Genomic DNA, 50,427 nt, shown 5'->3' on the forward strand with positions numbered 1-50,427 from the left:
AGCGCGTGGCAAAGCTTCCCCGCCGGTGCACGCTACGGCACGCTGCTGCACGATTTGTTGGAATGGCTGTCGCAAAACAATTGGCCTGTGGCCAATGCGCAAGCGCCAGAGTGGGCCAAGCATGCGTGGGCCAACTTGCTAGAACGCAAAGCCAGTTGGTTGCAACTCGATGATGCAGCACGCGCGCAACTAGAACCCTGGCTGCAAGCCGTGGTGCAAACACCGCTGCCTCTGCAAGAACTCAACGCTGCACCTTTGACACTGCGCGACCTGAGCACCGAGCACATGTGGCCCGAGATGGAGTTCAACTTAGAAGTGAACCACGTCAGCGCCACCGCGCTAGACCAACTCATTCAACGCCATGTGTTTGAAGGTACGCCCCGTCCTGCCCTGCAAGCGCGTGTGATGCAAGGCATGCTCACGGGCTCAATGGACTTGGTGCTGCAGCACGATGGCCGCTATTGGGTGGCTGACTACAAGTCCAACAAACTGCCCAGCTACGACCCCAACACCCTGCAAGACGCCTTGCTACACAAACGCTACGAAGTGCAATACGTGCTCTACACCTTGGCGCTGCACCGTTTGCTCAAAGTGCGCCTGCCCGGCTATGACTTCGCCCAACACATGGGAGGCGCGGTGTACCTATTCTTGCGGGGCATTCACGCGGAAGGTGCGGGTGTGCATGTGTGCAGACCGCCGCAGGCGCTCATTGAAGCGTTGGATGATTTGTTTGCTCGGCAGCTTTAATGCCAAGAGCGCGTGAGCAACTCGTCCAACGCATCTGCAATTTCTTGCCCGTGTTCAGCCAGAGAGCCCACGCATTCACCCAGCTGATCGCAAGCCACTGACACCATATCTAACGGGTGCAGCACCAACACAGCACCACGCACTTTGAAGCTTGGGTTCATCCGAGTGCCAGCAATGCCTGCAGGTAGAACACTGCGTTTAACCAAAGGCACCACCACACGGCGGCGATAGCCGTCAAACAAAGACGACTGAACCACCACCACATAAGGGATAGTGTCCTTCAGCGGTCCTTTGTTTTTGTATAGATCAAACTGAGCCATCAGAGTGTGGAATGTTCGTCAGCGAAGGAGCCAATATCGGCATGCAAAGCATTCCAGCCCGCCACGGTTTGATCAGCCTGCTGCTGGCGACTTGATCGCGCTTGCTTTTGCTCCACCACGTAGGCCGTGAGCAACTCTTCCGCAGTGGCCGACAAATTAGTGGTGTAGCCCTTCAAGTCGGCAACTAAGCTCTCGCTCAAGGTGAGGTTGACTGGGCGTTTTCGGGATGCAGCAGTTGAGCTTGTTGTACGTGGCATGCTGGCTCCTAGGTGGTTGATGCGCATATTATGCGCATAAAATTCAACCTGAGTAAAGACTTGAGGTGACTTACCAAATACCTTACGTTTAAGAACCTAGACAAGCATGTACTACGGACAAGTATTTTTATTAGTACTAGCTTGCGAAAATACTAATAGGTACGAGCGTTCGTCGCTCACAATTAAAAAACAATTTGCTTCATCCATCCCACGCATCCAGTACCAAATACTGGTACTATTCAAATGAAGCGAAAACACCAAAAAACCTTAGATGCTATTCACGCTCGCCCCGTCAGTGCCAACATCCAATGGCGCGACATCGAAGCACTCTTTGCTGAGCTTGGGGCGGGCATCAGCGAACGAGAAGGTAGCCGCATTGCGGTGGTGCTGTTTGATGAAGTCCGCGTGTTTCATCGACCGCACCCCTCACCCGATACAGACAAAGGTGCTGTCGCCAGCATTCGCAAGTGGTTTGAGCAACACGGAGTCGCACCATGAATTTGATGACCTACAACGGCTATAACGCCAAAATTGAATACGACGCAGAACTGGACATGTTCAGAGGCGAAATCTTGGGCCTCACAGGCGGTGCAGATTTTTATGGCAAAAACCCCAAAGAACTGCGTGCTGAATTTAAGAAATCACTCGAAGTGTTTTTAGAGGTATGCCGCGAAAAAGGCATTGAGCCGCGCCGCAATTTCTCAGGTAAATTTAATTTGCGTATTCCGACCGAGTTGCACGAAAAGCTGGCCATCGTGGCGCAAGCCGAAGGCAAGAGCATCAACACGCTGGCACAAGAAGCTTTGCTTCAGCGAGTGGCTGCATGAGCCAAACTACTGCCGCCACCCTGCTACCGCTGTTGCAAGCGTCATGGGCCCAATCCACACCCCTGACGGGCTTGGACAAATCGCTGGCTAACTTGCTCACTAGCAAACAACCCAGCGACGACCCACGCCACTTGTGGCTAGCAGCACTGACCAGCCACCAATGGGGACGCGGCCATGCGTGCCTTGACCTTGCCACTTTGCAAACCCAAGCTGCTGAGTTGTTGGGCTGGACCGACGAGCAAATCGCAACACTGCCAAGCATGCTGCACGAAGCCGCCACCACCCTACTGTGGACACAAGGCGATGCTTCGCCGCTGGTGCTGACCGAAGACGAAGACGGCGCACGTTTGTATTTGCGCCGCGCTTGGACGGCAGAGCAAAACATCCGACAAAACATCACGCAGCGTTTGGCACTGCCCTGCGAAGTGCCTGCAGATTTGCAGCAACGTTTGGACGCGTTGTTCCCCCCAGCGAAGAACGACGAACCAGACATGCAACGCCTAGCTTGCGAGGTAGCCGCACAAAACCGCATCACGCTCATCACGGGTGGGCCAGGCACAGGCAAGACCACCACGGTGGTGAAGTTGCTGTCGCTCTTGGTGGGTACGTCATCCAACGATTTGCAAATTCACCTCGCTGCGCCCACAGGCAAAGCGGCGGCGCGTTTGACCGAGTCCATCAGCAACGCGCTCACCCAAATGCCCGCCGATGTGCAAGCGCGCATTCCCACCCAAGCGCAAACACTGCACCGCTTGTTGCAAACCAATAGCAAAGTCTCACAGATGCACCAGCTGGCCACCGATGTGGTGGTGGTCGACGAAGCGTCGATGATTGACCTAGAAATGATGGCCCGCTTGCTGCAAGCTGTGCCGCCTACGGCACGTTTGATTTTGTTGGGCGATAAAGACCAGCTGGCGTCGGTGGAAGCCGGTGCCGTGATGTCGCAGCTGTGCACGGGCACGTTGCTAAAGCACCAAACCGTCACGCTGATTCACAGCCACCGATTTGATGCGAAAAGCGGCATTGGCCATTGGGCGCGTGCTGTGAATGCGGATGTGGCAGACAACACACCCGCCCTCAAAGCGCTTTGGAACGCCGCACCTGATTGGCTGGCGACATTGCCTCTGCAACAAAGCATTGAAGGTGACACGCCCGAACCCGACGTGACCCGCCTGCAACTGAACACCGCCAGCGACCCCAAGCTGGCCGTGGGCCTGCGCTACGGTTGGCGCAATTGGTTAGCTTTATTAGAAGCACACCGCCACACTAAAACAGCATCAGCTTCAACGTACAGCGATGCGCAAGCATTGGCGTTGCTCAAAGCCTTCACTGAGTTTTGCGTGTTGTGCGCGGTGCGCGAAGGTCCGCTGGGTGTATCGCAGCTCAACACTCAGGTCGAGCACGCACTAGGCTTGGGCCAAAGCCCTTGGTACGCCGGTCGCCCCGTGATGGTCACGCGCAACGACTACGCGCTAGAACTGATGAACGGCGACATTGGCCTCTGCCTGCCCGGGCTTGATGGCGTATTGCGCGTTGCCTTTCCGGCGGTGAATGGCGGCGTGCGTTGGGTCATGCCCTCGCGCCTTGACAGCGTGGAAACCGTGTTTGCCATGACGGTGCACAAATCGCAGGGCTCGGAGTTTGCGCATGTGTTGCTGGTGATCCCAGCACTTGAGTCGCCCGTGCTCACACGCGAGCTGGTGTACACCGGCCTCACACGCGCCAAAAAGCGCCTCACACTGTGGGCGCCACAGCTGGGTGTACTGTGGAATGGCTGTGCGCGGCGCGTGTTGCGCAGTGGTGGCTTGGGAAATTAAGTTATTCACAATAGAGTCATGCCTATGAATCAATACCTCCTCCAGCTCGAACAGTTGGCTGTGCCACTGGCCATCGCGGCCGTGATTTTTGTGTTCTCGCTCATCAGCTTTGGTGTGTGGGCTTCGCGCATTCGCCGCGTGCGTGCTGAGGTGGTGGCGCTAGACGCACGCCTAGGCGCGAGCAAGGGCAGCAGTCGAGAAGCACTGACTTTGGCCGAGAGCAAAACCACCGACGAAGAGCTGAAGTTTTTGCTGCGCGAAACCGAAGCAGGCCTGATTGACCTGCCGGCACAGCACGGCACTGATCACAACCTAAATCAAGGCCCTCGCACAAGCTACAGCTTTCGCAGCCATGCCGACACCTGGACGGTACGCAGCGTGTTGGGTGGCCGCATGAACTTGGCCTTGTTTGAGACCATGCCCAATTTGTTGATTGGTTTTGGTTTGATGTGCACCTTCATCTTCTTGGCCGTGGCTTTGCAACAAGCAGGCTTGGCGCTCAATGCGCTGGATGTGTCGGCACGCCAGCAAGACCAAGCTTTGCAGTCCCTCATTGCCACGGCGGGTGGCAAGTTCATCACTTCGATCGCGGGCTTGTTGTGTTCACTGGTGTGGAACTGGCGTGCCAAAGTGGCGTTAGAAAACTTGCAGTCCAGCATTGACACCCTCTGCCATACGCTGCGCGCACGAGTGCCAGACAACGCAGCCGAAGCCAGTGTGCGCATGCAGCTGGCTTTGTTCCAAGACATCTTGAACGAGAACCGTTCACAGGTGAGCCAACTGCTCCGCTTTGAAGGTGACTTTGCCAACGCAATTGGCGACGCCCTGTCGCGCAACATGCAACCCGCCTTCGACAAGCTGGGCACATTGGCCGACACCATTCAGGCATCAAGCCAAAGTTTTGGCAGCGCTGGCAGCCAAGCGGCTGGCGAGCTGAGCAAAGCGGGCGCGGCTATGACGCAAGGCATTGAAACCGGCCTCGCCTCCTTCAGCGATGCCGTGAGCACGCTGGCACAAACCATTCAAGCCACACGCGCAACAGTGACCGATCTAGACGCGGCCATTGGCCGCGCAGCCACTGCGGGCAACCAAGGCACGCAACACATGGAAACCTTGCTCAGCAGTTTTGGTCAAACCATTGCCAGCGTGCAAGGCGCCATGTCGGGCTTACAAGGCACGGTCGACAAGATTGACCAAGTCGCCGACAAATTCAAAGACAGCGCTAATTCGATTGAAAGCTCGGTCAGCCTGCAACGCGCAGCGGCCAACGACTTCAAAGAAGCGTTGGTGCCGATGAACCAAGCCTTGGGCCAAACCGTGGACACGCTCAAAACCAGCGCGGTGTCCGCCGAAGAAGCGCTGGGCCATGTGCGCACGCATTTGCAAGATGCACAAAAAGCACTCACCGGCACGGTAGACGCCCTCACCCAAGGCGTGTCGGGCTACAGCACACAAATTGCCGACCTGCACACCAAGATGGACCAACACTTGGCCAGCGCGGTGAACCAATTGAGCGGCAGCATCACCAACCTAGAAGAAGTGTTGGACGAGTTCATTGACGCTTTGCCACCCAAGGCATAAAGCAGCACGCGTAGACCATGTTCATCAAAACACGCCGCAACACCGCCGCCACCCACGAGCAGGTGGAAGAGTCGGGTTACATGGCTTCGGCCAGTGACTTGATGATTGGCCTGCTGTTCATCTTCATCGTCATGGTGATGGTCTTGCTCTCCCGCAAGCCCGAGCAACCGCCCGAGCCACCCGCCGACCCACTGGCTACCGTGGTGCACACCATTGGCACCAAGCTGCAAAACGCAGGTGTGCCCGTGACGATCAACCAAGTCTCGGGCGTCATCAGCTTGCCTGCCGACACCTTGTTTGCACGCGGCAGCGCCGAGCTGGAAGGCTTAGGCGTGCGCACGCTGCGCCAGTCGGCCGAGCAGCTGCAACAAGTGCTGCCTTGCTACATCTATTCGCAACGCCGCCAACTGCCTGCTGACTGCCCGCCCAACCCACAACAGGTGGAGATTGAAACCATCTTGATTGAAGGCCACACCGACTCGGTGCCGCTGCACCGCGGCGATTACAACAACTGGCATTTGGGCCTAGACCGCGCACGCGCGGTTTACAAAGTGCTGGGCTCGCAAGGCATGCAAAGCTACCGCAACGAGCGTGAGCAGCCGGTGTTTGGCATCAGCTCTTATGCGGACGAGCGCCCCAGCCGCAAAGACAACGACACACAAAACCGCCGCGTGGAGTTGCGCTTTGTGTTGGCATTTCAGCCCACCGACACCGGTGCGGCCAAAGGCCCGAGCAGCACCTTGAAAAAAATGCAAGACACGGTGCGCTGATCCAAAGCTATGCAAGAGTTTTTCGCCCCCCTGCCGCAAGACTTCGACCAGCTGGCCCATGCTGCGCGCACCAAGCGCGGCGGCGGCTTTGGCAAAGACCCAGACTTGCGCACCGTGGGCGAGCGCACTTACAGCGCGTTTGAGCGCGTGCAGTTTGCGCCCAACAGCACTGCACCGCGCCAGCGCGATTGGCGACATATTCCCTACGCACTGTGGCTCGATGCTGAGCACGGCCTGCACACCCACACGCCACTGACCGACCGCTACTTTGACGTGGCTGTGCCCGAGGCGCTGGCCTCACGTCGCCCGCTCAAGTGGGGCCGTGGTTTGCTGCACACCTACTTGCAGGGCTTCAACCCAGAGAACCCCGTTTTCGTGAAGCTGGCCCACACGGCACGTGAGTTCTTTTTAGACCCACGCGTGTTGGCCTCGCTGACTGAGACCGAAGCCAATGGCTTGAAGCGCCTCATCACCACCCTTGATGTGCTGGACCCACTGAATGGGCCCGTCCATGTGGCCAATGACATTTTGGGGCTCCCTGCCGACAAAACCTTGGCACAGTGGCAAGAGCGCCATGCCTTGACCCAAGGCTTTTGGCTGAACAACTTTTGCAAGCAAGCTTTCATCGAAGCCTTGCAAGCGCCAGAAGAAATTCGAAGCTCCATCGGCTATGTCAAGCGCATCTGCGAATGGGCCATGCACGACATGGGCAAGCCCACGCAGCGACTGCGCTACCCGCTGTGTCGCGACGAGTTTGCCTACAGCCTGCTCTCGCCTTGGTTTGACCGCAACCCGCCGCAAGACATCAAAAACGCACTGCTGTCAGAACTTTTGCGCACCTTAGGCGACCCGCGCCACAACCACGCGGGCTGGCTGGGCGTGCGCCGCGAAGCGATTGAGACGGCCAGCCGCTGGCTGACCAGCCGCACCATGGATGCGTTTTTTGAAATCTTGCGCCACACCGAAGACGACATTGGCCCCTACCGCCGCCGTTTTTGGGAAGCCTATTTCCACGCCGGTCACATCTTGGAGGCCTGGATTGCTTTGGGAGAGCAAGCTGTTGAACAGCTGCAAAAAATCGACCAAAGTGGAGAGCTCGGTTATGGCGAGCTGAGCTACGCCAAAATCTTGGGCCAGATCGCACCCAACCAATGTGTGCTGATGTTGCGTATGGGCAATATCTTGTTTTGCGACTGGAGCCACCAAGGCCGCTTGCGAGCCATTACACACAACGCCAAGCAAGCGCCCAAGCTTTACCAAACTGAGTACGAACTCTTCCAGCTGCGCTTTCCCACCACGCTGGACTTCAACGACGGCCAACTGGACGACCCGGGCCTGTTGCATTACGAATCCGAATTGGGCGGCTGGCAAGACACGGCAAGGCACTTTATCGGCCAACACCTGGGTATTCACCTAGATCTGGCCGACCTCATGCCCGGTCAATCGGGCACGAACTAGGGCTACATTGGCCAAGGGCAAATCCAAGGGTTTGTCAGCAATGAATAAGTCAGACCCTTGTAAGAGCCCCGCCTCACAGTCACAGGGTTTTGACAGATACCGCCAAATAAGAGGAGACCGGTTCATGAGCGACATCACCATTCACCAGCCATCAGCTGAGTTCGTTAAACAAGCCAACGTATCCGGCATGGCAGCCTACGATGCTTTGTGCAAAAAAGCTGACACTGATTACGAAGGCTTCTGGGCCGAGCAAGCACGCGACTTGCTGAGCTGGAAAACTCCCTTCACGAAAGTGCTCGACGAGAGCAACGCCCCTTTCTTCAAGTGGTTCGAAGACGGCACATTGAATGCCTCATACAACTGCTTGGACCGCAACATCGAAAAAGGCTTGGGCGACAAGACCGCCATCATCTTCGAAGCCGACGGCGGCGAAGTGACCAAAGCCACCTACAGCCAATTGCTGGCCAAGACTTGCCAATACGCCAACGCCCTCAAATCAGTCGGCGTGAAAAAAGGCGACCGCGTGATGATCTACATCTCCATGTCGATCGAAGGCGTGGCCGCGATGCAAGCGTGTGCCCGTATCGGCGCCACCCACTCGGTGGTGTTCGGCGGCTTCTCAGCCCAGTCTTTGCGTGACCGCGTGGAAGACACAGGCGCTGTGGCCATCATCACCGCTGACCAACAAGTGCGTGGTGGCAAACACCTGCCTTTGAAAGCCATCGTCGACGAAGCCCTGACTTTGGGCGGTTGTGACTCTGTGAAAAACGTGTTGGTGGTCAAGCGCACAGGTGGTGACATCAGCATGACCGCTGGCCGTGACCAATGGTTGGGCGACTTGGCAGACAAGCAAGCCACCACCTGCGAACCCGAATGGGTGGGCGCTGAGCACCCCCTGTTCTTGCTCTACACCTCGGGCTCCACAGGCAAACCCAAAGGCGTGCAACACAGCACCGGCGGCTATTTGCTGCACGCAGCCTTGACCACCAAGTGGACCTTCGACTTGAAAGCCAACGACGTGTTCTGGTGTACCGCCGACATCGGTTGGGTCACAGGCCACACGTACATCACCTACGGTCCCTTGGCTTTGGGCGGCACTGAAATCGTGTTCGAAGGCGTGCCCACTTACCCAGACGCTGGCCGCTTCTGGAAGATGATCCAAGACCACAAAGTCTCGATCTTCTACACAGCGCCAACCGCGATCCGTTCACTCATCAAAGCTGCTGAAGCCAACGATGCTGTGCATCCCAAGAGCTACGACTTGTCTAGCCTGCGTTTGTTGGGCTCGGTCGGCGAGCCGATCAACCCAGCCGCTTGGGAGTGGTACTACAAGCACGTGGGCGGCAGCCGTTGCCCCATCGTCGACACCTTCTGGCAAACCGAAACCGGCGGTCACATGATCACCCCACTGCCAGGTGTGACACCCATGGTTCCCGGCTCTTGCACACTGCCCTTCCCCGGCATCCAAGCCGCTGTGGTGGACGAAGCTGGCCACGACATGCCCAACGGCCAAGGCGGCATCTTGGTGGTCAAGCGCCCATGGCCTTCGATGATTCGCACCATTTGGGGTGACCCAGAACGTTTCGTGAAGAGCTACTACCCAGAAGAATTCAAGGGCAAGTACTACTTGGCTGGCGACGGCGCGATCCGCGACGAGAAGACTGGCTACTTCACCATCACTGGCCGTATCGACGACGTGTTGAACGTGTCGGGCCACCGCATGGGCACGATGGAAATCGAATCTGCCTTGGTGAGTTGCACCGAGTTGGTGGCTGAAGCTGCGGTGGTGGGTCGTCCTGACGACACCACGGGCGAAGCCATCTGCGCGTTCGTGGTGTTGAAGCGTTCACGTCCTGTGGGCGACGAAGCCAAAGCGATTGCCAAAATCTTGCGCGACCACGTGGGCAAAGAGATTGGCCCCATCGCCAAGCCCAAAGACATCCGCTTTGGCGACAACTTGCCTAAGACTCGCTCTGGCAAGATCATGCGTCGCTTGCTGCGCAGCTTGGCCAAGAACGAGGCGATCACACAAGACACCTCCACCTTGGAAAACCCAGCCATCTTGGACCAATTGACAGACAACCACTGATCAAGCACCAAGCAACAAAAAACCCGCCAGCTGGCGGGTTTTTTGTTGGGATCAATCTTGATCAAGCCAGTGGCAAATGGGCGCCCACTGCTCTAGATCTTTTTGCACTTTCGAGGGCGTGATGTCAAACATCGACAAACCGTGCGCTGCCATGTGCAAGTAATACTGGGTATCGCGAAGGTAGCTCAGCACGGGCACTTGCAAGGACTCGATGAACTTGCGCAAATTGCCCGCTGAGATCGTGCGCGTGTCCACACGGTTGCCCACCACACCCACTTGCGTGGGCAGTTTCTGCGTGATTTGCACCAGCTGATTCAAAAATTCACTGGTGGCCTGCATGTCAAACACGCTCGGCATCACTGGCACGATGACTTTGTCGGCTCGCTCAATCACCTCTTGCAAGCGCCAGCCACTGATACCGCCTGGCGTATCGATCACCACATGCGTGGTGCCCCGGGGCGGCTTGGCGGTCAGCACCAAGTCGGGCTGATATTCCCAAGTAGCAATGCTTGGCAGCGTGTCGGGGCGTTGGCTGAGCCAAAACTTGGACGACTGTTGGGTGTCGGCGTCGCCCAGCATGACCTGATGGCCTTGCGACGCAAAGTAACCTGCAATATTGGTAGACAGGGTGGACTTACCCGCCCCACCTTTTGGATTGGCAACGACAACGACTTTCATAGTTGTTTATTTTCATCTGATAAACATCAGCTATACGCCAATTGGCGTATTTAATTGAAGAAATTGACGATATCCATATAAACTCGAAAGTACCCATATTTCAGAAAGACAAGCGTATGAGCGAAGGCAGCAAAGACAAAAGCATTTTCATTGGCGCCGGTGTGGTGTTCAAGGGCTCAATCAATGCGCCCAACCAAGCCATCATTTCAGGCACGGTGGAAGGCGATTTGGTAGCCAAAGATGTGTTAATCGGCGCTGCCGGCGTGGTGACAGGGACAACAGAAGCTGACTTCATCGACGTCAAAGGCGAATTGAACCAGTCCATCACCAGCAAAAGTGTGCTCATCGTGCGCAACACCGGCAAGGTCACGGGCGATGTGACTTACGGCGAAATCGAAATCGAACGTGGCGGCAAAGTCAAAGGCTCCATGAAACAGGTCTAAGCATCTGGCGCAGCCTTTGCCCCATGTGCAAAGGCTGCGTGCTTTACATAGGCCTGCCATCGGCGTGACATGCAGGCCCTCTAAAATTGGCGAAACTTTCAGAGCATCCTCGTTTGTCTCACTCGCCCTCTTCATACGCAACGCGTCAACGCTCCCCTCGCAAGCATTTGACAGGCATTGGCCTGGTTGTGCTGTTGCACGCCTTGTTGTTGTGGGCGATCTCGTCTGGCTTGGCACGCCAAGTGGTGCGCATGACCGAAAACACCGTGGAAGCCGTCTTGATGACCGAAGCGCCGCCACCTGCGCCCACGCCTAAAACGCCGCAGCCCCCTAAAACACCCACACCTGCACCACCGCCGCCAGCGCCTGACAGCACAGCACCGGCCATCACCCAGCCCACTGCGCCGCCTGCGGCCCCTGCTGCGCCCCCAGCGCCAGGTATTCGCTCAGGTGCGGTCATCCAAGCGGGTGCCTATTGCGCCAAGCCCGACTACCCCAGCGCCTCGCGCCGCATGGAAGAAGAAGGCACGGTCACGCTGAAGTTTTTGATTGGCGCAGACGGCAAAGTGATTCAAGCCGACATTGAAAAAACATCGGGCTTCACCCGCCTAGACGAAGCCGCTCGCAACGCGCTGTCTAAATGCCAATTCCGACCCGGCACAGTAGACGGCAAGCCCGAGCAAAGCTGGGCCAGCATCAAATACACCTGGCGCTTGGAATAAGCGCAGCTTCAAAAAGGAAATACCCATGTTGCAACATACCTTCACACGCGCCGCAGCGGCCATCACCCTGCTGGCACTCAGCGCCAGCGCCTTGGCCGAAGAAGCTGTCGACAACCCCTACGGCTTGTCTGCGCTGTGGGCACAAGGCGATGTGGTGGCCAAAGCCACGCTGCTGATTTTGGTCATCATGAGCATGGGCAGCTGGTATGTGATCTTCACCAAGCTGACCGAGCAAACCCGCGTGTTGCGGTTCGCTAAAACAGCACAAGACAATTTTTGGAGCGCAGGCAATGTGCGTCAAGGTGCCGATGGCTTAGAGGCCGACAGCCCGTTTCGCTTCATCGCTGAAAAAGGCTTAGAGGGCGCCAGCAAACACACCGGCTTGTTGGGCAACATCAACTTCAACGACTGGGTGACCATGAGCATCCAGCGCGCCATGAACAATGTGCAAAGCCGCATGCAAGACGGCTTGGCCGTGTTGGCCACCGTGGGCTCGACGGCACCCTTCGTCGGCTTGTTCGGCACGGTCTGGGGCATTTACAACGCGCTGGTGAAGATTGGCATGTCGGGCCAAGCCAGCATCGACAAAGTGGCGGGGCCTGTGGGCGAGTCCCTCATCATGACCGCCATCGGCTTGGCGGTGGCTGTGCCTGCGGTGTTGGGCTATAACTGGCTGGTGCGCCGCAACAAGGTGGCAATGGAAGAAGTGCACGCCTTTGGCGCTGACTTGCATGCGGTACTCTTGGGCTCGGCCACATCTGGCAACGTGCAAAAGTAAATCATGGCCATGCACCTAGGCCCCAGCGAGGGCGATGACGAGTTATTAACCACCATCAACACCACGCCCTTGGTGGACGTGATGTTGGTACTCCTCATCATCTTTCTCATCACCATTCCAGTGGTGACGACCTCGGTCAAAGTGGATCTGCCCCACGAGGTTCAGCAGCCCCGCGAGACCAAACCCGACAACATCATTTTGTCGGTCAACGCGCAAGGCCAAGCGTATTTGTATGACGCGCCGGTGCGCAGCAATGCAGAACTGATCAAGCAGCTGCAAACCCTGGCCGAAAAAAAACCACAGCCCGAAGTGCAAATTCGCGGCGATGCCAAGACCGACTTTGAAGCCGTGGGCCGCGTGCTGTATGCCGCACAGGTGGCGGGGTTGACCAAGGTGAGGTTTGTCACAGACCCGCAGGGTCTTGGCACAAGCGCGCCGCAGGGGAAATAACCATGGCCATGAACCTGCAAACCAACGACGAACCCGAAGTGATGATGGACATCAACACCACGCCGTTGATCGACGTGATGTTGGTGCTGCTGATCATGCTCATCATCACCATTCCCGTGCAGCTGCATTCGGTCAACCTCGACACGCCCCAAAGCGCCGCACCGCAGACCAAAAAACCCAACGTGGTTCGTATCGAGGTGGATGCGCGCAGCATGGTCAACTGGAATGGCAAACCTTTGGCTGACCGAGCTGCACTCGACGCGCTGCTGCAAGAGGCGAAAGCCCAGGAGCCACAACCCGAGCTTCACATCAAAGCCCAAGGCAAGGCCAAGTACGAAGCGGTGGCCGGTGTGTTGGCCAGCGCCCAACGTCAGGGTCTGACCAAGATTGGCATTGTGGGCACAGAGCAGTTTGCTGCGCCTTAGATACGGGTAATTACCAAGCCACAGCTTTCCTGTAGCCATGGTGACTGGCATGCCGCCAAGCTATCGATAGGATGCCGCCATCTTATTGATAGGAGCGTTGCATGGTTCAGTTCAAACTCAACGGCCAAGCCGTTCGCAGTTCCGCCCCCAACACCACGCCACTGTTGAATGTGCTGGCCAATGACCTGCAAGTCAACGGTACAAAATTTGGATGCGGCAAAGCCCAATGCAACGCCTGTTTGGTGATGGTGGATGGCAACCCCATCAAGTCCTGCGTGGCTCCAGTTTCAACCGTCGCTGGTCGCAGCGTCATCACACTCGCGGGCATGAAAGAGGGCGACAAACCCAGCCGCCTCCAACAAGCCTTCATCGATGAGCAAGCCGCTCAGTGCGGCTATTGCACATCGGGCATGATCATTCAAGCCCAAGCCTTGCTCGACCGCAACCCTCGTCCTACAAACGCTGAAGTGCGCACTGCGCTCGATGGCAATTTGTGCCGATGCGGCGCACATAACCGCATTGTTCGTGCTGTGCTGCGCGCGGCGAAGGAGGCTTGATCATGCAAAAACATCTATCTACCAGCCGCCGTGGTTTTTTAAAAACCACCGGGTATCTGTCATTGGCATTTGCCATTCCGCTCGATAACGCTTTATCCCAAGCCGACGCTGCCAAACCCCGCCTTCCCGGCGACCTGAACAACAACCGCAAGCTGAGTGCTTGGTTGCGCGTCAATGCCAATCAAACGGTCACGCTGTTAGTTGGCAAAGTAGAACTAGGCCAAGGCATCTTGACCGCGGTCACGCAAATTTGCGCGGATGAGTTGGACATTGACATCACGCGTGTCCAAGTCATTTCTGGCGATACCGCTTTGGTGCCCAACGAAGGGGTCACCGCAGGTTCGTTCTCCATGCCCTATTGCGCGACGGCTGTGCAATTTGCATCTGCCGAGGTGCGTTCAATTTTGCTCGAACTGGCTGCAGAAAAAATCAACCAACCGCTTGCGGGTCTCACCGTACAAGATGGAAAAATATCAGCCACCAACGGCAGTCAGGTTGCTTATTGGGACTTGGTTGTGGGCGCAGCCCTAGACCGCGAAGCCACTGGTTTAGTCAAGCCCAAGCCAGCCACACAACACCGCTACATTGGTCAGCCTGTTGCGCGCATTGACCTAGGGCCCAAAATTTTGGGTGGCGCCATGTTCTTGCAAGAGCATCGCCCCACAGGCATGTTGTTTGGACATTTGGTGCGCCCACCCACATATACCGCCAAGTTATTGACGGTCAACATCGCCACCGCACAAAAAATGCCCGGCGTCGTCAAGGTTGTGCGCAATGGCAGTTTCTTAGGGGTCATTGCGCAGCGCGAAGAGCAAGCCCTTGCCGCCGCCAACGCACTGAACGCTTCTGCAAAATGGGAAGTTGAAAAGAAGTTGCCCACACACGAAGGCATATTTGATTGGCTGCGCACCACCAAGCCCAACCGCATCATCAACACCAAAGTTCAGCCACGTGCAGGTGGCGAAGCGGCAGCTAAAACCATCGAGGCCACCTATTACCGCCCGTACCACATGCACGCCTCCATCGGCACATCGGCAGCGATTGCCACGATGAGCGCAGACGGTGTGATGCTGATTCAGACGCACAGCCAATCCGTGTTTGAAACAAGCCTAGCCATTGCCAAAATGCTTGGGCTAGAGCCCAGCAAAGTGCGCTGTCAACACATGCAAGGGGCCGGCTGCTATGGCCACAACATGGCCGACGATGCTGCAGCTGATGCGGCACTGCTCGCCATGGCTGTGCCAGGTAAGCCTGTGCGCTTGCAATACACACGTGAGCAAGAACACAAATGGGAGCCCTATGGTTCAGCCATGGTGATTCAAACCAAAGCGGGCGTCGATGCCAACGGCAATGTGCTCGACTGGGACTTGCAAATTTGGTCCACACCACATGGCACCCGACCTGGCGGCGAACCTGGCAACTTGCTCTCAGCTCGCTACCTCGAAAAACCGTTCACGCAACCCGTACCCACCAACGGCGGCCCCCCCAACTACGCGGCAGACCGCAATGGCATTGCCTTGTATGACTTTGCTGGACACAAGGTGCTGACGCATTTCATCACCGACATGCCGGTGCGTGTGTCTTCCACGCGCGGCTTGGGTGCCTATGCCAACGTGTTTGCGATTGAGTCCTTCATGGATGAGTTGGCCTTGGCGGCTCAGGTGGACCCGCTCACTTACCGCCTGCGTTTCTTGAAAGACGAACGTGCACGCGATGTGTTGCAAAAAGCCGCAGAGAAGTTTGGTTGGAACAGTTGGAATAAAACGCCCAACCGTGGTCGCGGCATTGGTTTTGCGCGTTACAAAAACATTGCGGGCTACTGCGCGGTGGCCTTGGAGGTGGAAGTGAATCCCCGCAATGGGCGCATTCGCGTGCTACGCGCTGTGGCTGCAGCGGACTCGGGCCACATCGTCAACCCAGATGGTGTGAGCAACCAAATTGAAGGCGGCTTGATTCAATCCTTGAGCTGGTCGTTGAAAGAAGAAGTGAAGTTTGATGACACGCAAATTTTGTCAACCGACTGGAACAGCTACCCCATCCTCACCTTCTCAGAAATTCCACCTGTGGACGTGGTGTTGGTCAACCGTCCTGGCGCACCCTTCTTGGGCACAGGCGAGGCCTCCCAAGGCCCCACCAGTGCCGCATTGGCCAATGCGGTGTTTGACGCAACAGGTGTGCGTTTTCGCAGACTGCCGCTCACACCCGAACGCGTCAAACAAGGCTTGGATAAAAAAGGGACGACATGAAATTATTGAAAACACTTGGGGCCCTCGCGCTGTGCGTTGGCTCGCTGTCCAGCATGGCGCAAACCAGCGCTGCACGCGACTACCCCAATCACCCCATCAAAATGGTCATCCCATACGCGGCGGGTGGGCCTATGGATTTCATTGGACGCACCCTTGCCCCCCGCTTGGCACAGAGCTTGGGCCAGCCCTTGGTGATTGACAACCGTGCGGGCGCGGGCGGTGCGATAGGGACCGACGTGGTGGCCAAGTCAGCGCCCGATGGCTACACGATGCTCAACACATCCTCCAGTCACGCCAGCCTGCCCGTGGTGTCGCCTAGCTTGCCCTATGACCCCATCAAAGATTTCGCGCCCATCACCTTGGTGGCCAACAGCGTAGGCTTTGTGGTCGCTGCGCGACCTGATCTGCCGGTGAAAAACTTGAAAGAGTTGCTGACCGATGCCAAGGCCAACCCAGGCAAGTACACCTTCGGTTCAGGCGGCGTGGGCAACGTGATGCACTTTGCAGCCGAGTTTTTGAGCACCAGCGCTGATGTGAAGATGACCCATGTGCCCTTCAAAGGCGTGAGCCAATCGCTCAACGATTTGGTGGCTGGCCGCATTGACTTTGTCATTGGTGCACCCACTGCCGTCTTGCCCTTGATCAAAGCAGGCAAGCTCAAAGCCTTGGCCATCACGGCTCGCAAACGTTGGAGCGAGTTGCCCGATGTGCCTACCATTGATGAGGCAGCGGTGAAAGGTTTTGTCTACACCCCTTGGTATGGCTTTTGGTTTCCAACTGGCACACCCGCTGAACACGTGACGCGCATGCGCACGGAAGTTAACAAACTACTGGAAGACCCAGACATCAAACGGGCGTTTGCCGAGCAAGGCTTTGCCACCGTGGGCTCTAGCTCTGCAGAGTTTGGCAAAGTCATCGCAGATGAAATTGCGATGAATAAAAAACTAGCGACACGCGTGGACTTCACGCAATAACACGTTCCATCAGGAGGCTTCGATGTTTCATACCACCACCGACAGTTCTTGCAACCACTGCGCACCACGCCGCAGTTTCTTAACTGGCTTGCTCACCGCCACCGCTGCCACTGTGCTGCCTTCGTGCGCGACCACATCCAAAGACGCGCCCATGCCTGCTGAAGCAAAACGCGCATTGGTCGACGTGCATCACCATGTGTGGGCACCCGCATTTTTGAAAGAACTGGAAGCACGCAAACTGGCCGAACCCCCCGCACGCAACTGGTCGCTCAACAAAACCATGGACGACATGGCCAAGGCGGGTGTGACTTACACCCTCACCTCGCCCACCACGCCAGCGGCAGGCTTTGGCGATGTGGCCACCATGCGCAGCATGGCGCGCATCAGCAACGAATACGGTGCTCAACTCGCACGCGACTACCCCAACCAGTTTGGCTTCTTTGCCACACTGCCCATGCTCGATGTCGACGGCGCATTGGCAGAAATTGCCTACAGCTGCGATGTGCTCAAAGCCAACGGCATCGCCATGCTGACCAGCTACAACGGCAAGTGGTTGGGTGACAAATCATTCGCGCCCATCATGGATGAGATCAACCGCCGCAAGCTCATCGTCTACACCCACCCGTCCAACACGCAGTGCTGCAACAACCTGCAAGAAGGCGTGCCGGGTTCGACCATCGAGTTCGCCACAGACACCACGCGCACCATCACTAGCTTGTTGTTCAGTGGCACGGCCACGCGTTGCAAGGACATCAAGTTCATCTTCTCGCATGCAGGCGGCACGATGCCGTTCTTGGTCGAGCGCTTGGTGATGTTGCCCAAGCTCAACGCCAACTTTGGCAAGATCTTGCCCAGCGACCAAGTGCTGCCCACCTTACGCAGCTTCTACTACGACACTGCCCAAGCGTCACACCCAGGTGCGCTGCTGTCGCTGTTGAATTTGGTCGATGTGTCACAAGTGGTGTTTGGCACTGACTTCCCTTACCGCACATCGCTTGACCATGTGAAGGGTTTGATGGCCATGGGCTTCAGCATGAGTGACCTCACCGCCATTGAAAGCCGCAACGCGCAGCGCATCTTAGGCCGCGCTTAAATAGAACTGCCCCATGTCGACCTCCAACATCACACTGCCGACCACGCCCGAATCTCTGCTGCCTTTGGTCATCCAAGCCATGTCGCGCACACCTGATGCACGCTTGCGCGAGCTCATGGCGTCCCTCACCACGCACTTGCATGCTTTCATTTTGGAAACGCAAATCACCGAAGAAGAGTTTGAACGTGCGGTGAAGTTCATCATCGACATTGGGCAAGCCACGGGACCGAAAACCAACGAAGTCATTTTGGCTGCCGACTTGCTAGGTGTGTCGTCTTTGGTGGCGGTGCTGAATAACCCAGCCCGTCACAACGATGCACATGCACAAGCAGAAGCCGTCTCACATGCTGCCTTACTCGGCCCCTTCTGGCGTGCCAATGCCCCCATTTGCCAAGCGGGTGACAACATTGCGCGCGGCAACACCCAAGGCTTGCCCCTGGAAGTGCGCGGTGTGGTGTACGACAAACACGGCCAACCACAGGCAAATGCCATGGTCGATGTGTGGCAAGCCTCACCGACAGGCCTGTACGAAAACCAAGACGATGCGCAAGACAACATGAACTTGCGCGGTCGCTTTCAAACAGATGCACACGGCGCTTACTTCTTCAAAACCGTTCGGCCTGCTGGCTACCCTGTGCCCACCAGTGGGCCCTGCGGTGACTTGTTGCGCGCTCAACTGCGTCACCCCAACCGTCCGGCGCATTTGCACTTCATGGTGTCGACACCAGGCCACAAAGTGCTCATCACCCAAGTGTTTGCCGATGGGGACGACAACCTCACCAGCGACCCTGTGTTTGGCGTCACCGCTCCCTTGGTGGGCGACTTCAAAGAGCACGTGGTGAATGGCCAACCGCATGCCACCCTCACCCATGACTTTCATCTTTCAGAAGGCGAGATGACCTTCCCCTACCCACCTATCCCCTGATAAATTTCGCATTCAAAACACAAGACCGTATGACCTCCAGCTTTCAACCCACAGACTCTTTGACAGGCCGCATTGCAGTCATCACCGGCGGCACAGGCGCCATTGGCATGGCCTCTGCGCAGCGCTTAGCCACACTTGGCGCACGCTGCGTGCTGATTTACAACTCCGAATCACCTGAAGCAGCAGCAGCCAAAGCAGCCGCCTTGCCAGGCTCAGGTCACCTCACCTTCAAAGCCCAAGTCACCGACAGCGCATCGCTTCAAGCAGTTGCAGACCAAGTGGCTGCGCAGTGTGGTGTGGTGCACATCTTGGTCAACAGCGCGGGCTACACCAAAGCCGTGCCTGCCGCCGATTTGGCAGGCTTGACCGATGAGCTGATTGACGACATTTTGAAAGTCAACTTTCGCGGTGTGATCGCCACCATCCGTGCCTTCATGCCTTTGCTCCAAAAGTCAGAAGACGGTTTGATCGTCAATATTTCCTCCATCGCCGGCTTCACCGGCACGGGCAGCAACTTGGCCTACGTGGCCGCCAAAGCCAGCATCGATGTGGTGGGTGACGCACTCGCCAAAGCGTTTGCGCCACTCGTGCGCGTCATCTCGGTGTCGCCCGGCGTGGTGGACTCCAGCTTTGTGCCGGGCCGTGGTTCGGACTTCAACGAGAAAGTCGCCGGCACGATTCCGCTGCGCCGCATTGGCACGGTCGATGACGTCGCTGCTGTGGTGCAAGCTTGCGCCACCACCATGCGCTATGTCACGGGCACACGCATCGTGGTGGACGGCGGTCGTCATCTTTAACTAAAAATAACATGAGCCAAATAACTTTCCTCACTTGCGCAGTCACTGGCAACATCACCACGCCAGACCAAACCCCGCACCTGCCCGTCACGCCCACGCAAATTGCCGACGAATGTTTGGCTGCGGCCGAAGCCGGTGCGGCCGCTGTGCACATCCATGTGCGTGATCCCAAAACTGGCAAACCTTCGATGGAGCTCGAGCTCTACCGCGAGGTGTTTGACAAAGTCCGTCGCGCCAACCCCGAACTGATCATCAACCTCACGACGGGTCCTGGTGGCCGCTTCATTCCCAGCGTGGAAGACCCACGCGTGGCCGCCCCCGGCTCGACCTTGGTGCAACCTGAAAAGCGTGTGGAGCATGTGCGCATACTCAAACCCGATGTGTGTTCGTTAGACCTCAACACCATGAACTCAGGTGCTGATGTGGTCATCAACACACCGCGCAACGTGCGCATCATGGCCAAGATCATGCGTGAAGCAGGCGTCAAACCCGAGCTTGAAATTTTTGACTCCGGCGACATGCATTTGGCACGCGACCTGATAGCCGATGGCACGCTCGACGGCCCTGGCATGTGGACCTTTGTGACAGGCGTGAAATACGGTTTTTCGCCCTCTCCCGAAACCTTGCTCTACGCACGCAGCTTGCTGCCTGCGGGCGCGATTTGGTCAGCCTTTGGCATCGGCCGATTTGAATTTCCCATCGTTGCGCAAGCTTGGTTTGCAGGCGGCCATGTGCGTGTGGGCATGGAAGACAACATCTATTTGGAAAAAGGCGTGCTCGCCAAGAGCAACGCCGAGTTGGTGACCAAAGCCAAACGCATCATCCACGACCTGGGCGGCGAATTGGCCAACCCACGCGAAGCCCGCGCGATGCTCAGCTTGCCGAGCCGCGCTTGATCAAGAAAGAAAAATAATGTCGATTCAAAAAGAAGACTTGCGCGCCGTGCGCGTGAACGCCAAAGCAGCCTCAGCCGATGCGCTGGCACCGACCCTTGAAAAACAAACCCCACCTAGCTTGCAAAAAGGCGAAGCCTTGGTACGTGTGCGCAGCGCTGGTGTGAACCCCAGCGATGTGAAAGCCGCTTTGGGCATCATGCCGCAAGCGGTGTTTCCGCGAACTCCAGGCCGCGACTTTGCAGGCGTGGTGGTGGAAGGCCCCAGCGCATGGGTGGGCAAAGAAGTGTGGGGCTCAGGCGGCGATGTGGGCATTACACGCGATGGTTCACATGCGGGCTGGCTGGTGTTACCAGAAGCAGCTCTGCGTGAAAAACCTAAGAACTTGAGCTTTGAAGAAGCGGGCTCGGTGGGCGTGCCCTTCATCACCGCCTACGAAGGTTTTCGCCGCAGCGGCATGCCGCAACGTGGACAAACTGTGGCCATCATGGGTGCCAACGGCAAGGTAGGGCAAGCGGCTGTTCAGCTCGCCGCTCAAGCCGGTGCCAACGTGATTGCCGTGCGACGAGGCAGCGGTGAATGGGACGGACCGTCCAAAGGCATTCACACCATCGATGCTAAAACCGAAGACGTGGCAGCACGCATTCGGGAACTGAGCGACGGCAAGGGCGCACACATCGTCTTCAACACCGTGGGCAGCCCTTATTTCGAAGCCGCCAACAAGGCCATGGCCAAGGGTGCCACGCAAATTTTTATTTCCACCCTCGAACGTCCTGTGCCGTTCGACATCTTCACGTTCTACCGTGGCATGCACACCTATGTGGGCATCGACACCTTGGCACTCAATTGCATTGAAACCAACGACCGCATGGAAGCCATGCGTGCGGGTTTTGAAGCGGGCACGCTGCACCCCTTTGAAGTCAGCCCTGACGCTGTGTTTTCCCTCGACCAAGTGTTGGCGGTTTACAAAGAAGTGCTGGGTGGCGCGAGCCGCCGTATGGTCTTCAACCCTTAATTTGCGAGCAAGCCATGCACATCACCCGTTTAGACCAAGCGCCTGAATACGTGGCGCCCAACCACAACGACATGCAATGTTTGCGCCTCCAAGGCCGCGAGGCTGGGCCTGCGGTTCAACTGTGGATGGGCATGCTGATTTTGAAACCCGGCGGCCACACGGCACTCGACGGCTCACCGATTGAAAAACACTACGTGGTGCTGCAAGGCGAACTCACGTTGGTGAGCGAGCTTGACGGATTGGAAACACGCGAAGTGCTGCATACCTTTGACTCATGTCGCTATGCGCCTGGCGAAAAACGCCAAATCATCAACCACACCCAGCAAGAAGCGCGGATCTTGTTGGCGATGCCTTTTGATCCCCCCGCAGCTTAAAAATTTTTAAAACACCTGGAGACAAACCATGAACAACGCACCTTTCACACGCCGCCAAAGTTTGCAATGGGCCGCCGCTTTGGCTGCTGGCTCAGCCCTGCCCAGCTTTGCGCAATCCGATTGGCCCAAAGACAAATCCATCACCTTTGTTGTGCCATTTACAGCTGGCAGTGGCACGGACGTGATTGCACGCACCGTGGCTGAAAAGCTCGGGCCCATCTTGGGCGCGCAAATCGTCATCGACAACAAAACTGGCGCGGGTGGCACAGTGGGTGCGGCCTTGGTCGCCAAAGCGCCCGCCGACGGCTACACCATGCTGGTGCATAGCTCGGGCCATGTGGTCAACCCTGCCCTGTACCCCAAGCTCAGCTACGACACCCTCAAAGACTTTGACGGCATCAGCCCACTGGCGAGCTTGCCCAACGTGATCGTGGTGTCACCCAGCAAGGGCTACAAAGATGTCGCCGACTTGGTGGCAAAAGCCAAAGCCCAACCGGGCGTGCTCAATTACGCATCGGCAGGCAACGGTTCTGCCACGCACATGAATGCAGAAAAATTCCGTGTGGCTGCTGGCGTGCAAGCGCAGCATGTGCCTTACCGCGGCACACCCGAAGCCTTGACCGAAACTGCATCGGGTCGCATCGATTGGTTCTTTGCGCCGCTGGTGTCCGCGCTGCCTTTGATTCAAAGCGGTCGATTGCAAGCCTTGGCTGTTAGCACGGCGCAGCGTTCACCCTTGCTGCCCAATGTGCCCTCTATCTCAGAAGCTGGTTTTGGAAGCGCGGCCTACACATTCTGGGTGGGCTTGTTCGTCACAGCAAAAACCCCCAAGCCCATCGTGCAAAAACTGCATGCGGGCGTGATGAGTGTGTTGGCCATGCCTGATGTGAAAGAGCGCTTAGAAAAGTTGGGCGCTGCAGGTATGCCCATGCAGCAAGACGCGTTTGAAAAATACCTAGATGCTGAAACGCTGGCTGCAGCCCAATTGGTCAAGGCAGCGGGCATTCGCATCGAATAAACCATTCGCAAGCTCATCCAACAACAAGGGCATCACGCCACGATGCCCTTGTCCTTGAGCGCTTGAATTTGCGTCGGAGTTAAACCCATTTCGCCCAACACCGCATCCGTGTCTTGCCCAATGGTGGGCGCGTTGCGGCGATGGCTACCCGGGGTGCGAGACAGCTTAGGAATGATGCCTGGGACGGCGAGCGATGTGCCGTCGTCCATCTGAACCTGTTGAATCATGCCGCGTGCTTGGTAGTGCGGGTCAGCTGCGATGTCGGCCACGGTATAGATGCGGCCTGCGGGCACGGCAGCTTTGTCCAAAGCTTCCATGACTTGGGTCACCGTGCGTTGCGCCGTCCAAGCACCAACGGCGGCGTCAATCTCGGCCACGCGGATGACACGACCGGCGTTGTCGGTGAGTTCAGGGTCGTTGCCTAAGTCGTCGCGACCCAGCGTGTGCATGAGGCGTTTGAAAATGCTGTCGCCGTTACCCGCAATCAACACATAACCGTCATCGCCACAGCGGTAGGCATTGCTGGGCGCAATGCCGGGCAAGGCACTGCCTGCGGCTTCGCGCACCGCGCCGAAGGCGCTGTACTCGGGCAGCAAACTTTCCATGCAGTTGAAGACCGCCTCGTACAGGGCCACGTCAATCACTTGACCTTGACCGCTTTTCTCGCGCTCGTGCAGCGCCATCAAAATGCCAATCACACCATGCAGCGACGCCAGCGTGTCGCCAATGCTCACGCCCACGCGCACAGGCACATGGCCCGGCTCGGCGGTGAGGTGGCGCAAGCCACTCATGGCCTCGGCCACCACGCCAAAGCCAGGTTTGTCGCGGTACGGCCCCGTTTGCCCATAGCCGCTGATGCGCAGCATGATGAGGCGTGGGTTGATGGCCAGCAGATCGTCAGGCCCCAAGCCCCAGCCTTCCATCGCGCCAGGACGGAAGTTCTCGATCAACACATCGGCATCTTTGACGAGTTGACGCACGATGTCTTGTGCTTCTTTTTCTTTCAGGTCCAAGGCCACCGAACGCTTGTTGCGCGACTGCACTTGCCACCAGACCGAGGTGCCGTCTTTGAGCAAGCGCCATTTGCGCAACGGGTCGCCGGTCTTGGGCGTTTCAATCTTCACCACGTCTGCACCAAAGTCGGCCAGTGTTTTGGCGGCAAAAGGGCCCGCGATGAGTTGGCCAAGTTCAACCACGCGCAAGCCGTGGAGTGGGGTTTGAGATGGGCTGGTCATGGGCTGTGATTGTGCCAAGTCAGGCCAGTTGTCATCAAGTGAGGCAGCACAAGCGTGACAGGCTGAGCCGGCTAAAAGCCGCACAACTCCGCATAAAATCAGTGGTTGCACAAAGGAAAACACATGGGACGCACCCTTTACGACAAGATTTGGGACGAGCACGTCGTCCACACCGAAGAAGATGGCACCTCCATCCTCTACATCGACCGCCATTTGGTGCACGAAGTCACCAGCCCGCAAGCGTTTGAGGGCATTCGCCAAGCGGGACGCAAGGTTTGGCGTGTGAGCTCCATCGTGGCCACGGCCGACCACAACACGCCCACCACCGGCTGGGAGCTGGGCTACGACGGCATCACCGACCCGATCAGCAAAGAACAAATCACCACGCTCGACAGCAACATGGCCGAGTTTGGTTCTGCCGCGTTCTTCCCGTTCATGTCCAAGCGCCAAGGCATCATCCACGTCATTGGCCCTGAAAACGGCGCCACCCTGCCCGGCATGACCGTGGTGTGCGGCGACAGCCACACCTCCACCCACGGCGCGTTTGCAGCGTTAGCCCATGGCATCGGCACCTCTGAGGTCGAGCACGTCATGGCCACGCAAACCTTGTTGGCCAAAAAAGCCAAGAACATGCTCATCAAAGTCGAAGGCACGCTGGCCAAAGGCGTGACCGGCAAAGACGTGGTGCTGGCCATCATTGGCAAGATCGGCACTGCGGGCGGCACGGGCTACACCATTGAGTTTGCGGGCTCTGCCATTCGCAGCTTGAGCATGGAAGGTCGCATGACGGTCTGCAACATGGCCATCGAAGGCGGCGCGCGTGCTGGTCTTGTGGCGGTGGACGACAAAACCATCGAATACGTCAAAGGTCGCCCTCTTGCACCAGGATTCGATGCGAAAACCGGCCAGTTTTCGGGTGGCGCGGAGTGGGACCAAGCCGTGGCCTATTGGAAAACCTTGCACTCTGACGGCGATGCCAAATTTGACGCGGTGGTTGAACTCAAGGCCGAAGACATCTTGCCGCAAGTCACTTGGGGCACCTCGCCCGAAATGGTGCTGGACATCAACGGCATCGTGCCCGACCCCGACAAAGAAAAAGACGCCAACAAGCGCGGTGCCATCGAGCGCGCATTGACGTACATGGACTTGAAGCCAGGCAAAGCGCTGAACGATTTGTTTGTGGACAAAGTGTTCATTGGCTCTTGCACCAACAGCCGCATTGAAGACATGCGGGAAGCCGCTGCCGTGGTGAAGAAGCTTGGCCAAAAAGTGGCCAAGAACATCAAGCTCGCTTTGGTGGTGCCAGGCTCTGGTTTGGTCAAAGCACAAGCCGAAGCCGAAGGCCTGCACGAAATCTTCAAAGCCGCTGGCTTTGAGTGGCGCGAGCCCGGCTGCTCCATGTGTTTGGCCATGAACGCCGACCGCTTAGAGCCAGGCGAGCGCTGCGCATCCACCAGCAACCGCAACTTCGAAGGCCGTCAAGGCAATGGTGGCCGCACCCATTTGGTCAGCCCCGCCATGGCCGCAGCTGCCGCCATTCACGGCCACTTTGTGGACGTACGCAAGTTCGCCTAAGGGAAGGAAAAAATCATGCAGAAATTCACCCTCCACAAAGGCATCGTGGCCCCCATGGACCGCGAGAACGTCGACACCGACGCCATCATTCCCAAGCAGTTTTTGAAGTCCATCCGCAAGACGGGCTTTGGCCCTAACTTGTTTGACGAGTGGCGCTATTTGGACCACGGCGAGCCAGGCCAAGACCCCGCCAGCCGCAAGCCCAACCCCGACTTTGTGCTGAACCAGCCGCGCTACAAAGGCGCATCGGTGCTCTTGGCCCGCAAGAACTTTGGCTGCGGCTCGTCACGCGAACACGCACCTTGGGCGATTGACCAATACGGTTTCCGCGCTGTGATTGCACCCAGCTTTGCCGACATCTTTTTCAACAACTGCTTCAAAAACGGCTTGCTGCCCATCGTGCTGCCCGAAGCCGCGATTGACCTGTTGTTCAACGAAGTGCACGCCTTCCCTGGCTATGAGTTGACGATTGACCTTGAGAACCAAGTCATCGTTCTCCCACAAGGCGAGACCATTCCATTTGACGTGCAAGCCTTCCGCAAATACTGTTTGCTCAACGGCTTTGACGACATTGGCCTGACCCTGCGTCAGTCCGACAAAATCAAAGCCTTTGAAGCCGAGCGCTTGGCCACCAAGCCTTGGTTGGCTCACACGATGTAACGCACGTTCAAGAACAAAAGAAAGCACACATGAAAATCGCAGTTCTCCCCGGTGATGGCATCGGTACCGAAATCGTCGCAGAAGCCGTCAAGGTTTTGAATGTTCTCGACCTGAAATTCGAGATGGAAACCGCTTTGGTCGGCGGCGCCGCCTTTGACGCACACGGCCACCCGCTGCCAGAAGCCACACTGAAGTTGGCCATGGCCTCTGACGCCGTGTTATTCGGCGCAGTGGGCGACTGGAAATACGACACCCTCGACCGCCCCCTGCGCCCCGAGCAAGCCATTTTGGGCCTGCGCAAAAACTTAGGGCTATTCGCCAACTTCCGCCCTGCCATTTGCTACGAGCAATTGGTAGGCGCCTCGAGCTTGAAGCCTGAGCTGATTTCTGGCTTGGACATCCTCATCATTCGCGAGTTGACCGGCGACATTTACTTTGGCCAACCCCGCGGCCGCCGCATCGCCACTGACGGCCACTTCCCCGGTGCTGAAGAAGCGTTTGACACCATGCGCTACTCCAAGCCCGAGATCGAGCGCATTGCCCATGTGGCTTTCCAAGCTGCCCGCAAGCGCAAAGCAGCAGGCAAAGAGGGTCGCGTCACCAGCGTCGACAAAGCCAACGTGCTGGAAACCTTCCAGTTCTGGAAAGACGTGGTGAGCGAAGTGGGCAAAGACTACCCAGACATCGCGCTCGACCACATGTACGTCGACAACGCCGCCATGCAACTGGTGAAAGAGCCCAAGCGCTTTGACGTGGTGGTGACCGGCAACATGTTTGGCGACATCTTGAGCGACGAAGCCTCCATGTTGACGGGCTCTATTGGCATGCTGCCTTCCGCTTCTTTGAACTCAAAGAACCAAGGCTTGTACGAACCCAGCCACGGTAGCGCACCCGACATCGCTGGCAAAGGCGTCGCCAACCCCTTGGCCACCATCTTGAGCGCCGCCATGATGTTGCGCTTTAGCTTGAACCAAGCAGCAGCAGCGGACCGCATTGAGACAGCCGTGAAAGCGGTGTTGGCTCAAGGCCTGCGTACCCCCGACATCTACAGCGAAGGCACGACCAAAGTGGGTACGGCTCAGATGGGTGATGCGGTGGTGAAGGCATTACGCTGATTGAGACGTTGGCTCTGAAACGAGAAACGCGCCCTTGGGCGCGTTTTTTATGTGCAGCAAGTCTCTAGACGCGCATGTCAGGTTTAAGAAACTCCCCATCCACTACAATTCCCGCCATGTTTCACGCCCGCTCGTTCTCTCTGAACTTTGCTGCCCCCGCACTGGTGGCGGTTAGCGCGCGCGTGATCACCATCAAAACCACGACCATTAAGGGCTAAACGCTCCGGTTCGTCGTGCGCCCCCCGGCCAGACGAGCCGGGCAAACAGTCTGGTCTGGCACTGTTTTCTACATTTGAAAAGGCGTTGAAAAATGAGCAAGTTAGTAGGTTTAGTCGGTTGGCGCGGCATGGTCGGCTCGGTGTTGATCGACCGCATGGTTCAAGAGAAGGATTTCGATCTGATCGAACCCGTGTTCTTCTCCACGTCGAACGCAGGCGGCAAAGCCCCCGCGCAAGCTAAAAACGAAACCACGCTCCAAGACGCCAACAATATTGACGCGTTGAAGCGTTGCGACATCATCATCACCTGCCAAGGCGGCGACTACACCAAAGAGGTGTTCCCAAAGCTGCGCGCAGCGGGCTGGAACGGCCACTGGATTGACGCAGCCTCTAGCCTGCGTATGGCTGACGACGCCGTGATCATCTTGGACCCCGTCAACCGCAACGTGATTGACAGTGCCTTGGGCAAAGGCGGCAAAAACTGGATCGGGGGCAATTGCACCGTGAGCTTGATGCTCATGGGCTTGGGCGGCTTGTTCCAACACAACATGATCGAATGGGTCAGCGCCATGACGTACCAAGCGGCTTCGGGCGCAGGTGCACAAAACATGCGCGAGTTGCTGAGCCAAATGGGCGCTTTGCACGATGCCGTCAAAGACGACTTGGCCAACCCCTCTTCTGCCATCTTGGACATCGACCGCAAAGTGTCAGCCACCATGCGCAGCGCCGAGTTCCCCACCAAAAACTTCCGCAACACCGCCTTGGCAGGCAGCTTGATCCCTTGGATCGACGTGCCTGTCGAGCACGGCCAAAGCAAAGAAGAGTGGAAGGGCGGCGCCGAGTGCAACAAGATCTTGGGCAACCCAGCGTTCCGCACGGCGGGCTCGATTCCTATCGACGGTTTGTGCGTGCGCATTGGCGCCATGCGCTGCCACTCACAAGGCTTGACCATCAAGCTGAAAAAAGACGTGCCGATGGACGAGATCGAAAGCATCTTGGCCAGCGCCAACGACTGGGTCAAAGTCGTGCCTAACGTGCGCGAGATCAGCGAACGTGACCTGACACCCGCAGCCGTGACCGGCACTTTGACAGTACCAGTGGGCCGCCTGCACAAAATGGCCATGGGCAATGACTATCTTGGTGCGTTCACTGTCGGTGACCAGCTTTTGTGGGGCGCTGCCGAGCCATTGCGCCGCATGTTGCGCATCCTGCTCGAAGCGTAAAACACAGTAATATCTCAGAGTATGAAAAAAGCCCACCGCTCTGTTGCTCATTTGTTTCAACAAACTGCTTTGTGCGCAGCTTTGTCCCTGTCGGTTTTCGGCAGTGCACAGGCCCTCACTTTGAGCCGTCCCGTTGTGCAAAGCAAGCAGGGCGAGGCTTTGCGCGTCGAAATCGATGTCAGCGAAATCACCATCGCCGAACAAATCGAACTCGAAGCCAAGATTGCAAGCGCTGAGGTTTACAAAGCGGCCAAGGTAGAAATGCCCTTGGTCAACGGCCAACCCCTCGAGGTTCAGGTGCAACTGTTGCGCCGGGACCACGGTTCGCCTTATTTAAGAATCACCAGCAAACAAGCCATCAACAGCAACTTCTTAGATTTGCTGATCGATTTACGTTGGGCCACAGGCCGCTTGCTGCGTGATGTGAGTTTGTCGATTGATGACGGCAACAGTGCTTCCAAAAAAACCACGGCCCCGTTGATGCCTGGCTACACAGACCGCAGCGGTCAAACATCGGACACGCCTTCGCCTTCAACACAGAACGCGCAAGGTCAAGACCAAATCACGGTCAAACGTGGCGACACGGCTAGCGCCTTGACGGCAAGCAAAACCCCCGACAGCGTATCGTTAGAGCAAATGCTGGCAGCCCTGCTGCGCAACAACCCCGATGCGTTTGTCGAAGCCAACGTCAACCGCATGAAAGAAGGCGCTTTACTAACCTTGCCCACCGAGCAAGAAGCCAAAGCCATTTCACGCGACGAGGCTCGCCGTGAAATTCAAATTCAAACCAAAGACTTTGAAGCCTACCGCGCCGAGTTGGCCGCACGCGCCCCTGGCGGCACAGTGCCCAAAGTGGCCCGCGACAGTGCTGGCAAGCTCGATGCCAAAGTACAAAACAAAAACGCCAAGACCAACCAAGACAAGTTGACCTTAGCTAAACCCGGCAGCAAAGAAGCCGCTGTTGAAGACAACATTGCGCAGCAACGTGAAGCCCAAGATGTCGCCAGCCGCGCTGCCGAGCTGAGCCGCAACATTGCCGAACTTGGCAAGATTGCAGCAGCTAGCGTGACAGGTGCAGCTGAGGCAGCGTCAGATGCTGCCTCTGGTGGCGGCGTGTTACCCGTGGACGTGCCAGCCAGTGCTGCCGAAGCGAACGGCGAATGGCTCAATGAACTGCGCGAACACAGCCTTACCCCTGTGGGCGCTGGCAGCTTGATTGCTGTGCTTGTGTTGGTGGGCCTGTGGCGTCGCCGCGCGCTGAACAAAAGCGGCGACAACATCGAAGGCTTGCCACCTCTGAACGTGAAGTTCAACCTCGACTTGCCCGAGCACGACCACCAAGAGCCCGTTGAACGCGCTTACATCCATGATGTGGCCACACACGACCATGCGCAGGGTGGGCAAGACGAAGATGACTTCGAAGAAGACCACACGCACAGCGCCACGCCGCCTGCTCGCCCCACCATGGAGATGCCCAACATTTCTTTGGACTTGGACGATGTGGGCAGCCCCGGCCCCTACCAAGTGCGCATTGACTTAGCTGATGAGCTTTGGAACTTGGGCCAATTGCACACCAGCCGTGCGTTGATGGAAGAAGTGGCCAACGAAGCCTCGGGCGCTGACAAAGAAAAAGCCCTCCAGTGGCTGGCTGAACGAGGCTAAGCCGCATGCGCATTGCGATGGGCTTGAGCTACAACGGCCAAGCCTACGAAGGCTGGCAAAGTCAGTCTTCAGGAAAAACGGTTCAGGACAAGCTCGAAAAAGCACTGGCCAAGTTCACCCAAACCTCCATCTCTACCCTGTGTGCAGGCCGCACCGATTCAGGCGTGCATGGCCTCATGCAAGTCATCCACTTTGACACCGAGCTAGAGCGCACAGACCAATCTTGGCTGCGCGGCACCAACCGCTACTTGCCGCTCGACATCGCCGTGCAATGGGCACGTGAGGTGCCCCGTGAATTCCACTGCCGCAGCAGCGCCATTTCGCGCCGCTATGCCTATGTATTGCTCGAATCAGCCGTGCGCCCCAGTGTCGAAGTAGGCCGTGTGGGCTGGGTATATCGCCCGCTCGACCTTGAGGCCATGCAACAAGCCGCGCAGTATCTGATGGGCGAACACGACTTCACCTCGTTTCGCGCCTCCAGCTGCCAAGCCATCACGCCCGTCAAAAACATGACGCGCATCGACATCAGCCGCAAAAGCACCCACGCAGGTTCGGCCGTGTGGCGCTTTGAGTTTGAAGCCAGCGCGTTTTTGCACCACATGATTCGCAACCTCATGGGCTGCTTTGTGAAGATTGGCACCGGCGACCAACCGCCTGAGTGGATGGCCGACGTACTGGCCGCCCGCGACCGCGATGCCGCCGCGCCCACGTTCAGCCCCGATGGTTTGTACTTTATGGGCCCCCGCTACGACTCACAGTGGAATTTGCCTGACCGCACCCCTGCGTATGATGGGTTGCCATGAACCGCACGCGCATCAAAATTTGTGGCCTCACACGTGAGCAAGACGTCGACGCCGCCGTGGCCGCAGGCGTCGACGCCATTGGCTTTGTCATGTATGCCCCAAGCCCACGCGCCGTAACGGTGGAGCGGGCGGCCGAGCTGGCCAAACGTTTGCCCGCGTTTGTCACGCCGGTGCTGCTGTTTGTCAACGAGACCTCCGAGACCATCGCGCACACCAGCGCCCAAGTGCCGGGCGCATGGTTGCAATTCCACGGCGACGAAACGCCCGACCACTGCCGCAAGATTGCCCGCACCTTGGGCCGCCGCTGGATGCGCGCTGCACGTATTCCGCTAGAAACCCCTTCGGGCGAAGAACCCTTTGACCTCTTAAAATACGCGCAAGATTATTCAGACGCCCAAGCGGTGCTGCTCGACGCACATGTCGACGGTTACGGCGGCGGCGGCAAAACATTCAATTGGTCACAGCTTCCTCTAAACGTCAACGCTCACCTCGTCTTGTCTGGTGGACTCAACGCTGCCAACGTGACCGATGGCATCCGCGCGCTGCGTAACCACGGCCATTCATTGGCAGTGGACGTAAGCTCTGGCGTGGAATCGGCCAAAGGCATCAAAGATGCGGCCAAGATTCACGAGTTCGTCCGAGCCGTCCGCGCGGCAGACGCAGAGCACCCGCTCTAAGCCACCTCCCTTTTTGTTTGAAGCTCTTGGGCTGACTGCGATGCAAGCAGTTCGCACCAGACATTTTCTGTAGGCACCCTATGTCGAACTACCAACAACCCGACGCCAAAGGCCACTTTGGCATTTACGGCGGCAGCTTCATCAGCGAAACGCTGACCCATGCGATTGAAGAGCTCAAAGACGCGTACGCCAAATACCAACACGACCCCGATTTCATCGCCGAGTTCAAAAACGAGTTGGCACACTTCGTGGGCCGCCCTTCGCCCATCTACCACGCCGCACGCATGAGCCGCGAAATGGGTGGCGCACAAATCTTCTTGAAACGTGAAGACCTGAACCACACCGGCGCACACAAGATCAACAACACCATCGGCCAAGCCATGCTCGCCAAGCGCATGGGCAAGCCCCGCGTGATTGCTGAAACCGGCGCAGGCCAACACGGCGTGGCCACCGCCACCATTTGCGCACGCTACGGTTTGGAATGCGTGGTTTACATGGGTGCAGAAGACGTCAAGCGTCAAAGCCCCAACGTATACCGCATGAAGCTCTTGGGCGCGACTGTGGTGCCCGTGGAGAGCGGCAGCCGCACCCTCAAAGATGCGTTGAACGAAGCCATGCGCGACTGGGTGGCCAACGTGGACAACACCTTCTACATCATCGGTACCGTGGCGGGGCCACACCCCTACCCCATGATGGTGCGCGATTTCCAAAGCGTGATTGGCGAAGAGTGCCTCACGCAAATGCCAGAGATGTTCAAGAGCCTCAAGATGGCTGAAGAACAGCCTGATGCCGTCATCGCCTGTGTGGGCGGCGGCAGCAATGCCATGGGCATCTTCTACCCCTACATCAACCACGCCAACACACGCCTCATTGGTGTGGAAGCGGCTGGCGAAGGCATGGACACCGACCGTCACTCGTGCTCGTTACAGCTGGGCGCGCCCGGCGTTTTGCACGGTAACCGCACCTACATCTTGCAAGACGAGAACGGCCAAATCACCGAAACACACAGCGTGAGCGCTGGCCTTGACTACCCAGGCGTGGGCCCCGAGCACGCATTTCTCAAAGACATTGGCCGCGCAGAATACCTGGGCATCACCGACACAGAAGCGCTGGAAGCCTTCCACTACCTGTGCCGCACCGAGGGCATCATTCCTGCGCTGGAATCTAGCCATGCCATTGCCTACGCCATGAAGCTGGCCAAGACCATGAAGCCCGAGCAGTCCATCTTGATCAACCTCTCGGGCCGTGGCGACAAAGACATTGGCACCGTGGCCGACCTGAGCAACGCAGACTTCTTCTGCCGCCCCAGCTGCCAAGGCCAATCGGTCAAAGGTGGCCCGACAGAACAAACCATGAAATTTGTGAAGTGATCCGCACCATGAGCCGTATTGACGCAACCCTCGCCGCCCTCAAGGCCCAAGGCCGCAAAGCCCTCATCCCTTATGTGATGGCGGGCTTTCCACAAGCCAACATCACGCCCGCCCTCATGCACGGCATGGTGGATGCAGGTGCAGACATCATTGAACTGGGCGTGCCGTTTAGCGACCCCATGGCCGACGGCGCCGTGATTCAAAAAGCCGGCGAAGCCGCGCTGCGTTTTGGCATTGGCACAGCCCAAGTGCTGGACATGGTGCGTGAGTTTCGCAAGACCGATCACACCACCCCCGTGGTGCTGATGGGCTACGCCAACCCCGTGGAGTGCTACAACCTCAAGCACGGCGCAGACTCGTTCGTCAAAGACGCATCAGCTGCGGGTGTAGACGGCGTGCTCATCGTCGACTACCCACCTGAAGAGTGCGAAGAGTTCGCCGCCACCCTGCGCGCGCACAGCATGGACCTGATCTTCTTGCTCGCACCCACCAGCACCGACAAGCGCATGGAGCAAGTGGCACGCATTGCCAGCGGCTATGTGTATTACGTCTCGCTCAAAGGCGTGACGGGTGCTGGCAACCTCGACACCGATGCTGTGGAAGCCATGCTGCCGCGCATTCGCCAGCATGTGCACATCCCCGTGGGTGTGGGCTTTGGCATTCGCGATGCTGCCACTGCCGCCGCCGTGGGCCGCGTGGCCGATGCCGTGGTGATTGGCAGCCGCATCATCCAGCTTCTCGAGGCTGCGCCAGCAGGCCAAGAAGTGGCTGCCGCACACGAGTTTTTGTCGGGTATTCGCAAGGCCTTGGACGCTTAAATCACAAGCGACCCCGCCCGTTAAAATGCACCGATTCCAAAAGAACTGACGAAAGGCTCACCATGAGTTGGCTCGAAAAACTGCTTCCCCCAAAAATTCAACACACCGACCCATCGGACCGCCGCAGCGTGCCCGAAGGTGTGTGGGTCAAGTGCCCCAGCTGTGAGACCGTGCTTTACAAGAGCGACCTCCAAGCCAACCACAACGTCTGCCCCACTTGCAGCCACCACCACCGCATGAGCGCCCGCGACCGTTTGGACATGTTCCTCGACGCCGAAGGCCGCTACGAAATCGGTCAAGAAGTGCTGCCCGTGGACGCCTTGAAGTTCAAAGACAGCCGCAAGTACCCAGAGCGCCTCAAAGAAGCCATGCAAAACACGGGCGAAACAGATGCCTTGGTGGTCATGGGCGGTGCAGTGCACAACATCAACGTGGTCGTGGCCTGTTTTGAATTCGACTTCATGGGCGGCTCAATGGGCTCGGTCGTGGGCGAACGCTTTGTGCGCGGCGTGCACGCTGCCATCGAACAAAAGGTACCGTTCATTTGCTTCACCGCTACCGGTGGCGCACGCATGCAAGAGGGCTTGCTCTCGCTCATGCAAATGGCCAAAACCAACGCCTCGCTCACCCGCTTGGCCAAAAAAGGTTTGCCTTACATCGCTGTGTTGACCGACCCCACCATGGGCGGCGTGTCCGCTGGCTTTGCGTTTGTGGGTGACGTGGTCATCGCCGAACCCAATGCCCTGATTGGCTTTGCCGGCCCTCGCGTGATTGAAAGTACCGTGCGAGTGACCTTGCCAGCGGGCTTCCAACGCGCTGAGTTCTTGCAAGAAAAAGGCGCCATCGACATGATTTGCGACCGCCGCGAATTGCGCAAGACCATTGCCAGCACTCTGGCCATGTTGCAGCGCCAGCCTGCGGATGCGGTGGCTTAACGCTGCTTCTTTTTCACTCGATCCTTTGCTGCGCTAATTTTTTAAACGCAGCCCTTCCCCTACCCTCGCCTCTTTAGATGTCTAACAACAACACCCCCTCCGCTTCGGAAGCCACTCCCGTCGACGAAAACCAACTGATCGCTGAGCGCCGCGAGAAGCTCAAGGTCATGCGCGAGCGTCAAGCTGCGGGCCAAGGCGTTGCCTTCCCCAACGATTTCAAGCCCGCACACCACGCCGCCACCCTGCACGAGCTGCATGGCGACAAGACTGCCGAGGTGTTGACCGAAGAAGGCCAGTTCGCCAAAGTGGCGGGCCGCATGATGCTCAAGCGCGTGATGGGCAAGGCCAGCTTTGCCACGCTGCAAGATAGCACAGGCCGCATCCAGATTTACGTGACACGCGATGACGTGAGCGAAGAGCTGTACGCCGATTTCAAACACTGGGATTTGGGCGACATCGTGGCTTGCGAAGGTAAGCTGTTCAAAACACGCACAGGCGAGTTGTCGATTCACGCCACCAGCATCCGCATGCTGACCAAGAGCCTGCGCCCCATGCCCGACAAGTTCCACGGCGTGGCTGATCAAGAAATCAAATACCGCCAACGCTACGTCGATTTGATGACCGACGAAAGCGCACGCAAGCGCTTTGTGGCGCGCAGCCGCGCGGTCAGCGGTATTCGCGACTTCATGGTGCAACACAACTTCCTCGAAGTTGAAACGCCCATGTTGCACCCCATCCCCGGCGGCGCAAATGCCAAGCCTTTCACCACGCACCACAACGCGCTGGACCAAGAAATGTTCTTGCGCATTGCGCCTGAGCTGTACTTGAAGCGCTTGATCGTGGGTGGCTTTGAGCGCGTGTTTGAGATCAACCGCAACTTCCGCAACGAAGGTATCTCGGTGCGTCACAACCCCGAGTTCACCATGATGGAGTTCTACGCCGCGTATTGGAACTACCAAGACCTGATGCACTTCACCGAAGAGCTGGTGCGCGACGCCGCCATGAAGGCAGCTGGCACATTGCTGCTGACCTACGGCGGCAAGGCCGTGGACCTGAGCCAACCGTTTGAGCGACTGACGATTCGTGAAGCTATTCTGAAGCACACCGAAGCGGGCGATAACGTGGACAACGCCACATGGTTGATCAACGCTTTGCAAAAACTCGGTTTCAAAGAAGAGAAAGACAAACTCAGCACACGCAGCTTGGCCAGCCTGCAAGTGATGTACTTTGAAGAGACGGTGGAAGACAAGCTGTGGCAGCCCACGTTCATCTGCGAACACCCTGTGGAAATTTCACCCTTGGCCCGCGCCAGCGACAGCAAGCCCGATGTGACCGAGCGCTTTGAGCTCTACATCACAGGCCGCGAGTTTGGCAACGGCTTTAGCGAGTTGAACGACGCCGAAGACCAAGCCGCCCGCTTCCACGCCCAAGTGGCCGCCAAAGACAGCGGCGACGACGAAGCCATGTTCTACGACCACGACTTTGTGCGCGCCCTCGAGTACGGCATGCCCCCCACGGGCGGCTGCGGCATTGGCATTGACCGCTTGATGATGTTGCTGACCGACAGCCCAAGCATCCGCGACGTCATTTTGTTCCCGGCTTTGCGTCGCGAAGCTTAAAACGCCTAAGCCCAAAACGAAACGCCGCCTAGTGAAAAACTAGGCGGCGTTTTTGTTGTGCGCTCGTTGGTGAGTGGGCGCTTAGACGTGCGCGCTTAGATGTACGTTCTTAAACATATGTTCTAAGTACCAGCGCCCCCACGCCAACAAAAGCCAAAACCAAACCGCCCAACATCCAACGCACCGTTTGGCGCAAGCTGCTGACCGCAGACACCAAGGCCGCGTTTTGCTCGGCCAGCTCGCTCACGGTTTGCGTGAGTTGTGTTTGGCGTTGTTGCAGTTCGTCAATCTGCATCGTGACTGTGAGCAAGCGGTTTTTCAACTCGCCCAAACTCGGCACCTCGTCGTGCGCGTTGGGCGTGGCCATGGGCTGCGGCGCTGCGTCGGCAGACTTTCGAGACATCAGATCGCGGGCCTTTTCAAGCACGGTAGGTGCATGAGAAATAACGTCACCCCAAGGGATGACTTTGAGTGCGGAGAGCCAAGGAATTGCCATGTTTTATTGGGGCTGAAAGCCGCTGTTTTTGATGAGCTTGGTCCACACCTGTGTGTAGGCACGTTCGCGAAGTTCGAGCTGATGTGAGTTCATGTAACCCACGGTCAGGCCCATTTTGGTGAGCTGGTCATGCACATCAGGCATGGCCAACACTTTGGACAAGGCTGCACCGAAGTGGTTGATGCTGGCCTGCGGTGTGCCTGCAGGCGCGAAGATGCCGTAATAAGGCATGTCATCCAAACCGATCAGGCCCAACTCTGCAAAGGTGGGCACATCAGGCAATGCGGCTTGGCGCTTGGCACCCAACACGGCCACGATACGCACTTTGCCAGCCTTGTGGTTCTCGATGAAGTCAGGCACTGAGCCCACGCCTGCGGCAATTTGGTTGCCCAACATGTCCGCCATCATGGGTGCGCTGCCGCGATACGGCGCAGAGACCAAATCGAGTTTGAATTTGTCGCCCACTACTTTGACCAAAAATTCGGGCGTCGAAGCCGGTGCAGGAATACCCACCGCGCCTTTGCCGCCTCGGGTTTTAACCCACGCCACGTACTCGGTGAAGGACTTGGCAGGCGTGCCACCCGACACAGCGTAGGCGTTTACAAAGGTAGCAAAGCCTGCCACGGGTGCAAAGTCTTTCGAGGGCTCGTAGCCTGGGTTCTTCACCACCAAGGGCAAGATGGAAATGGTGTGGTCATGCGAGAGGAACAACACCGTGCCATCTGCAGGTGCGGCCTTCAAGGCTTGGGCTGCCAACTGGCCACCCGCGCCGGGTTTGTTTTCAACCACCACTGGGGTGCCCAACTCGTCTTTGAGTTTTTCAGCCAAGATACGAGCCACCGCGTCGGTACCACCGCCGGGCGGGAAGCCCACCATCAGCTTGATGGGTTTGGCGTTTTGCGCCGCGGCCAAGCCACAGCTCAAGGCCAAGGCTAAAACGGCCAAATGACGACGTGATGGAAACATGGCTGAACTCCTAAAAATCAAGGTTGGCTTGAGGCGGCGGCGGGTGCTTCGCCGTCTGGTGTTGGGTTTTGGGTTTGGGTTTGGCTGTGGTCTGGCTCAGCATCCATGTCTGGGTTCTGGCCAAACTCACCGTCGGGTGATGTTTTACGGGCATCGCGCTCGCGCAGCTTTTCTTCTTTTTTCTTCTTCTTGGCTAACTCGCGTTGGCGTTTTTCGTAGTTGTAATTGGGCGTTGCCATGTGAGCTTTCGTGGATGGTGGTGAACGTGCGTGCGAATTAAGGCAACAGGTCCAAAGCCCGCAAGTATGCGGGGTGAGTCATCAGCGCGTCCCAAGCTAGCGGCGAAGTTTTTGGCAGTAGTGCGCGACGGCGTTGTTCGCTGGCGTCACTGGCGTGCCATTGGTTTTTAACGAGGCGTTCGGTCAAACCTTCCAGCATCTCGTCCACCGCATGGCCATCGCCGATGCTTTGGTTGCACAAGAGCACAAGGTCGCAGCCTGCGTTGAGTGCGGCCACCGCGGCTTCGGCAAAGCTGACCGAGCGGCCTTCGATGCGGCGTGCGCCTTCCATCGACAAATCGTCGCTGAAGATCGCGCCATTGAATTGCAGCTGACCGCGCAAAATGTCTTGCAACCAACGGGGCGAGAAGCCTGCGGGCAAGGCATCGACCTTGGGGTAGATGACGTGCGCGGGCATCACGCTGGTGAGCGTGGTGGTGAGCCATTGGTAAGGCAAAGCGCAGTCGGCCAAGATGGCTTTGAGGCTGCGCTTGTCGAAGGGTATGTCCACATGTGAATCGGCCTTCACAAAGCCGTGGCCTGGAAAGTGTTTGCCGCAGTTGGCCATGCCTGCCAACAACAGGCCGTGCATGACGTTTTTAGCCAAGGTGGTGGCCACGCGTGGGTCGCGGTGGAAGGAACGGTCGCCAATCACGCCGCTCTCGCCATGGTCGAGGTCGAGCACGGGGGTGAAGCTGAAGTCCACACCGCAGGCGCGCAGTTCGCTGGCCAACACATAGCCACTGGCAGTGGCGGCGTCCATGGCGGCCATTGCGCCGCTGCCGGGTTGGCCCTTTTTGTCTTTCACCCACAGCTCGCCCAAGGCGCGCATGGGTGGGATGTGCGTGAAGCCATCTTGGCGAAAGCGCTGCACGCGCCCGCCTTCGTGGTCTACGCAAATGAGCAAGTCAGAGCGCACGGCCTTGATGTCGGCACACAGCTGAGTGAGCTGCTGACGGTTGGCCCAGTTACGGCCAAACAAAATGACGCCGCCTGTGAGCGGGTGCTTCAAACGCTTGCGGTCAGCGGCGGTGAGCTGAGTGCCAGCGATGTCAAGAATGAGAGGTGCGTGATGAGACATAAATCGAATGTTCTTAGGCGGTGTGTGTTTCAACCACCACGTAGCTGGTGGCGTAGTCGGATTCGTCGCTCACGCTGACGTGGGCGCTCAGGCCTTTGGCTTCAAACCATTCTTTGAGCACGCCGTGCAGCACGATGGTGGGCTGGCCGCTCGGCAGCTTGGCCACTTCGCACAAGCGCCACGTCATGGGCATGCGCATGCCCAACCCAATGGCTTTGCTGAAGGCCTCTTTGGCCGAGAAACGTGTGGCCACATAGCGCACACCGCGCTCGGGCCAACGTTCGCTGCGGGCGCGGTAGGTTTTTAGCTCGTTGTCGCTCAGCACTTTTTGCGCAAAGCGTTCGCCGTGCTTTTCTAAAGACGCACGGATACGGCGAATGTCGCAAATGTCAGTGCCGATGCCGTAAATCATGCGTCGCCTCAAGCCTGCGGCATGCACGCGTTGTACGCGCGAACCGTTTCTGTGTAGCCAATCTCTAGCGCATCGGCAATGAGTGCGTGTCCAATCGACACTTCTTGCACACCGGGCACGTTGGTGAGGAAGGTATGCAAGTTGTCGCGGCTCAAGTCGTGGCCGGCATTGATGCCAAGGCCTGCAGCCAAGGCGGCTTCGGCAGTGGCTTTAAAGGCGGCCAGTACCTCTGCTTGTTTGGGTGTGCCATAGGCCGAAGCATAGGTCTCGGTGTACAGCTCCACGCGATCAGCGCCCACGGCTTTGGCAGCAGCCATCGCTTCGGGGATGGGGTCCATGAACAAGCTCACGCGCGCACCCAAAGCTTTGGCTTCGTCAATGAGCGGCTTCAAGCGCTCGGCGTCTTGCGGAAAGGTCCAGCCGTGGTCGCTGGTGAATTGGCCTTCGCTGTCGGGCACAAAGGTCACTTGATGGGGGCGCACTTGGCGCACAAAGTCCATCAGGTTGTGAAACGGGTTGCCTTCGATGTTGAACTCGCGGTCGGGCCAAGCTTTCAACAAAGCCGCCAAGTCATGCACATCACCACCGCGGATGTGTCGCTCGTCAGGACGAGGGTGCACGGTGATACCCGCAGCGCCCGCCTCTAAGCACAGCGTGGCTGCGCGTGTGACGCTGGGAATACCCAAATGGCGCGTGTTGCGTACCAAAGCCACTTTGTTGAGATTGACCGACAGGGCTGTTTGTGTGTGTTTGGACATTGCGTAAATCAAAGGGATTGCAGGTCAATCATCATCTGCCGCGTGCGCAGTGTTTTGACCCCGCAATGGTAGTGCAGCAAGGCCCGTAGCTGGCCCTGCAAGGCGTTGCGTTGCTCTGGGGGCATCTCTGCACACAAACGCAGCGTGGCGGTGAATGGCGCGTCTGTAGACAGGCTCTCGTGCAGCTGCAGCCACACGCTGCCCGCCAAACCCGTGCGGTCTTGCGCGTTGTGGGTGCGCAAGCCGCCTTCAGCCACCAGCACATACAAGGCGTCGGGCTGCAAAGGGCTAAGCGTGAGGGTTTGGGCGTTGAGCTCGGGCAAAAATCCGATGTCGCGCAACAGCAGCAGTTCAAAGGCGCGAAGCGCGGGGGCTATCGTGCCCTCGTGGCCCGAGGCCAGCACTTGCACCACTTGGCGGTAGAGGTCAAACAAACTGGGGTGCGGGTCGTCACGCGCCAACAAGCGCAGCAACAACTCGTTGATGTAGTAGCCCGACAGCAGCGCCTCACCCGTGGGCATGATGTGGCCGCCCACCCACTCTGCGCCCTTCAAGGTGCGAATTTCGGCATCACCCGAATAGCTGACGTACAGCGGCTGCAAAGGCAGCAACACGGGGCGAAAGTTGGAGGTGGGTTTTTTAGCGCCTTTGGCCACCAAAGCCACTCGACCAAAGTGGCGGGTGAAGGTTTCCAAAATCAGGCTGGACTCGCTCCAGTCGTAGCGGTGCACCACGAACGCAGGCTCGTCCTGAATGCGGGGAATGCCCCGCGTCATTGTGAAGGTGCTGGATTTACTCGTAGCCAAAGCTACGCACCCGCGCTGCATCGTCGGCCCAACCCGAGCGCACTTTGACCCACAGCTCTAAGAACACTTTGGCGTCGTAGAGTTTTTCCAGCTCGGTGCGGGCTTCCATGCCCATGCGCTTCAAGCGTTCACCCTTGTCGCCAATGACCATGGCTTTGTGGCCATCGCGTTCCACCACGATGGTGGCGGCAATGCGCACCAAGCGTTTGACGCCTTTGGTCTTGCCCTTTTCTTCTTCGAACTTGTCGATGATGACGGTCGAGGTGTAGGGTAATTCATCACCGGTGAGGCGGAACAATTTTTCGCGCACCATTTCGGCAGCCATGAACTTTTCACTGCGGTCGGTCAGCTCGTCGGCGGCGTACATCCACGCTTGCTCGGGCAGGTACTTTTCGCAAATGCCCAAGAGGCGCTGCACATCTTTGTCGTTCTTGGCCGACATGGGAACGATTTCAGCAAAGGGATGACGCTCTTGCATGGCTTGCAGCCACAGCATGATGTCGGCACGGTTCTTCATCGTGTCGAGTTTGTTGGCAATCAACAGTGTGGGAATGCCTTTGGCCAACAGCGACAGCACGCGCTCGTCGGCGGGTGTGAAGCTGCCCGCTTCGACCACCAACACCACCAAGTCCACATCGCCCACCGCACCTTGCACGGTTTTGTTGAGTGACTTATTCAAGGCGTTGCCGTGGATGGTTTGAAAACCGGGCGTGTCCACAAACACAAACTGCGACGCGCCTTCGGTGTGCATGCCCGTGATGCGGTGGCGCGTGGTTTGCGCCTTGCGTGAGGTGATGCTGATTTTTTGACCCACCAAAGCATTGAGCAAGGTCGATTTGCCCACGTTGGGCTTACCCACGATGGCGATCAGGCCGCAGCGTTGGTCAGCCGGAGCCACCGCCGCTTGGCTGGCCACCACACGGTTGCCTTTGCTGGCAGCCAGCATGGCATCGATGTCTTGGAGGGATTGTTCGTTGTTTGGAGTGGTCGCCATTATTTGAGCCCGTTGTCGTGAATCACTTGGAGCATGGCTGCTGCGGCGGCTTGCTCTCCTGCGCGGCGCGAGCCGCCAATGCCACGCTCGCAGCGGGCTAATTCTGGAACTTCACATTCCACATCAAAGGTTTGTTTGTGCGCGGCACCCAAGGTGCCCACCACACGGTAGATGGGCAGCTTGAACTTGCGTGCTTGCAGCCATTCTTGTAATTCAGTTTTAGCGTCTTTGCCCACGGCTTGCATGTCGGGATTGATTTCAACCTTGGCAAAGATGCGTTGCACCAAAGCATCTGCGGCCACGTAACCTGCGTCAAGGTAAACCGCACCCAGCACCGCTTCTAAGGCATCGGCCAAGATGGAGGGGCGCTTTTGGCCTCCTGAGTTCATCTCACCTTCACCCAAGCGCAGGATGCCCGATAGCCCCAAATCAACCGCCAAGTGATGCAGCGTGTCTTGCTTGACCAAGTTGGCACGCACGCGCGACAGGTCGCCCTCGGGCAAGGTGTTGAGGCGTTGGTAAAGCAAATTGGCCACAGCCAAGTTGAGCACCGAGTCGCCCAAAAACTCCAAGCGTTCGTAGTGGTCAGAACTAAAGCTGCGGTGCGTCAGCGCCTGCGTGAGCAAGGCAGGGTTTTGAAACGTGTACTCCAAGCGCGCTTGGAGCGTCTCAAGGATCTGTTGTTGAGACGGGCTGGGTCGGTCTGAGCGCACGCGTGATGTCATTGAAATGCGCCGATGCGCGAGAGGCTGCCAAAGTTCATCCAAACAAAGAAGGCTTTGCCCACAATGTTTTTCTCCGGCACAAAGCCCCAGTAGCGCGAATCGAGTGAGTTGTCGCGGTTGTCGCCCATCATGAAGTAATGGCCCGCAGGTACTTTGCAGGTCACACCTTCGACGGTGTATTGGCAGTTGTCTTTGAAAGCGAAGTCTTCCGCGCCTGGAATGAACGAAGGACGGTCTTTGTCATTCAGCAAGTTGTGGGTGCGCACGCCGGTCATCTCGGAAGGCTGCGAGCCCAAAGGCAGCTTTTCTTCAAATTGGGTGATGTAGCGCATGCTGTCTTGCTCAAAGAAGTCAGCGCGCGGTGCTTTGGTGACTGGCTGGCCGTTGATGGTGAGTTGCTTATTGAGGTAAGCCACTTCATCACCGGGCACGCCAATGACACGCTTGATGTAGTCCAAGCTAGGCTTGGGTGGGTAGCGAAACACCATCACATCGCCGCGCTGCACAGGGTTGCCATCGGTCAGCTTGGTGTTGAGCACAGGCAGACGCACGCCATAGTGAAACTTGTTGACCAAAATCAGGTCGCCCACATGCAAGGTGGGAATCATGGAACCCGATGGAATTTTGAAGGGCTCAAACAAAAATGAGCGCAACACAAACACCACGGCGATGACAGGGAACAACCCTGCTGTCCAATCCAGCCACCAAGGCTGCATGTACAGACGCTCTTTGGCCTGCGCCACGTTCACATCGGTTTGGGTGATGCCTTGGGCATGCAACTCGGCTGTGCGTTTGTCGGCTTGTGCTTGCAGCGCTTCGGCTGCAGCTTTGCGCTGAGGCAAGAAATAGAACTGCTCAGCCAGCCAGTAAATACCGGTGACGACGGTGGCCATGAACATGAGCAAGGCAAAATTGCCTTCGATCATGCCCACGTACCAAAAACCAGCGTAGCCCACAAAGGCTGCCAATACGAATGCGGTCAACGTAGCCATTAATCCTCCACCTGCAAGATGGCCAAGAAGGCTTCTTGCGGAACTTCGACTGAACCAATTTGCTTCATGCGTTTCTTACCTGCTTTTTGCTTCTCAAGCAGCTTGCGTTTGCGGCTGATGTCGCCGCCATAGCATTTTGCCAGCACGTTTTTACGCAAAGCCTTGATGCTCTCACGCGCAATGATGTTGGAGCCAATGGCCGCTTGAATCGCGACGTCAAACATTTGACGGCTGATGATTTCGCGCATCTTGGCCACCACAGCACGGCCACGGTAAGTAGCTTGTGTGCGGTGCACGATGATGGACAAAGCATCGACCTTCTCGCCGTTCAACAAGATGTCCACCTTCACCACGTCAGACGCGCGGTACTCTTTGAACTCATAGTCCATCGATGCATAGCCGCGTGAGACCGATTTGAGCTTGTCAAAGAAATCGAGCACGATTTCGCCCAATGGCATTTCATAGGTGAGCATGACTTGGCGACCGTGGTACGCCATGTTCATTTGCACGCCGCGCTTTTGGTTGGCCAGTGTCATCACGGCGCCCACATAGTCTTGCGGCATATACAGGTGCACTGTGACGATGGGCTCGCGGATTTCGTGCAGCTTGCCTTGGTCAGGCATCTTGGCGGGGTTTTCCACCATGACCACTTCGCCGTCAGGCATCTTCACTCCATAGACCACGCTGGGGGCGGTGGTGATCAGGTCTTGGTCAAACTCACGCTCTAAGCGCTCTTGCACGATTTCCATGTGCAACAGGCCCAAGAAACCGCAGCGGAAACCAAAGCCCAGCGCTTGTGAGACTTCGGGCTCGTACTGCAAAGACGCGTCGTTGAGCTTGAGCTTTTCCAGCGCGTCGCGCAGGCCATCGTATTGGTTGGCTTCGGTGGGGTACAAACCCGCGAACACCTGGGGCTGAATTTCTTTAAAGCCAGGCAAAGCTTGCTCGGCGGGCCCAAGGTTATTGGGTAGCTTCTTTTCTAAGGTGATGGTGTCACCCACCTTGGCGGCTTGCAGCTCTTTGATGCCCGCAATGATGTAGCCCACTTGACCGGCTTCAAGCGACTGACGTGGCTCGTTGGCGGGAGTGAACACGCCGAGGTTGTCAGCGTTGTAGACGGCCTCTGTGGCCATCATCTTGAAACGCTCGCCTTTGCCCAAGCGTCCATCGACCACACGCACCAACATCACCACGCCGACGTAGCTGTCAAACCAGCTGTCGATGATCATGGCTCGCAGCGGTGCGTCTTTGTTGCCTTGTGGTGGCGGCATTTTGGCGACCACGGCTTCTAAGATTTCATCAATGCCCAAGCCTGTTTTGGCTGAGCATGGAATAGCGTCAGTGGCATCAATGCCAATCACGTCTTCAATTTCTGCTTTCGCATTCTCCGGATCTGCATTGGGCAAATCCATTTTGTTGAGCACAGGCACCACTTCCACACCGAGGTCGAGTGCGGTGTAACAGTTGGCAACGGTTTGTGCTTCCACGCCTTGACTGGCATCGACAACCAGCAGTGCGCCTTCGCATGCAGAGAGGGAACGCGACACCTCATAAGAGAAGTCAACGTGACCCGGTGTGTCGATCAAATTCAGGTTGTAAATCTGACCGTCTTTCGCTTTGTATTGCAGCGCAGCGGTCTGTGCTTTGATAGTTATCCCACGCTCTTTTTCGATGTCCATCGAGTCAAGAACTTGCGCGGACATGTCGCGTTCTTCAAGCCCACCGCAACGCTGAATCAAACGATCTGCCAGCGTAGATTTGCCGTGATCGATGTGGGCAATGATTGAGAAGTTTCTGATGTTGTTCATCAACGGGAGCACTTAAGTGATTGAATTCAAAGGGAGAGCACCAAGAAAAAAGGGCGCGTCATGTGCTGACGCGCCCAGAACCAACAAGCAATGGCAACTGCATAAGTCGGACATTCATTGTAGGCAGAAACCCCGAATTGCACAGCGGTCTCAACACGACCGGGGCCTCGTTGCGGGTTCGCAACATGAATTTATCCACAACTTATTAACATTTTGACAAAGGGGATTTGGGACAACTTGTGGGTGATCTGTGGAGCACCTGTGGAGTCAGTCAACCAATCCCGTATCGTGGAGTTTTGGGCTTGCGATATATCGCAAAAGCGCATTCAGCCTCTCGATTCTATACAAAAAGGGCTTGAACACTTTATTTAAGTTAGCAAGCACCAACTTAAAAAGTATTTTTAAGGCCGCAAAAATAATTTGTAAACGCCCGTATTCCCGACTGGTGCAAAGGGCTTTAACGCACAGGACGTATGACCGTGTACTGCGCCCATTCGCCTCGACGGATCAACAGGCTGACAGGCTTGCTGCGGTCGAGCTTGGCGGTCAATGCTTCCAGAGTCTTGACATTGGGCGTTTCGATGTTCGCCAAGGCCAAAATCACGTCGCCCTCTTGAATGCCAGCGCGCGCTGCTGGCTCAGCCACTGCATCCACACGCACGCCACCTCGCAGCTTGAGCTCTTTCTTCAATGCATCGGTCATCTCACTGACCGTTAAGCCAAGCACCTTGGTCACAGTGCCGGCTTGGGGCTTCTCTTCGGCAGCCGCCTTCTTCACAGGCTTATCCGCTTCAAACTCACCCACGGTGATGTGCATGTCTTTGAGGCTGCCACGTCGCCACACCTGAATGGCACTGCGCGTGCCTGGCTTGGTATTGCCCACCATGCGCGGCAAGTCGGTGGACTTCTCGATGGTTTTACCTTCGAACTTCAAGATGATGTCGCCCGGCTCTAAACCGGCCTTCTCGGCAGGCGAGCCCTGCTCTACCCCGCGCACCAAAGCGCCTTGGGCTTTGGACAAACCCAAGGACTCGGCCACTTCTTTGTTCACTTGGTCAATCTGCACACCCAAACGACCGCGCTGCACTTTGCCCGTGGCACGCAGCTGCTCGCTCACGCGCACAGCTTCATCAATTGGAATGGCAAATGAGATGCCCATGAAGCCGCCCGAGCGCGAATAGATTTGGCTGTTGATCCCCACCACTTCGCCACGCATGTTGATGAGCGGGCCACCCGAATTGCCAGGGTTGATCGCCACATCGGTTTGGATGAACGACAAATAGTCACCCGTGTCGCGCTGCTTGGCACTCACGATGCCGGCGGTCACGGTATTGTCCAAGCCAAAGGGCGAGCCAATGGCCATGACCCACTCACCGACTTTGAGGCGGCTCACATCGCCGATCTTCACCGCAGGCAAACCTGTGGCATCAATCTTCACCACAGCCACGTCGGTGCGCTTATCTAGGCCCACGATGCGCGCTTTGAACTCGCGCTTGTCGGGCAAGGTGACCATCACTTGGTCTGCGCCATCGACCACATGTGCATTGGTCATCACAAAACCATCGGCTGACAAAATGAAGCCCGAGCCCACACCTTTGGGCTGCGCCTCTTCTGGCTGGCCACGGTTGGGGCGCTGCTGACGCGGCGCATTGGGGGTGTTGGGCGTGGGCATGGGCACGCCAAAGAAGCGGCGGAAGAACTCTTGCATCTCGGCATCAGGCTCGTTGCCTTGGGCGTCACGCGCCGCTGCTTTTTCTAGCGTGCGAATGTTCACCACCGAGGGACCGACTTGCTCGACCAACTCGGTGAAATCGGGTAAGCCTTTCACAATCTGTGCTGCGGCTGGCTGTAGCAAAGCCATTTGCAAGCCAGTGGCCCATAGCGCGGCGCACAACAAGCCAAGAGAGACCGAGCGTTTCAATACCAATGGACGTGCCATGTTTTTTCCTTCATCAGCTGTTCGTGCGCTGATACACAGCGCAACGTAAATCTTGCCAACGGTTGTCAGCGCTTTGCGAGCCCACCCACAACCACTGCGGTTTCATATTCAGTGTGTCAGATGCGGGTAGCCAGCGTAAAAGCAAGGCTTTTTGCACGTCCAGCACCACATGCACCTCACCCAACGCATCTTCATGACCTAGGTCTTGGTCATGCAAGCACCAGACCTGACCATCCCAAGTGAGCGTGGCTGTCTGGCCAAGCGCACGCCAGCCCAAAAATGCACCCATTGCCGCGGCAATGGCAGCCGCGCACCAGACAAAAGTCAAACCTAGGCTCAACACCCAAGCCAACAGTACGACCAGCGTCAACACCATCAAAAATACATATAGCCAACGCTGAAAAGCACAACGCCCCACCGGATATGAAACCGATGGGGCGTTGTGCATGGCGAAAGCCTTAGACGCGTTTGAAAACTAACGCGCCGTTGGTGCCACCAAATCCGAAGTTGTTTTTGAGGGCTACATCGATCTTCATGTCGCGCGCTGTGTTGGCGCAGTAGTCCAAGTCGCACTCGGGGTCTTGGTTGAAGATGTTGATGGTGGGTGGGCTCTTTTGGTGATAGATCGCCAAAGCCGTGAACACACTCTCAATGCCGCCAGCGCCACCCAACAAGTGACCGGTCATCGACTTGGTGGAATTGACCACGGTCTTCTTGGCGTGATCGCCCAAAGCCGCTTTGATGGCATTGGTTTCATTGATGTCACCCAACGGTGTGGATGTGCCGTGTGCGTTCAGGTAATCGATTTGGTCGGCGTTGACGCCCGCATTGCGCATGGCGCTGACCATGGCGCGGCGTGGGCCGTCCATATTGGGCGCAGTCATGTGGCCAGCGTCGGCACTTAGGCCGTAGCCACCCAACTCTGCGTAAATTTTTGCACCACGCTTTTTGGCGTGTTCGTACTCTTCGAGCACCAAGACGCCAGCACCTTCGCCTAAGACGAAGCCGTCGCGGTCTTTGTCCCAAGGACGTGAGGCGGTAGCTGGGTCGTCGTTGCGCGTCGACAGAGCGCGCATGGAGGCAAAGCCACCCACGCCCAAGGGCGACATACAGCCCTCAGAACCGCCAGCAATCATCACGTCGGCATCGCCGTACTCAATGTGACGGCCCGCTTCACCGATGCTGTGCAAGCCTGTGGTGCACGCTGTGACCACGGCCAAGTTAGGGCCTTTGAAGCCGTAACGCATGGACACGTGACCAGAAATCATGTTGATGATGGACGCTGGCACAAAGAAAGGCGAAATGCGACGTGCGCCTTTGGCCAGCATTTCATCATGCATGCTTTCAATCAGCGGCAAGCCGCCAATGCCAGAGCCGATCACGACGCCAATGCGCGTCGCTTCTTCTTCGCTCAGGTCTGCGCCAGTGGCAAGGCCCGAGTCTTGAACCGCTTGCACCGCCGCAGCAATGCCGTAATGAATGAACTTGTCCATGGCACGCGCCTCTTTTGGAGGGATGTATTGGTCAAGATCTAAATCTTTTACTTCACCAGCAAAGTGGCAATTGATGCCAGACGCGTCAAAACGCGTGATGTTGGCAATGCCAGATTTACCAGCTAAAAGATTGGCCCAAGCGTCAGCCACCGTGTTACCCACGGGACTGATACAGCCTAGACCGGTCACGACGACGCGACGACGGCTCATGCGGTGTTCCTAGTAGTTAGGCTTTTTTGTGGGTCAACGCGTAGTCAATCGCGTTTTGCACGGTGTTGATTTTTTCGGCATCTTCGTCTGGAATTTCAATACCAAACTCATCTTCCAATGCCATCACCAATTCCACTGTGTCCAGGGAGTCAGCACCCAAATCGGCCACAAAGGCTTTTTCGTTGGTCACTTGAGACTCTTCAACGCCGAGTTGTTCAGCAATGATTTTTTTGACACGCAGTTCGATATCGCTCATGGATTCCCTCTAAGGGTTGTGAATAAGACCGCTATTTTAACCGGACGGA

53 protein-coding genes (1 of these 53 cut by a window edge) are annotated in these 50,427 nt (G+C 57.3%); 34 read left to right on the forward strand and 19 right to left on the reverse strand.

The genetic code is table 11. From position 1 onward, the window contains the following. Nucleotides 1-747, forward strand: partial view of an exodeoxyribonuclease V subunit beta gene (gene recB, locus RMR24_RS02975; protein WP_310613609.1) — the final stretch only. The gene continues 2,898 nt to the left of window position 1, outside the view; only the last 747 of its 3,645 coding nucleotides appear in the window; the start codon falls outside the window, past its left edge; its stop codon occupies nucleotides 745-747. Here the strand turns inward: recB and RMR24_RS02980 are convergent. Then, nucleotides 744-1,067 carry a CcdB family protein gene (locus tag RMR24_RS02980; RefSeq protein WP_310613610.1) on the reverse strand — a complete coding sequence of 108 codons (324 nt, stop codon included), beginning with the start codon at nucleotides 1,065-1,067 and terminating at the stop codon, nucleotides 744-746. The genes recB and RMR24_RS02980 overlap by 4 nt on opposite strands. After that, nucleotides 1,067-1,324, reverse strand: a complete 258-nt coding sequence (locus RMR24_RS02985) for a type II toxin-antitoxin system CcdA family antitoxin (RefSeq protein ID WP_310613611.1) — start codon at nucleotides 1,322-1,324, stop codon at nucleotides 1,067-1,069. The genes RMR24_RS02980 and RMR24_RS02985 overlap by 1 nt, the downstream gene beginning before the upstream one ends. A gap of 243 nt (nucleotides 1,325-1,567) precedes the next feature. Here RMR24_RS02985 and RMR24_RS02990 point away from each other — a divergent pair, with 243 nt between their 5' ends. The 7 genes from RMR24_RS02990 (at nucleotide 1,568) to acs (ending at nucleotide 9,866) form a co-directional block, all read left to right on the forward strand. Then, nucleotides 1,568-1,822: a type II toxin-antitoxin system HicA family toxin gene (locus RMR24_RS02990; RefSeq protein ID WP_310613612.1), complete on the forward strand. Its 255-nt coding sequence runs from the start codon at nucleotides 1,568-1,570 to the stop codon at nucleotides 1,820-1,822. Next, entirely contained in the window at nucleotides 1,819-2,151 is a 333-nt protein-coding gene (locus RMR24_RS02995; RefSeq protein WP_310613613.1) for a type II toxin-antitoxin system HicB family antitoxin, read from the forward strand. The genes RMR24_RS02990 and RMR24_RS02995 overlap by 4 nt, the downstream gene beginning before the upstream one ends. Beyond that, nucleotides 2,148-3,968: an exodeoxyribonuclease V subunit alpha gene (gene recD / locus RMR24_RS03000; RefSeq protein WP_310613614.1), complete on the forward strand. Its 1,821-nt coding sequence runs from the start codon at nucleotides 2,148-2,150 to the stop codon at nucleotides 3,966-3,968. The genes RMR24_RS02995 and recD overlap by 4 nt, the downstream gene beginning before the upstream one ends. A gap of 24 nt (nucleotides 3,969-3,992) precedes the next feature. After that, nucleotides 3,993-5,549: a hypothetical protein gene (locus RMR24_RS03005; protein WP_310613615.1), complete on the forward strand. Its 1,557-nt coding sequence runs from the start codon at nucleotides 3,993-3,995 to the stop codon at nucleotides 5,547-5,549. A 17-nt stretch (nucleotides 5,550-5,566) separates the two neighbouring features. Next, a complete protein-coding gene (locus RMR24_RS03010; RefSeq protein WP_310613616.1) occupies nucleotides 5,567-6,319 on the forward strand; it encodes an OmpA family protein in 753 nt (250 codons plus the stop codon). A gap of 9 nt (nucleotides 6,320-6,328) precedes the next feature. Further along, nucleotides 6,329-7,777 carry an EH signature domain-containing protein gene (locus RMR24_RS03015; RefSeq protein WP_310613617.1) on the forward strand — a complete coding sequence of 483 codons (1,449 nt, stop codon included), beginning with the start codon at nucleotides 6,329-6,331 and terminating at the stop codon, nucleotides 7,775-7,777. A 124-nt stretch (nucleotides 7,778-7,901) separates the two neighbouring features. After that, the gene (gene acs, locus RMR24_RS03020) at nucleotides 7,902-9,866 is read left to right on the forward strand and encodes an acetate--CoA ligase (protein ID WP_310613618.1); all 1,965 of its coding nucleotides are present in this window, start codon (nucleotides 7,902-7,904) and stop codon (nucleotides 9,864-9,866) included. Between the two features lie 51 nt (nucleotides 9,867-9,917). Here acs and RMR24_RS03025 read toward each other — a convergent pair whose 3' ends face one another. Further along, nucleotides 9,918-10,544: a ParA family protein gene (locus RMR24_RS03025; RefSeq protein WP_310613619.1), complete on the reverse strand. Its 627-nt coding sequence runs from the start codon at nucleotides 10,542-10,544 to the stop codon at nucleotides 9,918-9,920. A 116-nt stretch (nucleotides 10,545-10,660) separates the two neighbouring features. On the opposite strand from RMR24_RS03025, the gene RMR24_RS03030 reads away from it, so the two are divergent. From RMR24_RS03030 to RMR24_RS03100, 15 genes are all read left to right on the forward strand, one after another. After that, nucleotides 10,661-10,987, forward strand: a complete 327-nt coding sequence (locus RMR24_RS03030) for a polymer-forming cytoskeletal protein (protein ID WP_281890189.1) — start codon at nucleotides 10,661-10,663, stop codon at nucleotides 10,985-10,987. A 113-nt stretch (nucleotides 10,988-11,100) separates the two neighbouring features. Then, nucleotides 11,101-11,709, forward strand: coding sequence for an energy transducer TonB (locus RMR24_RS03035; protein WP_310613620.1), 609 nt, complete (start codon nucleotides 11,101-11,103; stop codon nucleotides 11,707-11,709). Between the two features lie 25 nt (nucleotides 11,710-11,734). After that, the gene (locus RMR24_RS03040; RefSeq protein WP_310613621.1) at nucleotides 11,735-12,487 is read left to right on the forward strand and encodes a MotA/TolQ/ExbB proton channel family protein; all 753 of its coding nucleotides are present in this window, start codon (nucleotides 11,735-11,737) and stop codon (nucleotides 12,485-12,487) included. Between the two features lie 3 nt (nucleotides 12,488-12,490). After that, on the forward strand, nucleotides 12,491-12,937 hold the full coding sequence (locus RMR24_RS03045; protein ID WP_310613622.1) for a biopolymer transporter ExbD: 447 nt from the start codon (nucleotides 12,491-12,493) through the stop codon (nucleotides 12,935-12,937). Nucleotides 12,938-12,939: 2 nt separating this feature from the next. Further along, nucleotides 12,940-13,362, forward strand: coding sequence for a biopolymer transporter ExbD (locus RMR24_RS03050; protein WP_310613623.1), 423 nt, complete (start codon nucleotides 12,940-12,942; stop codon nucleotides 13,360-13,362). Nucleotides 13,363-13,463: 101 nt separating this feature from the next. Further along, entirely contained in the window at nucleotides 13,464-13,919 is a 456-nt protein-coding gene (locus tag RMR24_RS03055) for a 2Fe-2S iron-sulfur cluster-binding protein (protein ID WP_310613624.1), read from the forward strand. Between the two features lie 2 nt (nucleotides 13,920-13,921). After that, nucleotides 13,922-16,165 (forward strand): molybdopterin cofactor-binding domain-containing protein, encoded by a 2,244-nt coding sequence (locus tag RMR24_RS03060; protein ID WP_310613625.1) that lies wholly within the window; start codon nucleotides 13,922-13,924, stop codon nucleotides 16,163-16,165. After that, the gene (locus tag RMR24_RS03065; protein ID WP_310613626.1) at nucleotides 16,162-17,139 is read left to right on the forward strand and encodes a tripartite tricarboxylate transporter substrate binding protein; all 978 of its coding nucleotides are present in this window, start codon (nucleotides 16,162-16,164) and stop codon (nucleotides 17,137-17,139) included. The genes RMR24_RS03060 and RMR24_RS03065 overlap by 4 nt, the downstream gene beginning before the upstream one ends. 22 nt (nucleotides 17,140-17,161) lie before the next feature. After that, nucleotides 17,162-18,232 (forward strand): amidohydrolase family protein, encoded by a 1,071-nt coding sequence (locus RMR24_RS03070; protein WP_310613627.1) that lies wholly within the window; start codon nucleotides 17,162-17,164, stop codon nucleotides 18,230-18,232. A 13-nt stretch (nucleotides 18,233-18,245) separates the two neighbouring features. Beyond that, on the forward strand, nucleotides 18,246-19,157 hold the full coding sequence (locus RMR24_RS03075) for a dioxygenase (RefSeq protein ID WP_310613628.1): 912 nt from the start codon (nucleotides 18,246-18,248) through the stop codon (nucleotides 19,155-19,157). 29 nt (nucleotides 19,158-19,186) lie between these two features. Then, nucleotides 19,187-19,954 (forward strand): SDR family oxidoreductase, encoded by a 768-nt coding sequence (locus RMR24_RS03080; RefSeq protein ID WP_310613629.1) that lies wholly within the window; start codon nucleotides 19,187-19,189, stop codon nucleotides 19,952-19,954. A gap of 11 nt (nucleotides 19,955-19,965) precedes the next feature. Further along, nucleotides 19,966-20,850 carry a 3-keto-5-aminohexanoate cleavage protein gene (locus tag RMR24_RS03085; RefSeq protein ID WP_310613630.1) on the forward strand — a complete coding sequence of 295 codons (885 nt, stop codon included), beginning with the start codon at nucleotides 19,966-19,968 and terminating at the stop codon, nucleotides 20,848-20,850. Nucleotides 20,851-20,866: 16 nt separating this feature from the next. After that, the gene (locus RMR24_RS03090) at nucleotides 20,867-21,862 is read left to right on the forward strand and encodes a zinc-binding alcohol dehydrogenase family protein (protein ID WP_310613631.1); all 996 of its coding nucleotides are present in this window, start codon (nucleotides 20,867-20,869) and stop codon (nucleotides 21,860-21,862) included. A gap of 14 nt (nucleotides 21,863-21,876) precedes the next feature. Then, nucleotides 21,877-22,236: a cupin domain-containing protein gene (locus RMR24_RS03095; RefSeq protein ID WP_310613632.1), complete on the forward strand. Its 360-nt coding sequence runs from the start codon at nucleotides 21,877-21,879 to the stop codon at nucleotides 22,234-22,236. Between the two features lie 28 nt (nucleotides 22,237-22,264). Then, the gene (locus RMR24_RS03100) at nucleotides 22,265-23,254 is read left to right on the forward strand and encodes a tripartite tricarboxylate transporter substrate binding protein (RefSeq protein ID WP_310613633.1); all 990 of its coding nucleotides are present in this window, start codon (nucleotides 22,265-22,267) and stop codon (nucleotides 23,252-23,254) included. A gap of 32 nt (nucleotides 23,255-23,286) precedes the next feature. On the opposite strand, the gene RMR24_RS03105 is transcribed toward RMR24_RS03100, so the two are convergent. Next, nucleotides 23,287-24,489, reverse strand: coding sequence for a CaiB/BaiF CoA-transferase family protein (locus tag RMR24_RS03105; protein WP_310613634.1), 1,203 nt, complete (start codon nucleotides 24,487-24,489; stop codon nucleotides 23,287-23,289). Nucleotides 24,490-24,612: 123 nt separating this feature from the next. On the opposite strand from RMR24_RS03105, the gene leuC reads away from it, so the two are divergent. The 11 genes from leuC (at nucleotide 24,613) to lysS (ending at nucleotide 37,164) form a co-directional block, all read left to right on the forward strand. Continuing rightward, entirely contained in the window at nucleotides 24,613-26,064 is a 1,452-nt protein-coding gene (gene leuC / locus RMR24_RS03110; protein ID WP_310613635.1) for a 3-isopropylmalate dehydratase large subunit, read from the forward strand. A 15-nt stretch (nucleotides 26,065-26,079) separates the two neighbouring features. Continuing rightward, complete coding sequence (leuD, locus tag RMR24_RS03115; RefSeq protein WP_310613636.1) at nucleotides 26,080-26,724, forward strand: 3-isopropylmalate dehydratase small subunit; 645 nt, start codon at nucleotides 26,080-26,082, stop codon at nucleotides 26,722-26,724. A gap of 29 nt (nucleotides 26,725-26,753) precedes the next feature. Beyond that, nucleotides 26,754-27,839 carry a 3-isopropylmalate dehydrogenase gene (leuB, locus tag RMR24_RS03120; protein ID WP_310613637.1) on the forward strand — a complete coding sequence of 362 codons (1,086 nt, stop codon included), beginning with the start codon at nucleotides 26,754-26,756 and terminating at the stop codon, nucleotides 27,837-27,839. 310 nt (nucleotides 27,840-28,149) lie between these two features. After that, complete coding sequence (gene asd / locus RMR24_RS03125) at nucleotides 28,150-29,280, forward strand: aspartate-semialdehyde dehydrogenase (RefSeq protein ID WP_310613638.1); 1,131 nt, start codon at nucleotides 28,150-28,152, stop codon at nucleotides 29,278-29,280. 120 nt (nucleotides 29,281-29,400) lie between these two features. Then, nucleotides 29,401-30,942, forward strand: a complete 1,542-nt coding sequence (locus RMR24_RS03130) for a FimV/HubP family polar landmark protein (protein WP_310613639.1) — start codon at nucleotides 29,401-29,403, stop codon at nucleotides 30,940-30,942. A 5-nt stretch (nucleotides 30,943-30,947) separates the two neighbouring features. Continuing rightward, nucleotides 30,948-31,745 (forward strand): tRNA pseudouridine(38-40) synthase TruA, encoded by a 798-nt coding sequence (truA, locus tag RMR24_RS03135; RefSeq protein WP_310613640.1) that lies wholly within the window; start codon nucleotides 30,948-30,950, stop codon nucleotides 31,743-31,745. Further along, complete coding sequence (locus RMR24_RS03140; protein ID WP_310613641.1) at nucleotides 31,742-32,422, forward strand: phosphoribosylanthranilate isomerase; 681 nt, start codon at nucleotides 31,742-31,744, stop codon at nucleotides 32,420-32,422. The genes truA and RMR24_RS03140 overlap by 4 nt, the downstream gene beginning before the upstream one ends. 80 nt (nucleotides 32,423-32,502) lie before the next feature. Further along, nucleotides 32,503-33,792: a tryptophan synthase subunit beta gene (gene trpB / locus RMR24_RS03145; RefSeq protein WP_310613642.1), complete on the forward strand. Its 1,290-nt coding sequence runs from the start codon at nucleotides 32,503-32,505 to the stop codon at nucleotides 33,790-33,792. Between the two features lie 8 nt (nucleotides 33,793-33,800). After that, nucleotides 33,801-34,610: a tryptophan synthase subunit alpha gene (trpA, locus tag RMR24_RS03150; RefSeq protein WP_310613643.1), complete on the forward strand. Its 810-nt coding sequence runs from the start codon at nucleotides 33,801-33,803 to the stop codon at nucleotides 34,608-34,610. A gap of 62 nt (nucleotides 34,611-34,672) precedes the next feature. Continuing rightward, nucleotides 34,673-35,545 (forward strand): acetyl-CoA carboxylase, carboxyltransferase subunit beta, encoded by an 873-nt coding sequence (gene accD / locus RMR24_RS03155; RefSeq protein ID WP_310613644.1) that lies wholly within the window; start codon nucleotides 34,673-34,675, stop codon nucleotides 35,543-35,545. Nucleotides 35,546-35,622: 77 nt separating this feature from the next. Next, nucleotides 35,623-37,164 (forward strand): lysine--tRNA ligase, encoded by a 1,542-nt coding sequence (gene lysS / locus RMR24_RS03160; protein ID WP_310613645.1) that lies wholly within the window; start codon nucleotides 35,623-35,625, stop codon nucleotides 37,162-37,164. Between the two features lie 109 nt (nucleotides 37,165-37,273). On the opposite strand, the gene RMR24_RS03165 is transcribed toward lysS, so the two are convergent. The 15 genes from RMR24_RS03165 to acpP form a co-directional block, all read right to left on the reverse strand. Further along, the gene (locus RMR24_RS03165; RefSeq protein ID WP_310613646.1) at nucleotides 37,274-37,660 is read right to left on the reverse strand and encodes a hypothetical protein; all 387 of its coding nucleotides are present in this window, start codon (nucleotides 37,658-37,660) and stop codon (nucleotides 37,274-37,276) included. 3 nt (nucleotides 37,661-37,663) lie between these two features. Next, entirely contained in the window at nucleotides 37,664-38,626 is a 963-nt protein-coding gene (locus RMR24_RS03170) for a Bug family tripartite tricarboxylate transporter substrate binding protein (RefSeq protein WP_310613647.1), read from the reverse strand. A gap of 17 nt (nucleotides 38,627-38,643) precedes the next feature. Beyond that, entirely contained in the window at nucleotides 38,644-38,865 is a 222-nt protein-coding gene (locus RMR24_RS03175) for a hypothetical protein (protein ID WP_310613648.1), read from the reverse strand. Nucleotides 38,866-38,902: 37 nt separating this feature from the next. Further along, the gene (gene nagZ, locus RMR24_RS03180; RefSeq protein ID WP_310613649.1) at nucleotides 38,903-39,985 is read right to left on the reverse strand and encodes a beta-N-acetylhexosaminidase; all 1,083 of its coding nucleotides are present in this window, start codon (nucleotides 39,983-39,985) and stop codon (nucleotides 38,903-38,905) included. 13 nt (nucleotides 39,986-39,998) lie between these two features. Further along, complete coding sequence (gene acpS / locus RMR24_RS03185) at nucleotides 39,999-40,397, reverse strand: holo-ACP synthase (protein WP_310613650.1); 399 nt, start codon at nucleotides 40,395-40,397, stop codon at nucleotides 39,999-40,001. Between the two features lie 8 nt (nucleotides 40,398-40,405). Beyond that, nucleotides 40,406-41,155: a pyridoxine 5'-phosphate synthase gene (locus tag RMR24_RS03190; protein ID WP_310613651.1), complete on the reverse strand. Its 750-nt coding sequence runs from the start codon at nucleotides 41,153-41,155 to the stop codon at nucleotides 40,406-40,408. A gap of 8 nt (nucleotides 41,156-41,163) precedes the next feature. Next, nucleotides 41,164-41,931 (reverse strand): DNA repair protein RecO, encoded by a 768-nt coding sequence (gene recO, locus RMR24_RS03195; RefSeq protein WP_310613652.1) that lies wholly within the window; start codon nucleotides 41,929-41,931, stop codon nucleotides 41,164-41,166. Between the two features lie 16 nt (nucleotides 41,932-41,947). Continuing rightward, on the reverse strand, nucleotides 41,948-42,955 hold the full coding sequence (era, locus tag RMR24_RS03200; RefSeq protein WP_310613653.1) for a GTPase Era: 1,008 nt from the start codon (nucleotides 42,953-42,955) through the stop codon (nucleotides 41,948-41,950). After that, a complete protein-coding gene (gene rnc, locus RMR24_RS03205) occupies nucleotides 42,955-43,680 on the reverse strand; it encodes a ribonuclease III (RefSeq protein WP_310613654.1) in 726 nt (241 codons plus the stop codon). Before rnc ends, era begins: the two co-directional genes overlap by 1 nt. Further along, nucleotides 43,677-44,672, reverse strand: a complete 996-nt coding sequence (gene lepB, locus RMR24_RS03210) for a signal peptidase I (RefSeq protein ID WP_310613655.1) — start codon at nucleotides 44,670-44,672, stop codon at nucleotides 43,677-43,679. Before lepB ends, rnc begins: the two co-directional genes overlap by 4 nt. Beyond that, nucleotides 44,672-46,480, reverse strand: coding sequence for a translation elongation factor 4 (gene lepA, locus RMR24_RS03215; protein ID WP_310613656.1), 1,809 nt, complete (start codon nucleotides 46,478-46,480; stop codon nucleotides 44,672-44,674). The genes lepB and lepA overlap by 1 nt, the downstream gene beginning before the upstream one ends. Nucleotides 46,481-46,937: 457 nt before the next feature. Beyond that, a complete protein-coding gene (locus RMR24_RS03220; protein WP_405023302.1) occupies nucleotides 46,938-48,341 on the reverse strand; it encodes a DegQ family serine endoprotease in 1,404 nt (467 codons plus the stop codon). Between the two features lie 91 nt (nucleotides 48,342-48,432). Beyond that, a complete protein-coding gene (locus RMR24_RS03225) occupies nucleotides 48,433-48,867 on the reverse strand; it encodes a disulfide bond formation protein B (protein ID WP_310613658.1) in 435 nt (144 codons plus the stop codon). Nucleotides 48,868-48,877: 10 nt separating this feature from the next. Beyond that, nucleotides 48,878-50,122, reverse strand: coding sequence for a beta-ketoacyl-ACP synthase II (gene fabF, locus RMR24_RS03230; protein WP_310613659.1), 1,245 nt, complete (start codon nucleotides 50,120-50,122; stop codon nucleotides 48,878-48,880). 16 nt (nucleotides 50,123-50,138) lie between these two features. After that, nucleotides 50,139-50,378, reverse strand: coding sequence for an acyl carrier protein (acpP, locus tag RMR24_RS03235; protein ID WP_104801359.1), 240 nt, complete (start codon nucleotides 50,376-50,378; stop codon nucleotides 50,139-50,141). Nucleotides 50,379-50,427 lie beyond the last annotated feature (49 nt).

This window comes from Limnohabitans sp. (assembly GCF_031539105.1).
Lineage (GTDB): Bacteria > Pseudomonadota > Gammaproteobacteria > Burkholderiales > Burkholderiaceae_C > Limnohabitans.

Excerpts from the sequence above, each read along its gene's own strand:
- RMR24_RS02980 (WP_310613610.1), bottom strand. The coding sequence starts at position 1,067 with ATGGCTCAGTTTGATCTATACAAAAACAAAGGACCGCTGAAGGACACT.
- RMR24_RS02985 (WP_310613611.1), bottom strand. The coding sequence starts at position 1,324 with ATGCCACGTACAACAAGCTCAACTGCTGCATCCCGAAAACGCCCAGTC.
- RMR24_RS02990 (WP_310613612.1), top strand. The coding sequence starts at position 1,568 with ATGAAGCGAAAACACCAAAAAACCTTAGATGCTATTCACGCTCGCCCC.
- RMR24_RS02995 (WP_310613613.1), top strand. The coding sequence starts at position 1,819 with ATGAATTTGATGACCTACAACGGCTATAACGCCAAAATTGAATACGAC.
- recD (WP_310613614.1), top strand. The coding sequence starts at position 2,148 with ATGAGCCAAACTACTGCCGCCACCCTGCTACCGCTGTTGCAAGCGTCA.
- RMR24_RS03005 (WP_310613615.1), top strand. The coding sequence starts at position 3,993 with ATGAATCAATACCTCCTCCAGCTCGAACAGTTGGCTGTGCCACTGGCC.
- RMR24_RS03010 (WP_310613616.1), top strand. The coding sequence starts at position 5,567 with ATGTTCATCAAAACACGCCGCAACACCGCCGCCACCCACGAGCAGGTG.
- RMR24_RS03015 (WP_310613617.1), top strand. The coding sequence starts at position 6,329 with ATGCAAGAGTTTTTCGCCCCCCTGCCGCAAGACTTCGACCAGCTGGCC.
- acs (WP_310613618.1), top strand. The coding sequence starts at position 7,902 with ATGAGCGACATCACCATTCACCAGCCATCAGCTGAGTTCGTTAAACAA.
- RMR24_RS03025 (WP_310613619.1), bottom strand. The coding sequence starts at position 10,544 with ATGAAAGTCGTTGTCGTTGCCAATCCAAAAGGTGGGGCGGGTAAGTCC.
- RMR24_RS03030 (WP_281890189.1), top strand. The coding sequence starts at position 10,661 with ATGAGCGAAGGCAGCAAAGACAAAAGCATTTTCATTGGCGCCGGTGTG.
- RMR24_RS03040 (WP_310613621.1), top strand. The coding sequence starts at position 11,735 with ATGTTGCAACATACCTTCACACGCGCCGCAGCGGCCATCACCCTGCTG.
- RMR24_RS03045 (WP_310613622.1), top strand. The coding sequence starts at position 12,491 with ATGGCCATGCACCTAGGCCCCAGCGAGGGCGATGACGAGTTATTAACC.
- RMR24_RS03050 (WP_310613623.1), top strand. The coding sequence starts at position 12,940 with ATGGCCATGAACCTGCAAACCAACGACGAACCCGAAGTGATGATGGAC.
- RMR24_RS03055 (WP_310613624.1), top strand. The coding sequence starts at position 13,464 with ATGGTTCAGTTCAAACTCAACGGCCAAGCCGTTCGCAGTTCCGCCCCC.
- RMR24_RS03060 (WP_310613625.1), top strand. The coding sequence starts at position 13,922 with ATGCAAAAACATCTATCTACCAGCCGCCGTGGTTTTTTAAAAACCACC.
- RMR24_RS03065 (WP_310613626.1), top strand. The coding sequence starts at position 16,162 with ATGAAATTATTGAAAACACTTGGGGCCCTCGCGCTGTGCGTTGGCTCG.
- RMR24_RS03070 (WP_310613627.1), top strand. The coding sequence starts at position 17,162 with ATGTTTCATACCACCACCGACAGTTCTTGCAACCACTGCGCACCACGC.
- RMR24_RS03075 (WP_310613628.1), top strand. The coding sequence starts at position 18,246 with ATGTCGACCTCCAACATCACACTGCCGACCACGCCCGAATCTCTGCTG.
- RMR24_RS03080 (WP_310613629.1), top strand. The coding sequence starts at position 19,187 with ATGACCTCCAGCTTTCAACCCACAGACTCTTTGACAGGCCGCATTGCA.
- RMR24_RS03085 (WP_310613630.1), top strand. The coding sequence starts at position 19,966 with ATGAGCCAAATAACTTTCCTCACTTGCGCAGTCACTGGCAACATCACC.
- RMR24_RS03090 (WP_310613631.1), top strand. The coding sequence starts at position 20,867 with ATGTCGATTCAAAAAGAAGACTTGCGCGCCGTGCGCGTGAACGCCAAA.
- RMR24_RS03095 (WP_310613632.1), top strand. The coding sequence starts at position 21,877 with ATGCACATCACCCGTTTAGACCAAGCGCCTGAATACGTGGCGCCCAAC.
- RMR24_RS03100 (WP_310613633.1), top strand. The coding sequence starts at position 22,265 with ATGAACAACGCACCTTTCACACGCCGCCAAAGTTTGCAATGGGCCGCC.
- RMR24_RS03105 (WP_310613634.1), bottom strand. The coding sequence starts at position 24,489 with ATGACCAGCCCATCTCAAACCCCACTCCACGGCTTGCGCGTGGTTGAA.
- leuC (WP_310613635.1), top strand. The coding sequence starts at position 24,613 with ATGGGACGCACCCTTTACGACAAGATTTGGGACGAGCACGTCGTCCAC.
- leuD (WP_310613636.1), top strand. The coding sequence starts at position 26,080 with ATGCAGAAATTCACCCTCCACAAAGGCATCGTGGCCCCCATGGACCGC.
- leuB (WP_310613637.1), top strand. The coding sequence starts at position 26,754 with ATGAAAATCGCAGTTCTCCCCGGTGATGGCATCGGTACCGAAATCGTC.
- asd (WP_310613638.1), top strand. The coding sequence starts at position 28,150 with ATGAGCAAGTTAGTAGGTTTAGTCGGTTGGCGCGGCATGGTCGGCTCG.
- truA (WP_310613640.1), top strand. The coding sequence starts at position 30,948 with ATGCGCATTGCGATGGGCTTGAGCTACAACGGCCAAGCCTACGAAGGC.
- RMR24_RS03140 (WP_310613641.1), top strand. The coding sequence starts at position 31,742 with ATGAACCGCACGCGCATCAAAATTTGTGGCCTCACACGTGAGCAAGAC.
- trpB (WP_310613642.1), top strand. The coding sequence starts at position 32,503 with ATGTCGAACTACCAACAACCCGACGCCAAAGGCCACTTTGGCATTTAC.
- trpA (WP_310613643.1), top strand. The coding sequence starts at position 33,801 with ATGAGCCGTATTGACGCAACCCTCGCCGCCCTCAAGGCCCAAGGCCGC.
- accD (WP_310613644.1), top strand. The coding sequence starts at position 34,673 with ATGAGTTGGCTCGAAAAACTGCTTCCCCCAAAAATTCAACACACCGAC.
- lysS (WP_310613645.1), top strand. The coding sequence starts at position 35,623 with ATGTCTAACAACAACACCCCCTCCGCTTCGGAAGCCACTCCCGTCGAC.
- RMR24_RS03165 (WP_310613646.1), bottom strand. The coding sequence starts at position 37,660 with ATGGCAATTCCTTGGCTCTCCGCACTCAAAGTCATCCCTTGGGGTGAC.
- RMR24_RS03170 (WP_310613647.1), bottom strand. The coding sequence starts at position 38,626 with ATGTTTCCATCACGTCGTCATTTGGCCGTTTTAGCCTTGGCCTTGAGC.
- RMR24_RS03175 (WP_310613648.1), bottom strand. The coding sequence starts at position 38,865 with ATGGCAACGCCCAATTACAACTACGAAAAACGCCAACGCGAGTTAGCC.
- nagZ (WP_310613649.1), bottom strand. The coding sequence starts at position 39,985 with ATGTCTCATCACGCACCTCTCATTCTTGACATCGCTGGCACTCAGCTC.
- acpS (WP_310613650.1), bottom strand. The coding sequence starts at position 40,397 with ATGATTTACGGCATCGGCACTGACATTTGCGACATTCGCCGTATCCGT.
- RMR24_RS03190 (WP_310613651.1), bottom strand. The coding sequence starts at position 41,155 with ATGTCCAAACACACACAAACAGCCCTGTCGGTCAATCTCAACAAAGTG.
- recO (WP_310613652.1), bottom strand. The coding sequence starts at position 41,931 with ATGACGCGGGGCATTCCCCGCATTCAGGACGAGCCTGCGTTCGTGGTG.
- era (WP_310613653.1), bottom strand. The coding sequence starts at position 42,955 with ATGGCGACCACTCCAAACAACGAACAATCCCTCCAAGACATCGATGCC.
- rnc (WP_310613654.1), bottom strand. The coding sequence starts at position 43,680 with ATGACATCACGCGTGCGCTCAGACCGACCCAGCCCGTCTCAACAACAG.
- lepB (WP_310613655.1), bottom strand. The coding sequence starts at position 44,672 with ATGGCTACGTTGACCGCATTCGTATTGGCAGCCTTTGTGGGCTACGCT.
- lepA (WP_310613656.1), bottom strand. The coding sequence starts at position 46,480 with ATGAACAACATCAGAAACTTCTCAATCATTGCCCACATCGATCACGGC.
- RMR24_RS03220 (WP_405023302.1), bottom strand. The coding sequence starts at position 48,341 with ATGGCTTTGCTACAGCCAGCCGCAGCACAGATTGTGAAAGGCTTACCC.
- RMR24_RS03225 (WP_310613658.1), bottom strand. The coding sequence starts at position 48,867 with ATGCACAACGCCCCATCGGTTTCATATCCGGTGGGGCGTTGTGCTTTT.
- fabF (WP_310613659.1), bottom strand. The coding sequence starts at position 50,122 with ATGAGCCGTCGTCGCGTCGTCGTGACCGGTCTAGGCTGTATCAGTCCC.
- acpP (WP_104801359.1), bottom strand. The coding sequence starts at position 50,378 with ATGAGCGATATCGAACTGCGTGTCAAAAAAATCATTGCTGAACAACTC.